We start from the raw sequence: 56,947 nt of genomic DNA, 5'->3' as shown, positions 1-56,947 counted from the left end.
GCCGGTGTACGGCGTGGCCGCGTCGAGCTCTTCGCTGATCAGCAGGGCGCCGGCGACCTTGCGGCCGTCGATGTCCACCGGCTTGCCCGCCTTCGCCGGCCAGTACACGCAGGGCGCGTTGAACCAGGCGTTGCCCCAGGTCTCGAACGGGGCCTTGAAGTAGGTCAGCCAGTTGTCGATCCGCCACTTGTCCCAGTTGGTCGGCCACTGCACGTCGGTGCACTGCACACCCAGGTACACGGCGAAGCCGTTGTCGTTGCCCGGCGGGTTCGAGGCGTCGTAGAGGTCCTTCAGCGTCTGCCAGTCACCCTTGTGCACGTAGCCGTCGAAGGCCTTGGCCATGTCGACCCAGCCGAAGACGTAGTAGCCGGCCTGCAGGAAGATGTCGGTCCACTCGTCACCGCCGATGACGCCGCCCGCCGGGTTCTTGGCGAGCTTGCGCTGGGTGTCGTACCAGAGCTTCTCGACGGCGTCGCCGGTCTTGCCCAGGTGGTAGACGTCGTCGTACTTGGCCAGCCAGCCGAAGTAGATCTTGATGTTCTTGTCGAAGGCGACGTCCTGGTCGAGGTTGGCCTCGTACCAGACCTTGCGCGGGTCGACGTTGCCGTCGAGCACCATCCGCCGGACGTTCTTCGGGTACAGCGTGCTGTACACCTGGCCGAGGTAGGTGCCGTAGGAGAAGCCGTAGTAGTTGATCTGCTTCTCGCCGAGGGCCTTGCGCAGGTTGTCCATGTCCTGCGCGACGTCGGTCGTCTTGATGTGGTTCAGGATCTCGCCGTTCTTGCGGCACGCGTCGGCGTACCCCTTCGAGCGGGCGAGCCAGGTCTTCTCCAGCTGCGGCGTGGTCGGCACGTACGCCGGCCGGTTGTAGCTGAAGTAGTTCCCGTCGCAGCTGATCGCGGGCTTGCTGGACCCGACGCCCCGCGGGTCGAAGCCGATCCAGTCGTAGTTGTCACCCGCGTGGTTGGGCACGTACTTGCCGAGCACCGACAGGCCGAGGCCGGAGCCACCGGGGCCGCCCGGGTTCACCAGCATGATGCCCTGGGACTGCGCGGTCTTGTGCTTGATCCGCGACACCGCGACGGAGACCTTCGCCCCGCCCGGCTTCGCGTAGTCCATCGGCACTTCGAGGAAGCCACACTCGGCGCCGTTGGCCTTGAGGCTCGCCGACGCGCAGGGGCCCCAGGCGATCGGCGCGGGGCTGAACTGCACCCCGGGATCCGCCGACGCGGCGGGCGCGGCGGCCATCAGCCCGGCCGCGAGCCCCGCGGCGGCAACGGCGGCAACGATTCTTTTCACAGTCGTCCTTTTCGTCCGCATTCGACAGCGTTCGCCAGATTTCGACGAAACTACCGGCAACCCTGGACAATCTCGCTGACCGACGCGCCTTCCGCCATCCGCCTTTCGTCGGTACCTGCGCGGCGGAACTGTCGGTGGCCGGAAGTACGCTGCGGACCGCCGGCGGCCGACGGGAGGACGGATGAGCGCGGACGAAAAGCTGGTCAAGGCGATCCGCGATGGGCTCGCGGAGCAGGCGGACGCGGCGAAAGCGCCGGCGATGCAGGCGTACATGAAGTCGGCCATGCCCTTCCGCGGCGTGCCGAAACCCCAGCGCAGCGCGCTCCTCAAGCAAGTGCTGGCCGACCACATACTGCCCGATCGGGTGACATATTCGGTGACCGTCCTGGAGCTGTGGCGCACCGCCGAATATCGCGAGGAACGCTACGCGGCGATCGATCTTTCCGGGTACCGGGCGTACCGGCGGTGGCAGGATCCGGAGCTGCTCGGGATGTACGAGGAAATGATCGTCACCGGGGCGTGGTGGGACTACGTGGACGAGCTCGCGATCCGCCGCATCGGGCCGATCCTGCGCGCCGGCCGGGCGCGGGTCACGCCGGTCATGCGGGCATGGGCCGCCGACACCGACCTCTGGCGCCGCCGCACGGCGATCATCTGCCAGGTCGGGGCCCGGGAAGAAACGGACACGGACTTGCTTCGGGACGCGATCGAGCCGGCGATCGCCGAACCGGAGTTCTTCCTGCGGAAGGGAATCGGCTGGGCGCTACGGGACTACGCGAAGACGGCGCCGGACTGGGTTCGGTCGTTCGTGGATGAGCACCCGGGATTGTCCGGGTTGTCGAGACGGGAGGCGCTGAAGCACATCGGCTGAGGTGCGGGCCGGGGGTTGTGGCCCCGGAAGGTCGGCTCGCGTACCTCGGCGGTCGGTTCGCGGATCGCACTCCGCTCGGGCGGCCGGAGGGCCGGCTCGCGTACTGGCGGGTCGGGCTCGCGTACCCAGACGGTCGGCTCGCGTGCCTGGCGGGTCAGGTTGCGTGCCTGGAGGGTCGGGCTGCGTGCCTGGACGGTCGGGTCGCGCACGCGGACCGTCGGGTCGCGTGGCTGGAGGGTCGGGCTGCGTGCCTGGGCCGTCGGGTGGTGTGGGAGGCGGCGGCCCTGAACGCGGAAAGGGGCCGGTTTCCCGGCCCCTCACCCAGCGTCCTGCCGGACCGTCAGGCGCGCAGCGTTGCGCTGAAGCGCTCGCCGGCCGCGGCCACCGCTGCGTCGCGGGCCTTCGTGGCCTCGTCGACCGTCAGTGTCCTGTCCGGTGCGCGGAAACGCAGCTTGTACGCCAGCGATCGCTTGCCCTCGCCCACCTGCTCGCCCGCGTACACGTCGAACAGCGTGATCTCCTCCAGGAGCTCGCCCGCTCCCGTGCGCAGGACCTCGGCCAGGTCCGCCGAAGGCACGTCCGCCGCTGCCACCAGGGCCACGTCCAGCAGCACCGGGGGGTAGCCCGACACGCTCGGGGCCGGGCGGGCGTCCGGGAGCGGGATCGCGTCCAGGTCGAGCTCCATCGCCACCGTCCGGGGCGGCAGGCCCAGGGCCTCGACCACCTTCGGGTGCAGTTCGCCCGCGTGGCCGACCGGCCAGTCGCCGACCCGGAGCTGGGCGCAGCGGCCCGGGTGCCACGGGGGCAGGTCGGTCGCCTGGACCGTCAGCTCGATGCCGGCCGCCTCCGCGACTGTGCGGGCCGCCTGGACCGCGTCGGCCCAGTTCGCCTGCTCGCCTTCGCCCCACCAGCCCGCTCGGCGCCGGTTGCCCGCCAGCACCACCGCCACGTGCAGCGGCTGCTGCGGCACCGCCGCCTCCAGCAGGGCCAGCTCCTCGTCCGTCGGACGCCGGTCGACGCCGAGGTCCGGGATCTTCAGGGGGTTCGGGGCCGGGAGGACCACCTGGCCGATGTGGTACAGCGAGACGTCCTTCATCCCGCGGGACACGTTGCGCTGCAACGTGTCCAGCAGGCCCGGGAGCAACGTCGTCGCCAGGCGGTTGCGGTCGGCCTCCAGCGGGTTGCGGACCACCACCGTGTTGCGGCGGATGTCGTCGGCCGGCAGGCCGAACGCGTCCCAGACCGCGTCGCCGACGAACGGGAACGGCCGGACCTCCACATAACCCGCCTCGGCCAGCGCCCGGGCCACACCACGGACTCGCCGCTGCGCGTCGGTCAGGCCGCGGCCGGCCGGGGCCGCCGGGAGCGTCGACGGGATGCTGTCGTAGCCCTCCAGCCGCAGCACCTCTTCGACCAGGTCCGCCGGCTGGCGCAGGTCACCGCGCCAGGACGGCGGGATCGCCGTGACCAGGCCCGTTCCGTCGTCGCCCGTGCTGACCGCGACCTTGCAGCCGATCTGGGTCAGGCGCCGGACCGTCACGCCGCGCTGGTAGCTCACGCCCGCGACCTTGTCCGGCAGGTTGATCGGCATCACGACCGGCGGGTTCGGCTCGACCGCACCCTCGTCGGTGCGGCCGGGCTGGATCGCGGCGTCGCCGTACTGGCGCAGCAGGCGGGCCGCCAGCTCGACGGCGGCCGCGCACAGCTGCGGGTCGGTGAACCGCTCGAACCGCTTGGCCGCTTCGGAAAACAGCTTGTGCCGGCGGGCCGTACGGCTGATCGCCGCCGGGTTCCAGTGCGCCGCCTCGAGCAGGACGTCGGTGCTCTCCGTCGTGATCTCGGTGCTCGCGCCACCCATCGTGCCCGCCAGCGAGATGACCCCGCTGTCGTCGGCGATGACGATGTCGTCCGGGTCGAGCGCGCGCTCGACGTCGTCCAAAGTGGTCAGCTTCTCGCCCGGCTTCGCCCGGCGCACCACCAGGTCACCCTGGATGGCCTTGGTGGCGAACGCGTGCAGCGGGTGCCCGAGCTCGAGCATCACGTAGTTCGTCACGTCCACGGCCAGCGAAATCGACCGGATGCCGGCCAGCATCAGCCGCCGCCGCATCCACCACGGGGTCGGGGCCGTCGCGTCCAGGCCGGTGACCCGGCGCAGCACGAACCGCGGGCAGCCCTCGGGGTCCTCGACGTGGACCGGCCAGGCGTCGCCCTCGGCCGCCGGGACCTCCAGCAGGGCCGGGTCGCCGAAGGGCACGTCGAGCGCGTTCGACAGCTCGCGGGCCAGCCCGCGGATCGACAGCGCGTAGCCGCGGTCCGGGGTCGGGGCCAGCTCGATCACCGAGTCGTTCAGGCCGAGCAGCTCGCTCGCGTCGTCGCCCGGGCTGGCCGTGCCCGGCGGCAGCACCAGGATGCCGGTGTGGTCGTCGCCGAGGCCCAGCTCGCGAGCCGAGCAGATCATGCCGTCGCTGATCCGGCCGTAGGTCTTGCGGGCGGCGATGGTGAAGTCGCCGGGCAGGACTGCGCCGGGCAGCGCGACGACGACCAGGTCGCCCTCGGTGAAGTTGCGCGCGCCGCAGATGATGCCGCGGGTCTTGATGCCGTGCGGGCCCTCGTCGAACTCGCCCTCTTCGTCGTCTTCGTCGTCGAGTTCTTCGTCGTCCAGCGCGTCGGCTTCGTCGGCGGGTTCGCCGACGTCGACGCGGCAGAAGCGCACCGGCTTCTTGAACTCGGTGAGCTCCTCGACCTCGGCGACCCGGCCGACGACCAGCGGGCCGGTCACCGGGCCGAGCTCGCTCAGGTCGTCGACCTCGATGCCGATCCGGACGAACGCGTCGGCCAGGTCCTGCGGCGTGACCTCGTCCGTGAGATCGAGGTGTTCGGTCAGCCAGCTGACTGGGACTCGCACTACGCCTCCGTTCCGAAGGGAAGGGTGAAGCGGACGTCGCCCTCCACCATGTCGCGCATGTCCGGGATCCCGTTGCGGAACTGCAGGGTGCGCTCGATGCCCATGCCGAAGGCGAAGCCCGAGTACACCTCGGGGTCGACGCCGCAGGCGCGCAGCACGTTCGGGTTGACCATGCCGCAGCCGCCCCACTCGACCCAGCCGGGGCCGCCCTTCTTCTCCTCGAACCAGACGTCCACCTCGGCGGAGGGCTCGGTGAACGGGAAGAAGTGCGGACGCAGGCGCGTCTTGGAGTTCTCGCCGAACATGGCGCGGGCGAAGGCGTCCAGCGTGCCCTTGAGGTGCGCCATCGTGATGCCCTTGTCCACCGCCAGGCCCTCGACCTGGGTGAACACCGGGGTGTGGGTCGAGTCGAGCTCGTCGGTGCGGTAGGTCCGGCCGGGGCACACGACGTACACCGGCAGGTCGCGGTGCAGCAGCGTGCGCGCCTGGACCGGCGAGGTGTGCGTGCGCAGCACCAGGCCGGAGTCCTCTTCGCCGACGTAGAAGGTGTCCTGCAGCTGGCGGGCCGGGTGGTCCTTGCCGAAGTTCAGCGCGTCGAAGTTGAACCACTCGGCTTCGAGCTCCGGGCCCTCGGCGACCTCGTAGCCCATCGCGACGAACGCGTCGGCGACGCGCTCGGAGATGGTGCTGATCGGGTGCCGGGCACCGCGCGGGACGCGGTCCCACGGCAGGGTGACGTCGACGGCCTCTTCGCGCAGCACACGCTCGTCGCGCTCCACCTGCAGCTCGGCGCGGCGCTTGTCGAAGGCCGCCTGGACGGCCTGGCGGGCCTCGTTGACGCGCTTGCCGGCCTCGGCCTTCTCCTGCTTGGGCAGTGCGCCGATCTCGCGGCGGGCCAGCAGCAGCGGCGCGTGGTCGCCGAGGTGCGCCGGCTTGACCTCCGCCAGCGCTTCGAGCCCGGTCGCGGCGGCGAACGCCGCCTGGGCGGCCTTGACCGCCTCCTGCAGCGTCTCGGGGGCGAGGACCGCGCCGCCCTGGGCTTCCTTCTCCGTGGCTCCGGACATAACTCCTCGGCGTCCGCTGGGACTGGTCGTTCGCGCTCCGCCGCACACGGCGCGCGAGAGGTCAAAGGCGGGAAAAGTCTATGGGATCGGGTCTGCCCGCCCCCGGTCGCCCCGGGGGCCGGTCAGCGGGCGCGGAACGCCCCCGCGAAGTCGACCGACGCGAACTCGCCGGGGACCACGCCGTCGGCGGCGTAGCGGTACAGCGCCGTCTGGTAGATGCCGGACAAAGTGGTGGTGAAGACCGCCACCAGCAGGCTCCAGACGATCGCCAGCCCGACCGCGGCGAACACCGTGGCGGTCCCGCCGAGCAGGAACGCGCCGCCGAGGAACACGACGTACCCGGCCAGGGTGAGCAGGAACCCGACGAGGCCGAGCCCGGCGGTGCCGGCGACGTTCTCGCCCCAGGCGCGGCGGAACAGCTCGACCGAGCGCTTGACGCCGTCGCGGACCCCGGCGCCCTCGAGCATGACCACCGGCAGCACCAGGAACGTGGTGAACCGCCAGGCCAGGCCGATCAGGCCGCTGATGATGCTCCCGAGGAAGCCGAGACGCTCTTCGATCGTTCGCAGGACGACGCTGACCGTCGCGGTGACGCCCGCCCAGCCGAGCAGGGCGGGCCAGCGACGGCTCGCCGCGGCCACGCCCGCGCCGACGCCCGGTACTCCGCCATCGCCGCGCAGTGCGAGGTCCGCCTGGGAGATCAGGGCGGCGTTGAAGAAGATGGTGACGAACGCGGAAACGAGGTAGAACGCGCCGAGCAGCACATACGTGCCGACGCCGGGCCGGACGCCGCCGTCGGGCACGTGGGCCGTGAAGAACGCCGGCGTGAGGAACGCCGCGGCGACCAGCAGCCCGGCGATCCCGGCGAGCACCGGGAACCACGCCAGGCCCTTGTGGGCGCGCAGCACCCGCAACGACGCGACGAACAACGCCCAGGAACGAGCAAGCCTGCCCACGATTTCCCCCCACTGGCCACAATGGATACCGCGGCAGCCTACTCGCAGGTCAGCGTCGCGCCGCCATGGCACTCGTGTAGACGCAGACGGCGGCCGCGGTGGCCAGGTTGAGGCTTTCCGCCCGGCCGTACAGGGGGATGCGGACGGCGAGGTCGGCCCGGTCGAGGACGTCGGCGGGCAGGCCGTGGGCCTCGTTGCCGAACACCCACGCGGTCGGCTCGGCGAGATCCACCCGATCGAGTTCGGCGTCGGCGTAGCCGTGGGCGGCGAACGTCCGCAGGCCCGCGGCCGAACAGGCGGCGAGCGCGGCTTCGACGTCGCGGACGCGCGCGATCGGCAGGTGGAACAGGCTGCCGGCGGCGGCGCGGACGCACTTGCCGTTGTGGGGGTCGACCGTGTCGCCCGCCAGGACCACCGCGTCGGCGCCGGCCGCGTCGGCGACGCGGATGACCGTGCCCGCGTTGCCCGGGTCGGCGACGTCGACCAGCACCACCACGAGCCGGGCGGCCGGGGTCACGGCCTCCTCGAGCGGCCGGTCCAGCAGCGCGCAGACGGCCACGATGCCCTGGGGTGTCACGGTTTCCGAGAGGCCGTCCGCGGCGCGGTCGGTGATCGGCGAAACCGGGACGCCGGCCGCACGGGCGGCGTCGACCAGCTTCGCGTGCTGTCCGGCCGCCCGCGAGGTGACGAACAGCTCGTGCACCGTGCCGTCGGCCAGCGCGGCTTCGACGGCGTTGGCGCCTTCGGCCAGGAACCGGCCGGTCTTGTCGCGTTCCGCGCGCCGCGTCAGCTTGCGCGCAGCAACGACCCGGGGGGTCCGTTCGGTGAACGGCTCCGCCCCGGGTCGGGGAAAGCTGCCGGTCAGGCCGACTTCGCTTCGCCGGTGTTGACGTTGGCCTTGGCGAGCTCGGCCAGCGCGGTGAAGGCGGCGGCGTCGTTGACGGCCAGGTCCGCGAGGATCTTGCGGTCGACCTCGACACCCGCGGCCTTGATGCCCTGGATGAACCGGTTGTAGGTCACGCCGTTGGCGCGAGCGGCCGCGTTGATGCGGGTGATCCACAGCTGGCGGAAGTCACCCTTGCGGGCACGGCGGTCCCGGTAGGCGTAGTTGAGCGAGTGAAGCGTCTGCTCCTTGGCCTTGCGGTACAGCCGCGAACGCTGGCCGCGGTAGCCGCTGGCCAGTTCGAGAGTTGCGCGACGCTTCTTCTGGGCGTTGACCGCCCGCTTGACGCGTGCCACGGGTCCATCCTGTCGATCTCAGGGGGCGAAGGGGGAAACGCCCCGGGTGGGTTACTGCAAGTTCTGCGGGATCAGATGCCGAGCAGGCGCTTGACGCGGCCGACCTCGGTCTTCGACACCTCGGTGGTGCCCTCGAGACGGCGGGTCACGCGGCTGGACTTCTTCTCCATGCGGTGGCGCCGACCGGTCATCTGGCGGCGCAGCTTGCCCGAACCCGTCTTGCGGATGCGCTTGGACGTCCCGCTGTGGGTCTTCATCTTCGGCATTTCTGTCCTCTTTCGTGCGGCGGCTCACCGGAGATTCCGGTGAGCCGCTGACTCGTGCTGGTCGGCGCCTACGCCTCGGGGGCCTGCTCGGGGGCGGGCTCGGCCTTGGCCTTCGGCTTCACGTTCTTGTGCGGGGCCAGCACCATGATCATGTTGCGGCCGTCCTGCTTGGCCGACGACTCGACGAACCCCAGTTCGGTGACGTCTTCGGCGAGCTTCTGCAGCAGCCGGTAGCCGAGCTCCGGCCGGGACTGCTCGCGGCCGCGGAACATGATCGTGACCTTGACCTTGTTGCCCGCCGCCAGGAAGCGCGACACGTGACCCTTCTTGGTCTCGTAGTCGTGCTGGTCGATCTTGGGGCGCAGCTTCTGTTCCTTGATGACGGTCAGCTGCTGGTTGCGACGCGACTCGCGGGCCTTCTGCGCGCTCTCGTACTTGAACTTGCCGAAGTCCATGAGCTTGCACACCGGCGGGCGGGCCTGCGGCGCGACCTCGACGAGGTCGAGGTCGTTCTCCTGCGCCAGGCGCAGCGCATCCTCGATCCGGACGATGCCGACCTGTTCGCCGGCGGGTCCGACGAGACGGACCTCCGGCACCCGGATTCGGTCGTTGATGCGTGTCTCGGAGCTGATGGGGCCTCCTTGGTCCGAGGAATGTTTCCTGTTCTCGTTTCGACCTGGTGCCCACATAGCGAAGGCCCCGACACCGTTCGGTGCGCGGGGCCCACTCTGTTTCCGATCGTGCCCCGAAGGACACTTGTTCACCCTGGACGGGTGAGACCGGACCCGGACACCTGTACGGTGACGCGGGTGGGAGCGGGGCTCCACTTGCCGCCCCCGATCGCTCGGGGGCTGGTCGCTCGTGGAAGGGTACCAGACGTGTCAGAACAACCCGCCGAACAGCCCCCGTATTCCTCCCGCGACCTCGAGGAGATCCCGAGCGTGGAGGTGATCAGCCGGGCAGCGGTGATGCTGCTGTCGGCCGGCGCCGAACGCCTGGGCCTCGCCGACGCCGACCCCGAGTCGTCCCCGCACCGCGACCTCGACGAAGCGCGCCGCCTGATCACCGCGCTCGCCGGGCTGGTGACGGCCTCGGCGGAGTACCTCGGCCTGCACGCCGGCCCGCTGCGCGATGGCCTGCAGTCGCTGCAGAAGGCGTTCCGGGAAGCTTCGGTCGTTCCGGATCCGCCCGGGCAGGGGCCCGGGGAGAAGTACACCGGCCCGGTTTACTGAGCCGGCGGCCTGGTCGCCGCGCCCGTGCCGGCCGGTGGCTCGCGCGGGCGGGCCGGCCTCCGTGACCGGCGCCGGGCCGGCAGGGGCTTCGCGCCCGGGCGGCGGGCCGGCCGGCTTCCACGCTCCCGCGCCAGGCCGGCCGGGCTCCCACGCCGCCGCGCCGGGCGGGCCGGATCTCCACGCCCCGCGCCAGGCCGACCGGGCCTCGCAACCCCCGCCAGCCGGGCACCGCCGTCCGAGCCATGACGTGGGGCACACCTCCGGGTCGTGCTGGCTGCGCACCACGCCGAAGTAGGGCCGGCTGCTTGCCGGGTCGGCTACCGACATCTAACATGTTAGATGTGAGTCTCTCGAAGGTCACCCGCCCGTTGCTCCGCGACGAGGCCTACGACCGCATCCGCCGCGCGATCGTCGACGGCACGCTGCCGCCCGGCGCCCCGCTGCGCGACGCCGACCTCGCGGACCAGCTCGGCCTGTCCAAGGCCCCCGTCCGCCAAGCCCTCCTGCGCCTGGCCGACGACGGGCTGGTCGACTCCAAGCCGCAGAGCTACACGCGGGTCTCCGAAGTGATGTCCCCCGACGTCCTCGACGCCCGCGAGATCGTCCGCCTGCTGCACGAGTTCGCCGTCCGCCAGGTCGCCGCGAAGTGCCGCCCGGGCGACATCGCCGCGATGCGCGCCGCCAACGACCGGTTCGCCGCCGCCATCGAAGCGCGGGACATCGCGGCCGCGGTGCAGGCCGACGACGAACTGCACGACGTCCCGGTGCGCCTGGCCGGCAACGCCGCGGTCGCCGCGACCCTCGACCGCTACACGCCCCTGCTGCGCCGCCTCGAACACGCCCGGTTCAGCTCGACGCTCGCCTGGAACTCCGTCGAACGCCACACGAAGCTCATCGACGCGCTCGAAAAACGCGACACCGAAACCGCCGTCGCAGTGATCTCGACCATCTGGACCGACCTCCTGGAGGACCGATGACCCTCGCCGCCTTCCCGCGCTTCCCGCTGCTGTTCGGGCCGTCGCCGGTGCACCCGCTGGACCGGCTGACCGCCCACCTCGGCGGCGCCAAGATCTGGGCCAAGCGCGAGGACGTGAACTCCGGCCTGGCCTTCGGCGGGAACAAGACCCGCAAGCTGGAGTACCTCGTCGCCGACGCGCTCGCCCAGGGCGCCGACACGCTCGTCTCGATCGGCGGCGTCCAGTCCAACCACACCCGCCAGGTCGCCGCGGCCGCCGCGCGCGCCGGGCTGAAGGCCGTGCTCGTCCAGGAGAGCTGGGTCGACTGGCACGACCCGCTCTACGACAAGGTCGGCAACATCCAGCTGTCGCGGATCCTGGGGGCCAACGTCCGGCTCGTCGAGGCCGGCTTCGGCATCGGCTTCAAGGAGGCGTGGGAGAACGCGGTCGCCGAGGTCGAAGCCGGAGGCGGGAAGCCGTACGCCATCCCCGCCGGTGCCTCGGACCACCGGCTCGGCGGCCTCGGCTTCGCGAACTGGATCGTCGAACTGGAAAAGCAAGAAGAAGAACTCGGCGTCTTCTTCGACACCGTGGTCGTCTGCTCGGTCACCGGCAGCACGCAGGGCGGGATGGTCGCCGGGACCGCGCTGAGCGGCAGGCCACGCCGCATCCTGGGCATCGACGCCTCGGCCAAGCCCGGAGAGACCCGCGAGCAGGTCACGCGGATCGCGCGGAACACCGCGGAGCTGATCGGTGCCGGCGAGATCCCCGAGGTCGAGCTGGACGACCGGTACCACGCCGGGATCTACGGGATCCCGGACAAGTCCACTGTGGACGCCATCGAGACGTGCGCCCGGCTGGAGGGCATGATCACCGACCCGGTGTACGAGGGCAAGTCGATGGCGGGGCTCATCGACCTCGTCACCGAAGGCGAGATCCCCCACGACTCGAACGTCCTCTACGCCCACCTCGGCGGGCAGCCGGCCCTGAACGGCTACACGAGCGTCCTGGGCTGACCGCCCGCCGAAGGCTCAGTCCAGCACGCAGAGGACGTCGATCTCGACGAGCAGCTCGCCGGGCAGCCCGACGTACACCGTCGTGCGCGCCGCGTGCGGGGCGTCGCCGATCAGCTCGTTGTAGACCTCGTTGAACGGCGCGAAGTGCGCGGTGTCGGTCAGGTACACCCGGACCATGATCGCGTCCGCGAGGCTCGAGCCCGCCTCCGCCAGCACGGCCTCGATGTTCTTGAACGTCTGCCGGGTCTGGCCCGCGACGTCGTCGCCGACGATGGCGCCGGTGGCCGGGTCGAACGCGACCTGGCCGGCGACCTGCAGCAGGTTCCCCTTGCGGACGGCCTGCGAGAACTTCGCCGGCGGCTTCGGCGCGTTCTCGGTGGAAACTGCCGTCTTGCTCATCAGTGCCCCTTTCCGTTCTCCGTCCATCCACTGTGGACGGAAGCTTCCGTGGTGGCGGCCCGCAGTTCGGGCACCAGGGCCAGCAGGCCGTCGTAGTCGAGCAGCACCTTCGGCACGGACATCGACGCGGCGGCGAGGACCTCGCCGCCGGTACCCCGCACCGGCGCCGCGATGCAGTGGATGAAGTCCTCGTGTTCGGCGTTGTCGACGGCGTACCCGAGCTGCGCCACGCGCTCCAGCTCCGCCAGGTAATCCGCGGGCGTGGTGATCGTGTTCGGCGTCCGCACCGGGTACTCGATCGACCGCGCGATCTCCTCGCGGCGGGCCGCGGGCATCGCCGCGACCAGCACCTTCCCCACCGCCGTGCAGTGCAGCGGCGCGCGTTTGCCGATGCGCGAGTACATCCGCACCGAATGCCGGCCTTCGAACTTGTCGATGTAGACGACTTCGCCGTCCTCGTAGCTGGCCAGGTGCACGGTGTGCCCGGTGCGGGCGTTGAGCGCGGCCAGGGCCGGGTGGGCGCTGCGCCGGACGTCGAAGGAGTCGAGGGCCTGGTTGGCGAGGTCGAACATGGCGCTGCCGAGCCGGTAGTGCCGGGCGCCTTCGCGGCGGACGAAGTGGTGCTGTTCGAGGGTGCGCAACAGCCGCAGCACGGTCGACTTGTGCACGCCGATCTCCTCGGCGAGGTCGTCGAGCGTGCGCGCGTCCTGCGCGATCGAGTTCAGCAGCGTCAGCGCGCGGTCGAGGCTTTGACTCACGTGCGCACCACCCCTTCACCGGTCAGCCGAACCGAACGCCACTCGTCCGGGTCCGCGTGCAGCAGGGTATCCACGACCGAAGCCGGCAGCGGTACCCCGACGTCGTCGTGGGTCAGCAGGGTGACCGCGGCCTGCAGGTGCCCCTGCCGCAGGCGTTCCAGGGGCGTGGCGCCACGCAGGGTCGCGGCGAGGAACCCGGCGGCGAACGCGTCGCCGGCGCCGACCGGCTCGACGACGTCGACCTGCAGCGCGGGCGCGAACAGTGGCTCACCCTCGACCAGCGTCGCGCCGCGTTCGCCGTGCTTGACCACGAGCGTGCGCGGCCCCGGCAGCAGCGCCCGCAGCTCGGCCGGGTCGCCGGTCCCCCACACCCGCTGGGCCTCGTCGTCGCCGGTCAGGACGATGTCGGCCTGGCCGGCCAGCTCGGCGAGCAGCCCGGGGTCGCGGCCCAGCCAGAGCGCGGGCCGCAGGTTGACGTCGAACGAGATCAGCCGGTCGCCGCGGGGCAGCGCCAGCAGCGCGCGCACCAGCGCGAGGCAGCTCTCCGACAGCGCGGGCGTGATCCCCGACAGGTGCAGCACCCGGACGCCGTCGAGGTTCAGCCGGTCCAACAGCGAGGGCCCCATCCCGGACGCGGCCGAGCCCGTCCGGTAGTAGCGCACGGGGCTGCCGCCGGCACCGCTTTCCTTGACGTAGAGCCCGGTCGGGCGCACCGGGTCGACGACGCACGCGCTGACGTCGACGCCGTGGGAAGCGACCTCGCGCAGCATCGCGCGGCCGAACGGGTCGTCACCGACCGCGCTGACCCAGCCGCTCGACACGCCCAGCGTGGGCAGGTTGCAGGCCACGTTCGACTCGGCCCCGCCGATGGTGCGCACCCACCGCTTCACCTCGTCCGGCGGGCCGGGTTCGGCGGGCACGAACAACGCCATGGTCTCGCCCACGCACAACACCTCGGGCCCGCTCGTCACTTTCCGTCTCCCTGCCCTTCACCCCGTTGACCTGTGGCGACCCGGATGCTACACCTATGGCACTCAAAATGCGCAACAGTCGTTGCAACATACGCAACACAGAGGTCGCCGCCGATGAACGACTGCACCATGGACACCGCCGCGCTCGACGCCCTCCGCCGGGAGCGGATCGATTGGCGCTTCCGGTCTGCCGCCCCCGCCCTGACCGGGCTCACCCTGGACGAAGCCGCGGACCGCCGGCTCAACTTGTTCACCGACGGGTTCTTCGCGCCCTTCGTCGTGCTCGACGAAGAAGCCCTCGAACACAACCTGCGGACGATGGCCGCGTGGTGCGCCGCCCGCGGCGTGGTGCTCGCGCCGCACGGCAAGACCACCATGGCGCCGCAGCTGTTCGCCCGCCAGATCGAGCACGGCGCGTGGGGCCTGACCTGCGCGAACGCCGGTCACCTCCGGATCTACCGCGCCTTCGGGGTGTCCCGGATCCTGCTGGCCAACCAGCTGCTCGACCCGGCCGGCCTGCGCTGGCTGGCCGCCGAGCTGGCGGCGGACCCGGGCTTCGAGTTCGTCTGCTGGGTCGACTCGGTCCGCGGCGTCGAGCTGATGACCGAGGCGCTCGAGGGGGCTCAGCGTCCGGTGGACGTCCTGGTCGAGCTGGGCGCCGACGGCGGCCGCACCGGCGTCCGCGACACCGCGACCGCGCTGGCGGTCGCCGAAGCGGTCCACGCGAGCCCGGTGCTGCGGCTGCGCGGCACCGGCGGTTACGAAGGCGCGCTGTCCCACGACACCGACGAAGCCGCGCTGCGCAAGATCAGCTCCTATGTGGACGGTCTGCGCGATCTGGCGATCTCGTTCGCCGGCAAAGGACTCCTCGACGGCCAGGTCATCGTCACCGCCGGTGGCAGCGCGTACTTCGACCAGGTCGCGAACGAGCTGACGAAGCCGTGGCCGGACGGGCTCGACGTGCTGCCGGTGCTGCGCAGCGGCGCCTACGTCACCCACGACGACGGCTTCTACCGCGAGATCTCCCCGCTCGGCGACCACCCGCGCATCGACGGCACCGACTCCTTCCGGCCCGCGCTGCGCGCGTGGGCGCAGGTGACGTCGAAGCCGTCGGACGAGCTCGCGCTGCTCACCATCGGCAAGCGGGACGCGTCCTTCGACGAGGGCCTGCCGGAACCCCAGCTGCGCCGGACCCCGGGCGGCCCCGCCGAACCCCTCGAGGGCCACACCGTCACCAAGCTGAACGACCAGCACGCCTTCCTGGCGCTGCCGCCGGGGTCCCCGATCGAGGTCGGCGACTGGGTCGGGCTCGGGATGTCCCACCCGTGCACGGTGTTCGACAAGTGGCCGCTGCTGCCGATGACCGCGGCCGACGGCGAGACCGTCGTCGGCTACGTCCGGACGTGGTTCTGATGGACGTCGTCGTCAAGAACGCTCTGGTCGCCGACGGCACCGGCGCGCCGCTCGCCCGCCACGACGTCGGCATCACCGGCGGCCGGATCGCGGAGGTCGCCGACGCGGGGTCGCTGACCGGTGGCCGGACGATCGACGCGGACGGCCTGGTGCTCGCGCCCGGGTTCATCGACATGCACTCGCACTCCGACCTGCAGCTGCTGGCCAACCCGGAGCACCCGGCCAAGATCACCCAGGGCGTGACGACCGAGGTCCTCGGCCAGGACGGGCTGTCGTACGCGCCGGTCGACGACGTCGTGCTGGAAGCGCTGCGGCAGCAGCTGGCGGGCTGGAACGACGATCCGCCGGGGTTCGACTGGAACTGGCGGTCGGTCGGCGAGTACCTCGACCGCCTCGACCGGGGCATCGCGGTCAACGCCGCCTACCTCGTGCCACAGGGCACGGTCCGGATGCTCGCCGTCGGCTGGGACGACCGGCCCGCCACCGAGGCCGAGCTGAACCGGATGAAGGACCTCGTCGCGACCGGGCTGGCCGAGGGCGCGATGGGGATGTCTTCGGGACTGACCTACACGCCGGGGATGTACGCGGAGACGAGCGAGCTGGTCGAGCTGTGCCGGGTGGTCGGCGAGCTGGGCGGCTTCTACAGCCCGCACCACCGCAGCTACGGCAAGGGCGCATTGGAAGCCTTCGCCGAAATGATCGACGTGAGCAGGCAGTCCGGCTGCCCCCTGCACCTGGCCCACGCGACGATGAACTTCTCGGTCAACAAGGGCAGGGCACCCGAGCTGCTCAAGCTGCTGGACGCCGCCCTGGAAGACGGCTGCGACATCTCACTGGACACCTACCCGTACCTGCCGGGCGCCACCTACCTGAGCGCGCTGCTGCCGAGCTGGGCCACCGAAGGCGGTCTTGAGGCCACGCTCGCCCGGTTGTCCGATGTGGACGAACGCGAGCGGATCCGCGCCGAGATCGAAGAGTCCGGTTCGGACGGGGCACACGGCGTCCCGATCGACTGGGAAGCCATCGAAATCAACGGCGTCCGCAACGAGCACAACGCCCACCTCGTCGGGCACAGCGTCGCCGCGTCGGCGCGCACGCAAGGCACCGAACCGGCGAAACTGTACTTCGACACGCTTGTCGACGAACGGCTCGGGACGTCGTGCTTGATGCACGTCGGGCACGAGGAGAACGTCCAGGCCATCATGCGGCACTCCACGCACACCGGCGGCAGCGACGGGCTCCTCGTCGGCGCCCGGCCGCACCCGCGCGCCTGGGGCACGTTCCCGCGCTACCTCGCCCGGTACGTCCGCGAGCTCGGCGTGCTGGACCTCGCCGAGTGCGTCGCCCACCTGACCGGACGGGCCGCGCGGCGGCTGCGGCTGGCCGACCGCGGGCTGGTCCGCGCCGGGTACGCCGCCGACCTCGTGCTGTTCGACCCCGCGACGATCACCGACACCGCCACCTTCGACGATCCCCGGCAGGCTGCCGCCGGGATCACCCACGTCTTCGTCAACGGCGTCGCCGCCCTCGACGACGGAAGTCCCACCGGCACCCTCGCCGGACACTCCCTGCGCAACCCCCGGAGAGCCGCATGATCCACTGGCTGCAACACACCACGGGCGGGCTGCTGACGCTCGCCGCCGTCTCGATCGCCGTCCTGCTGGTGCTGATCATCAAGCTGAAGCTGGAACCCTTCATCGCGCTGATCGTCGTCGGCCTGCTGACGGCGCTGGCCGCGGGCCTGCCCGTCGGCACCATCGTCGGCTCGGCCCAGAAGGCGTCGGACTCCCTGCTGGAGAAGGGGTTCGGCAGCATCCTCGGGCACATCACGGCGATCATCGGGCTCGGCACGATCCTCGGGTCGATCCTGGAACGCTCGGGGGGCGCGAAGGTCTTGACCGGCGCGCTGCTGCGGTCGTTCGGCGAGAAGCGGGCGCCGCTGGCCATGGGCGTCGCCGGGTTCGTCTTCGGCATCCCGGTGTTCTTCGACATCGGCATCTTCGTGCTGGCCCCGCTGGTCTACGTCGCCGCAAAGCAGGGCGGCAAGTCGCTGGTGCTGTACGCGATGCCGCTGCTCGCGGGCCTGTCGATCACGCACGCCTTCCTGCCGCCGCACCCGGGCCCGGTGGCCGCGGCCGGGCTGCTGCACGTCGAGCTCGGCTGGATCATCCTGATGGGCCTGGCCTGCGGTATTCCCGCCTTCCTCATCGGCGGCGTGCTCTACTCGACGTGGATCGGCAAGCGCATCACGGTCGACGTCCCCGAGGACATGGTCTTCGCCGAAGAAGAGGGCGAGCGCGAGGAGAACCCGCCGTCGCTCGGCCTGGTCGCGGCGGTCATCGCGGTGCCGCTGGTGCTGATCCTGGCCGGCACGTTCGGCAGCATCTGGCTGCCGAAGGGCTCGGCGCTCGCCGGCGTCGCCGCGTTCATCGGCACCCCGGCGGTCGCGCTGACCGTCGCCGTGCTGCTCGCGTCCTGGCTGCTCGGGCTGCGGCGCGGGTTCACCGGCAAGGACCTCAACGAGCTGGCGGCGAAGTCGCTGCGGCCGGTGGCGATGATCCTGCTGGTCGTCGGCGCGGGTGCGTTCTTCGGCGCGGTGCTCTCGGCGACCGGGATCGGCAAGGCCGTGGCCGACTCGCTGCACGACGCCGGCCTGCCGGTGCTGCTCGCGGCGTACGTCATCAGCTGCGGCCTGCGGATCGCCCAGGGTTCGGCGACCGTCGCCATCGTGACCACGAGCGGGATCATCGCCCCGACCGTGGCGCAGCTCGGGTATTCGCAGATCCAGCTGGCGTTGCTGGTGATGGCGATTTCCGCCGGCTCGATCATCGCTTCCCACGTAAACGACGGCGGGTTCTGGATCGTATCGCGGTACTTCAACCTCACCGTGCCGCAGACGCTCAAGTCCTGGACCGCGCTGGAAACCGTGCTTTCCCTTTCCGGATTCGGGGCTTCGGCATTGCTCATGGCCGTGGTCTAGACCATACTGGAGTCCGTCACCGCCGAAACCCGTTGGGAGACAATGACGATGACCGGACTCACCCGTCGCACGTTCCTCGGCGCCGCGGCCGGCGCCGGCGCTGCCACCGTACTCGGCAGCCAGCTCGCGTCGGCCGCCACCACGCCGAAAGGCTGCTTCGCCGGAGGAACCGTGTACATCGGCAGTTACACCAGCGGGGCGACCGGGCACGGGCTCGACGTCACGACCCGGTCCGGCGCCGCGCTGAACCCCGTCCGCACGGTGCCGGGCATCACCGACACGTCGTGGTTCGACCGCAGCGCCGACGGCAGGACGCTGTACGTCACCAACGAAGGCGACCCGGACGGGTACGTCTCGGCGCTGAACATCGCCGACCCCGCGAAACCGAAGCTGATCAACAGGGTTTCGTCGAAGGGCGGCGCGCCGACGCACCTGAGCGTGCACTCGAGCGGGAAGTACGTGCTGGCCGCGAACTACAGCTCGGGCAGCGTCGTCGTGCTGCCGATCCTGGCCGGCGGCAAGCTCGGCGCGGCCACCGACCTGGTCACCCACCACGCCGATTCCGGGCAGGCGCATGCGCACCAGGTCGTCAACGACCCCACCGGACGCTGGGTGCTGGCGGTCGACCTCGGCGCGGATTCGGTGTACGTGTACAGCCTCACCGCCGGGAAGCTTTCGCTGCACCAGCAGCTGAAGCTGCCCGCCGGGGCCGGGCCGCGGCACCTCGCGTTCGACCGCAGCGGGAAGTTCGCCTACATCCTGCAGGAACTGCGGCCGGAGGTGACGGTGGCGAGCTGGGACGCGGCCGCCGGGACGCTGAAAGCGCTCTCCGTCGTCCCGGCCGTCCCCGCCGGGAGCACCGGGGAGCTGTACCCGGGCGAGATCATCCTGTCGCGGGACGGAAAATTCGCCTACGCCACCGTCCGCGGCCCCAACACACTGGCCACCTTCTCCGTTTCCGGCGCCACGCTGAAGCTGGTGTCCACCGTGCCGACCGGCGGGAACTGGCCGCGGCACGTGGCCCTCGACCCCTCCGAAAGCTGGTTCTACGTCTCGAACCAGCGCTCGGGCACCGTCACCTGGCTGCCGCGCGACCCGGCCACCGGCCTGCCCGGCGCGGTCGCCGGACAGCTCGCCGTCGGCAGCGTCAACTCCGTCTACTTCGCCTCGTGAGGTTCACCATGAGACTGCGCCGCACCCTGCCCGTCGCCGTCGGCCTGGCTCTGCTGGCCGGCTGTGCGCCCACCCAGTCCGCGCCCGCGGGCGGCGGCGGGGACGACAAGACCGGCACCGTCCGCGTCTGGCTGTTCGACGAGGCCAACCGCGCGCCGAAGGAGGCCGCGGTCAAGGACGCCATCACCGAGTTCAAGGCCGCGCACTCCGGCGTCGAGGTCGACGTCCAGTGGGTGCCGGTCGAAGGCCGCGCCGACAAGTTCTCCGGCGCCTTCAACGACCCGGCCAACGCCCCCGACGTCGCCGAGTTCGGCAACACCGACGTCTCCAGCTACGCCGCCACCGGCGCGCTCGCCGACCTGACCGGCGACCTGGCGGCGTGGCCGGAGGCCAAGGACCTCATCCCGACCGTGCTGGACACGGCGAAGTCCGGCGGCAAGACCTACGGCCTGCCCTGGTACACCGGCATCCGCGCGTTGTACTACCGCACGGACGTCTTCACGGAGCTGGGCCTGAAGCCGCCGGCGACGCTTTCCGAGCTGACCGACACCGCCCGCCGGATCCGCGCCGCCAAGCCGGACCTCTACGGCATCGCCGTCGGCGGCAAGTACACCTACGCGATGCTGCCGTTCCTCTGGGCCAACGGCGGCGAGCTCGCCCAGGACGACGGCGGCAAGTGGACGTCCACGGTCAGCGGAGACCAGGCCAAGGCGGGCGTGACCCAGTACGCAAGCCTGCTCAAGGACGACATCTGCCCGCCCGCGCAGTGCGCGAACCTGACCGGCACGCAGAGCGTGACGGCGTTCGCGGGCGGCAAGGCCGGGATGACGATCGGCGGCGACTTCAACCGCAAGGCCGTCGAGCAGGGCGCGGTGAAGGGCAAGTACGCCGTCGTCCCGATCCCGGGCGCCACCGCCGGCACCATCGCGCCCGCGTTCGCCGGCGGCAACCTCCTGGGCGTGTTCACCGCGAGCAAGCACCGCAGCCTGGCGCTGGAGTTCGTCGAGCTCCTCGGCGGCGCGAAGTACCAGGAGAAGATGTACACCGCGATGGGCAACCTGCCGACGCTGAGCAGCGTGCAGCAGAAGCTCGCGGCGAACGACCCGTTCCTCAAGCCGTTCGTCGACACGCTGAAGTCGGGCACGAAGTTCGTCCCGGCGACGCCCGCCTGGTCGAAGATCGACAGCCAGAACGTGCTGCCGACGGCCGTGCAGCAGATCGCGACCGGCGGGAAGGACCCGGCGGCGGCGCTGGCCGACGCGGCCGCCGCGATGAACAAGGCCTTCGGCTAGTGGTCGCCCAGCAGGTCCGTCCCGTCTCCGCGGCCCCCAAGGCGCGGCGGCGGCGGGACGGCCGGGCCGCCGCGCTCTACCTCGCCCCGGCGGGGATCCTGCTCATCGCCCTGCTGGCCTACCCGATCTACCAGCTGGTCCTGATCTCGTTCTACGACTACGGCCAGCCGCAGGCCGCGGGCAACGCGCCCCTGGTGTTCCTCGGCTTTGCGAACTACGCCGACCTGTTGTCCCAGGCGCAGTTCTGGACCGTGCTGGGCAAGACGGTCGGGTTCGCCGCGGCCTGCGTCATCGGCTCGCTCATCGTCGGCACCGGGCTGGCCGTGCTGGCCAGCCGGGTGCGGTCGCTGCCACGCACGTTGCTGTTCCTGGCCGCGCTGGGGGCGTGGTCGACGCCGGCGATCGCGGGCTCCTACGTCTGGCTGTTCCTCTTCGACACCGACTTCGGGCTGGTCAACGAGGTGCTGACCGGGCTCGGGCTGCCGTTCGAGCACCACTCGTGGACCTTCGGCACGCTCGGCGCGTTCGGGCTGGTCGCGGCCGAGGTCATCTGGTGCTCGTTCCCGTTCGTGCTGGTCACGATGTACGCCGGGATCAAGGGCGTGCCGGACGAGGTCCTCGAAGCCGCGTCGCTGGACGGCGCGTCGGCGTGGCGCACGACGTGGACGATCGTGCTGCCGATGGTGCGGCCGCTGCTGCTGATCGCCACCGTCCAGTCGATCATCTGGGACTTCAAGGTGTTCACCCAGATCTACGTGATGACCAACGGCGGCGGCGTGGCCGGGCGCAACCTGGTCCTCAACGTGTATGCGTACCAACAGGCCTTCGCCGGGCAGGAGTACGGCCTCGGCTCGGCGATCGGAGTCGTGATGACGCTGTTGCTGCTTTCGGTCACCGGGCTGTACGTCCGGTCGCAGCGCCGGAGCGCGGCATGGCTGTGAAACGCCCCGGGCGGCTGGCCGCCGAGGTCGTCACCGTGCTGATCGCCGGGATGGTCGCCTTCCCGCTGTACTGGATGCTGTTGTCGGCGGTGAAGCCGCCGGGCGAAATCCAGTCGGCGAACCCGAAGCCGTGGACGTTCAGCCCGTCCTTCGACAGCTTTTCCCGCGTGCTCACCGTGTCGGGCTTCGGGCGGTACTTCGTCAACAGCCTCATCGTGGCCCTGGTCGTCGTGGCCCTGTCGCTGCTGCTGTCGTTCCTCTCCGCGGTGGCGCTGACGCGGTTCTCCTTCAAGGGCCGGACCGTGCTGCTGGTGATGACACTGGTCGCCCAGATGGTGCCGGTCGAGGCGCTGACCATCCCGTTGTTCTTCCTGATGCGCCAGATCGGCGGCGTGGTGCCGGCGTTCGGGCTGAACGAGCTGGGTTCGCTGGTGCTGGTGCACCTCGCGTTCAGCCTGCCGTTCGCGATCTGGATGCTGCGCGGGTTCGTCGCGGCGGTGCCGGTGGAACTCGAAGAGGCGGCCAAGCTCGACGGCGCGTCGCGGATGCGGTTCACCTGGCAGATCCTGTTCCCGCTGGTGGCGCCCGGACTGGTCGCGGTCAGCGTGCTCGCGTTCATCCACTCCTGGAACGACTTCCTGTTCGCCAAGACGTTCATCATCTCCAAGACCGAGAACCAGACGCTGCCGCAGGCGATCCTGGTGTTCTTCAAGCCGGAGGACACCGACTGGGGTGCGGTGATGGCGTCCTCGACGCTGATGACGATCCCGGTGCTCGTGTTCTTCGTCCTGGTCCAACGACGGCTGGTGTCCGGCATGGCCGGCGCCGTGAAGGGCTGACATGGCTTTCGGCACCCTGCTCCCCCGCCCGGTCTCGGTGACCCCCGCCCCGGGAGCGTGTCCCTGGCCGTCCACTGTGGACGTCCGGCCGGCTTCCCTGCCGCCGGAGGGTTACCGGCTCACGATTTCCCCGTCCGGTGTGGTTCTGGAAGTGGCCGATGCCGCCGGGGAGGTCTACGGGCGGGAAACATTGCGGCAGCTGGCGGGCCCGGCCGCGTTCCGGGTGGCCGGGTTCACGCCTCCGTCGCTGCCGTGCGGGGTGGTCGAAGACCACCCGCGGTTCGGCTGGCGCGGCTGCCTGCTCGACGTCGCCCGGCACTTCCGGACCAAGGCGGAGGTGCTGCGGTTCGTCGACCTGCTGGCCGCGCACAAGCTGAACGTGCTGAACCTGCACCTCACCGACGACCAGGGCTGGCGGTTCGAGGTCCCCGCGTACCCCCGGCTGACGTCGGTGGGCGGCTGGCGGCCGTCGTCGATGGTGGGCAGCGGCGGCGCCCAGGACGGCCGGCCGCACGGCGGGTTCTACACCGGCGACGACCTGCGGGAGATCGTCGCGTACGCCGCTTCGCGGGCCGTCACGGTGGTGCCGGAGATCGACATCCCGGGTCACGCGCGGGCGGCGTTGGCGGCTTACCCTTCGTTGGGGACTTCGTCGTCCTACGAAGTCTGGGACTCCTGGGGTATCAGCACTTCGCTGCTCTCGCCGATATCGTCCACTTTGGACTTCTTCCGCACGGTGTTCGACCACCTGCTGGAGATCTTCCCGTCCCCGGTGATCGCACTGGGCGGCGACGAGACACCGGGCGCGACCGGCGAGCACCACGCGTTCGTCCGGCAGCTGGCCTCGCACCTGGTGGCGCGCGGCCGGACCCCGATGGGCTGGGACGAGGTCCTCGACATCGACACCCTCCCCCCGATGGTGATCGGCTCGTGGCAGAACGAGGAAGCGGGCCTGCGGGCGGCTTCGGCCGGGCACGACGTGGTCATGTGCCCGGAGCAGCACGTGTACCTGGACCACCGGCAGTCGACGGACCCGGACGAGCCGATCCCGGTCGGCGAGGTGCACACCCTGGAGGACGTGTACGCGTACGAGCCGGCCCTCACCGGCCCGCGGCTGCGCGGGGTCCAGGCGCAGGTGTGGAGCGAGCACCTGGACAGCGTGCGGCGGGTGGACTACATGGCGTTCCCGCGGCTGTCGGCCTTCGCGGAGGTGGCGTGGAGTTCCGCGCCGCGGGACTACGCGGAGTTCCTGCCGCGGCTGCGGGACCACCACCTGCCGCGGCTGGACGCGCTGGGCGTCGAGTACCGGCCGTTGGACGGGCCGCACCCGTGGCAGACCCGGCCGGGAGTGCCGGGCCGGCCACGCTGATCCCGGGAGACGATTTTCGACTCGGACGGCAATGCCGGTGAATCAGCACGGAATCCGTTGTCCGTAACACCACGCCAATGCAGCGCGACTGGGGTTGGTGTGATTCGGGAGACCACCCAGGGCCACCCGGACGGATTTACGGAAAGGAAGTGCGACCGTGCTCAAAGCGTATCCGAAATGGCTCCCGATCGTCCTGGTCGTGTCCCTCGTCGGGGTCGTCATCGGCCTGGTCCTGCACGCGAAGAACGCCGCGCAGGCCACGAGCTGCTCCACCACGTTCGGCGACATCCACCAGCGGCTTTCCCCGTCGTTCCGGGCGACCTGCACGGCCGCGAAGTCGATGACCGGGATCAGCACCGGAATCATGGTCGCGTGCGGGGTCGTGGCCGCGATCACGATCGTCATGGCGGTGGTGTACACCATGCAGGCAAACCAGTCGAATCCGGCAACCTGACCATTACGATCACCGATTTCCCGCCGATTTCCTGCCGGCCGGAAATCGCCGTCGCGGCGGTCACGGCTGCAGCGTCACCGTGACCGAGCGCGTCGGGCCCACGTTCCCCGCCGCGTCGATGGACCGGTACTCGATGCGGTGCGTGCCGTAACCCGGCGTCCGCTCGGCGAACGGTGACACCGTCAGGCCACCCGAACCGAGGTTCCCGTACGCCAGGCCGTCGATCTCGGTGCCGCGCGGGGTGAGCAGGTACGGTGCGTCCGGGTCCGTCGGCCAGCCGTAGTACTTGTGCCAGCCGTCGCCGTCGACGCGGAACTCCGGCATGCCGTCCGGTGATGTCAGCCGCATCGTGAACGAACCGTGGTACACCGGGCCCGGCGGCAGTTCCACCGCCGTCGCCGGGCCGGTTGCGTCCACCGTCCAGGTCAGCGTCGTGCCGCCGGTGGTCGCGGTGAGGGTGTGCGATCCGCGGGACGCGTTGAGCGCGAAGTCGGGGCCGGTCCCGGCGAACCGGCCGTCGAGCGCCCAGCTGACCTGCGGGATCGAGCCGGTCGGCTCGCCGGTTTCGACGTAGACCACGTCGTGGCCGCCGACCGGGTGTGAGGCCGGTGTCGACGCCACCACCGCCGGCCCGGTCGCGGGCGGCGTGACCACCGCCGTGTCGACCGTCCACGTGCGGGTCGCCACCGGGCGGACCGCCGGGTCTCGGACGAACGGCGTCGGGTCGGTCACCGTCGCCGTCAGCGTGTGGCGTCCGGGCTTCACGTGCGCGGAAAGCAAGTCCACCGCCTCCCGGCCGGGCAGCGTGACGCCGTCGAGCGTCCAGCGGATGTCCAGGCGGTGGTCCACCGGGTGCATCGGGCGCACCCACACGACCCGGTCGGCGCCGATCGTGCCGGCCGGCGTGCCGCCGGAGACCAGCGGGACCTTCGCCGAGATCCGCTGCGTCATCCGCTCGCGGCCGATCTGGTCGTAGCTGTAGCCGAGGGTCTTCATCATCGAGTGCGCGCTCGGCCGCCACACGCCGGTCTGGGTGTACAGCCCGCCTTCGAAGCGGCCGATCCGGCCGCCGGCCTCGCTCGGCTCGCCCAGCCAGCGGTACCACTTCGCGTGCTGGGCGCGCATCTGCGGCTCGGTGAGCAGCGTGTGGTGGATCGAGTCGGGCTCGCCGCCCTCGTATGCCCCGCCCGGGACATTGCGCGCGTAGTAGTCGTACTCGTCGTCGAGGCCGCCGAGCGAGTGCCCCAGCTCGTGCGGCGAGATGAGCGCGGACAGCGCGTTCCCGCCCGACGCCGTCGCGTAGGTACCGCCCGCGCCGCCGTAGGTGTTGCTGTTGCCCAGGGCCAGGATCTGCCGGTTCGCCGCCGTCGTGCCGGCCACGAGACCGGCGTACCGCTGCGCGGCGGCGTCGTCGACGGTCAGCAGCCGCTGCACGCTCTGCGGGTTGCAGCCGCCCCAGAAACCCATGTGCAGCGGGGTGTCCCGCCGCGGCGAGTCCAGCGCGGGGTCACAGTCCACACCGGACTCGGGCGACGCGATCGACACGGCGTAGACGTTGAAGTAGCTGCGGTAGGACTTGAACGGCTCGAACGACCACAGCGTGCTCACGTGCCGCTCGACGTCGGCGAGGAACTTCGGCCGCTCGGCGGCGGTGTAGCCGTCCCCGAGGACGACGAGGTTGAACCGCTGGGCCACCGGCCCGGTCACCTGCACCTCGGTGACGCTCGCCACCGGCTCCGCCGCGTACGCGGGGACGGCGATCCCGGCCGATAGCACGAGCGCTGCGACGAACCCGGCCCACTTCCGCATGGCGGCACTCCCCTGGTCGGTGATCGTTCCGGTGTACCGCACCGGAAGGGCCGCCGGAACCGCCGGAAGTCGCAGAGCCGGCTGTGCAGGTCGTTATACGCGAGTCAGCCGGTACCAGACCTCCGGCCGGCCCACCTGGCCGTAATGCGGCTCGCGGTGGGCCATCCCGTTGTCGGCCAGGTACTCCAGGTACCGGCGGGCCGTGACGCGGGACGCGCCGATCGCGCTCGCCGCCGCGCCCGCCGAAAGGCCTTCCGCCGCGCCGGAAAGCGCGTCGGTGATCGCTTCCAAGGTCTGGACGCTCATCCCCTTCGGCAGCGGGGGCTGCTCGGTCGTGCGCAGCGCGCCGAGTGCCCGGTCGATCTCCGCCTGGCCGGTGACCTCGCCCGACGCGTCGCGGAATTCGGCGTAGCGCTCCAGCTTCTCGCGCAGGGTGGCGAAGGTGAACGGCTTGAGCAGGTACTGCACCACGCCGACCGACACCGCCGCCTTGACCAGGCCGAGGTCGCGGGCCGACGTCACCGCGATGACGTCGATCGGCAGGCCCGCCGCGCGCAGCGACCGGCAGACCGCCAGGCCGTGCGTGTCCGGCAGGTAGAAGTCGAGCAGCACCAGGTCGACCGGCTCGCGTTCGCAGAACCGCAGGGCCTCTCCGCCGGAGTGGACGACCCCCGCCACCGAGAAACCGGGGAGCCGTTCCACGTACACGCGGTGCGCCTCGGCGGCCACCGGCTCGTCCTCCACCACCAGGACCCGGATCACCGGCCCGCCTCCTGCCGCGGCAGCCGCACGGTGAACACCGCGCCCCCGTCCCGGCCCACGTCGACCGTGCCGCCGTAGCGGCGCACCGCCTGCCCGACGAGCGCCAGGCCGAGGCCGTGGCCGTCCTCCGCCTTCGTCGACCAGCCGCGGCGGAACACGTCGGCGCCTTCGGGCACGCCGGGCCCGGAGTCGGCGACGCGCAGCAGCAGCCCCTCGTCGTCCGTGCGGGCGGTGACGACCACCTTCGGGTGCCCGGTGCCGCGCACCGCCGCGTCGAGGCCGTTGTCGATCAGGTTGCCGAGGATCGTCACCAGGTCCCGGGCCTCGACCCCGAGCGAGACGTCGTCGATCACGGTGTCCGGGGTGACCGTCAGCTCGACCCCGCGTTCGCTCGCCTCGGCAGCCTTGCCCAGCAGCAGGGCGGCGAGCACCGGCTCGGCGACCGCGCCGACGACCCGGTCGGTCAGCTCCTGCGCCAGCGCGAGCTCGGCGGTCGCGAACTCGACGGCCTGCTCGGGTTTGCCGATCTCCACCAGGGAAACGACGGTGTGCAGCCGGTTCGCCGCCTCGTGCGCCTGCGACCGCAGTGCCTCCGCGAGACCGCGGGCGGTGGTCAGCTCGCCGGTCAGCGTCTGCAGCTCGGTGTGGTCGCGCAGGACGACGACCGTGCCCTGCGCGCGGCCGCCCGAACGGACGGCGGACGTGCTCACCAGCAGCACGCGCGAATCCGTCAGGTGCAGTTCCTCGGCCCGGTTCTCCGCCGACGTGAACGCTTCGGCGAGCCCGTCCGGCAGACCCAGCGAAGCCAGGTCGCGCCCGACCGGGTCGGTGTCGAGACCGAGGAGCGCGCGGGCGCCGTCGTTGCAGAGGCCGATCCGCCCGTCCCGGCCGACGAGCAGCACGCCTTCGCGCACCGAATGCAGCACGGCCTCGTGGTACTCGAACAGGTTGCTCAGCTCGTCCGGCGCGACGCCGCGGGTCTGGCGCCGCAGCCGGGCGCTGATCAGCCAGCCGCCCAGCGCGCCCACCACCAGCACCGCGCCGGCCACGCCGAACAGCGGCCACAGCCGTTCGCGCAGCTCGGCCGTGATCGCCGCGACGGTGATCCCGACCGCGACCAGCGCGACCACCCGGTGGCCGGCGTCGAACACCGGGACGACCGTGCGCACCGACGGGCCGAGCGAGCCGGTGTAGGTCTCGGTGAGCTCCCCGCCCTGCTGGGCCTTGTCGATGTTCCCGATGTAGTGCTGCCCGATCAGGGCCGGATTCGGGTGGGTGTAGCGGATCCCGGCCGGGCTCATGATCGTGATGAAGTCGACGTGGGTGTGGTCCTTCACGCGCTGCGCGAACGGCTGGAGCGCCGCGCTCGGGTCCGGCGCGCCCACCGCCGCGACCACGCTGGGCTCGTCGGCGACGGTCAAGGCGACCACGCGGACCTGGTCGCGCGCGTGCTCGCCCACCGCCCGCTGCGCGTCGAGGTAGGCGAAGGTGATCCCGGCGCCGGCCAGCACGCAGAGCACCACCAGCTGCAGCACGAGCAGCTGGCGCGCCAGGCTCCAATGGGACCGCAACGTCGGGGGCACCTCCTCATACCAGCACACCGGGCGGCCCGGTGTCCGAACGGGACGGTCGATCATCACACGAACTCAATGAACACAAGTGAGCCGGATCACCGAACTGCGCCTACAGTGTGCCGCAACCTGGACCACCCCTAGCTGGAGGCAACGGTGCCTACACCGACCCCCGACGCGGCGCCGCGCCGCCGCGACAAGACCCACTACCTGTACCTGGCCGTGATCGTCGCGGTCCTGCTCGGGATCCTGGTGGGCTTTCTCTTCCCCGGCTTCGCGAAGGGCCTGAAGCCGCTGGGCGACGGCTTCGTGAACCTGATCAAGATGATGATCTCGCCGATCATCTTCTGCACCATCGTGATCGGTGTCGGCTCGGTCGCCAAGGCGGCGAAGGTCGGCAAGGTCGGCATCATGGCGCTGGTCTACTTCATCGTGATGTCGACGTTCGCGCTCGCCATCGGCCTGGTCGTCGGCAACCTGCTGCACCCCGGCGAGGGCCTGCACCTGAACCCGGCCGACGTGAAGAGCGTCCAGAAGTCCGCCACCGGCTCCGAAGGCCCGGTCGACTTCCTGCTCCACATCATCCCGAAGACGTTCGTGTCCGCCTTCACCGAAGGCCAGGTCCTGCAGACGCTGCTCGTCGCGCTGCTCGTCGGCTTCGCGCTGCAGAAGCTGGGCCCGAAGGGCGCGCCGATCCTGCGCGGGGTCGAGCACATCCAGCGCCTGGTCTTCCGGGTACTGGCGATGATCATGTGGGCCGCCCCGATCGGCGCGTTCGGCGCGATCGCGGCCGTGGTCGGCGCGACCGGCTGGGCCGCGCTGAAGAGCCTCGCGGTGATCATGATCGGCTTCTACGCGACCTGCCTGGTGTTCGTGTTCGTCGTCCTCGGCCTGGTGCTGTGGCTCGGCGCCCGGGTGAACATCTGGCACCTGCTGCGCTACCTCGGCCGGGAGTTCCTGCTGATCCTGTCGACGTCGTCGTCGGAATCGGCCCTGCCGCGGCTGATCGCGAAGATGGAGCACCTCGGGGTCGGCAAGTCGGTCGTCGGCATCACCGTGCCCACCGGGTATTCGTTCAACCTGGACGGCACGGCGATCTACCTGACCATGGCGACGCTGTTCATCGCCGCGGCGCAGGACGAGCCGCTGTCGATCGGCGCCCAGATCGGCCTGCTGGTGTTCATGATCATCGCGTCGAAGGGTGCGGCCGGGGTCAGCGGTTCCGGCATCGCGACCCTGGCCAGCGGGCTGCAGTCGCACCGGCCCGAACTGGTGAACGGCGTCGGGTTCATCCTCGGCATCGACCGGTTCATGTCGGAGGCCCGCGCGCTGACGAACTTCGCCGGCAACGCCGTCGCGACCGTCCTCATCGGAAACTGGACCAAGGAGTTCGACCGGGAACAGGCGGACCGGGTGTTCGCCGGGACCGCGCCGTTCGACGAGGCCACGTTGATCGACGAGGAGCGGCAGCCCGAACCCGAAGAAGCCGCGGTGCGGTAGCTCTCAGACGTTCGTGCTCACGCCCCCGCTGAGCACGAGCCACCGCGGGCCGCGGTGCGAGTCTCCCCGACCTCGCACCGCGGCCCGTTCCACGTCTTCAGGAAGCGGCGTCGTAGGCGACGCGCGCGGCTGCGATGTCGTCGCGGTGCTGCTCCGCCCAGCCGAGCAGGCCGTTCAGCGACTGGTACAGCTCCTTCGCCATCGCCGTGGCCTCGTACTCCACGCGCGGCGGGACGGTCGGGTAGATCGTGCGGACCAGGAGGCCGTCGCGCTCGAGGTTGCGCAGGGTCAGCGTCAGCATCCGGCGGCTGATCCCTTCGACCGCACGTTCCAGCTGAGTGAACCGCACCGGGCCCCGGATCGCCTCCAGCAGGATCCCGATCGCCCACTTGCCGCTGATCCGGTTGATCACCTCCAGCACCGTGCAGACGTCGAGTTTCTCCGGGTCGATCTCGGTGACCTGGACAGGTACACCGATGTTCCCCTGGGACATGGAAGTGCCTCCTTCCGAGCGGACCCATGGTCACACATGATGGGCACTGTTACAAGAAGTGCCCTGGCAGCGACCAGGGGAACTCTCGACTGGAGGGGCCTGACATGGCCGAGAACCACCCCGTCCGCTCCCGCGGCCTCGCCCTGGCGGTGCTGTGCGCCGCCTCGCTGATGGTCGTGCTGGACAGCAGCATCGTCGCGGTGGCGCTGCCCGCCATCCAGGCCGACCTCGGCTTCACGCCCGCCGGGCTGTCCTGGGTCGTGACGGCGTACCTGGTCGCCTTCGGCGGCCTGCTCCTCATTTCGGGACGGCTCGGCGACCTGATCGGCCGCCGCCGCGTCTTCCTCGGCGGGCTGGGCCTGTTCACGTTGGCGTCCCTGGTGGCCGGGCTCTCGGAAACCGCGGGCCTGCTCGTCGTTTCGCGGTTCGTCCAGGGCGTCGGCGGCGCCCTGGCCTCGGCCGTGGTGCTGGGGATGATCGTCACGATGTACCCCGAGCCGCGGGCGCGGGCGAAGGCGATCGGCGTCTACAGCTTCACGCAGGCGGCGGGCGCGTCGATCGGGCTCATCGCGGGCGGTGCCCTGACGCAGGCGCTGAACTGGCACTGGACGTTCTACGTCAACCTGCCGATCGGCGTGGCCGCGCTGCTGCTGGCCGTGCGGGTGGTCTCGCCGGACCGCGGGACGGGGCTGCGGGCGGGGGTCGACGTGCTCGGCGCCTTGCTGGTCACCGCCGCGGTGATGCTCGGCGTGTACGGCGTTTCGTCGTCCGCGTGGGGTGCCCTGGCCGCGGCCGCCGTCCTGCTCGCGGCGTTCGCGGTGCGGCAGGCGAAGGCGCGGACGCCGCTGCTGCCGCTGCGGCTGTTCCGGATCCGCGCGGTGACCGGCGCCAACGTCGTGATGGTGCTGATGGTGGCCGGGATGCTGGGCTTCCAGTTCGTCACGGCGTTGTACCTGCAGCAGGTGCTGGGCCTGGACGCGCTCCGGACCGGCGTCGCGTTCCTGCCGGTGCCGCTGGTGATCGCGGTGGCGTCGCTCGGTTTCGCGGACCGGCTCGCGGCGCGGTTCGGCCCGCGGACGGTGCTGCCGGCCGGGCTCGGCCTGGTGGTCGTGGGCCTGCTGCTGCTCACCCGGGTGTCGGGCTCGTACTTCGCCGACGTCCTGCCGCCGCTCCTGCTGATGGGCCTCGGCGCCGGCGTGGCCATCCCGGCGCTGATGGGCCTGGCGATGACGGACGTGGCGGATGCGGACGCCGGCGTGGCGTCCGGGTTGATCAACACGACCCAGCAGGTCGGCGCGGCGATCGGGACGGCGGTGCTGGCCGCCGCGGCCGCTTCCCGGACGGAGAGCCTGGGAGCGCTGGACCACCGCGAGGCCCTGGCGGCCGGGTTCCGGCTGGCCTACGGCGTGAGCGCGGCCTTCCTGATCGCGGCGGTCGTGCTGGGCGGCCTGGTCCTCGGCCGCCGCACCCGCCGGGCCGCGGTGGCTCCGGAGGTGTGCGCCGCCGGTCAGGCGAGGTAGGCGGAAAGCCCACGGTGGCCCCGCCGCATCATCAGCGCGTGGTTCGCGCGGAACAGCGGCCGGGCCACCGTGTCGAAGCGCTGCAGCAACTTCTTGCGGGCCTGGACGTCCTGGGTGATCTCCAGCAGTGTGCCCGCGCCCGCCGCGCGGACCGCACCGGCCAGTACCCCGTCGAGGTCGCCGCTGAGCCTGACCCGCATCAGGCCCGTGCGCTCGTCCTGGTGGTCCCGGTGCATCCGGACGGTGATCCGGAACGGCAGCCGGGACCGGCAAACCAGCTCGGCGGTGTCGTCGTCCACGCGGCGCACCGCGCGGACGTCCGACCACCACCGCGGGTAGCCGGCGAGGTCGGTGACCACGCCGAACACCCGCTCGGGCGCACTTTCCGGCAGCAACCACGTGCTGCGGAACCGGTAGCGCGCGCCCGTCACGTCACACCTGGGCCGAGACCAGCTTCCGGCCGTCCACCGTGACGATGTCGACCGACTTCACGTCGTCGGGGGCGACCAGCGCCGACCCGTCGAGGTTGAAGCCCTGGTTCTCCCATTTCTCCGAGACCTGCCAGCTGCCCGCGGTCACCGCTTGACCTTCCTTGGTGACCACTTGGAGCAGGCACTTCTCGCCGGCCTTGACGCCCTTGACGCTGACGTTCACCCGGACCCAGCCCTGGAACGGGCTCACCGATGCCGCCAGCTGCACGCCGGTGGTCGGATCGCGCCCTTCGGCGCTCTTCGTACCGGGAACATCGGTCGGCGGCGCGGGGATCGCGAGGGGCTCGCCGCCCCCGCCGGTCTGCCTGCCCACCAGGATCCCGCCGCCGAGGGCCGCGACCACCAGCACCGCCGCGGCGACCAGGGCCAGGCCCCGGCGTCCGCCCGAACGGGCCGGAGCCACGCGCTCTTCCTCCTCGCGCACCCGGCGCAGGGTCTTCTGCAGCAGCAGGTCCCCGCCTTCGGGCGGCCCGTCGAGGAACGCCTCGGGCGGCACCTCGTCGAGCGAGTCGCGCAGGGCCACGAGCTCGTTCAGGTCGAACCGGCACTGCGCGCAGGTCTGCAGGTGCCGCCGCTCGAAGTCGGCTGCCTCGTTGGGATCGAGCGCGCCGAGGGCGTACGCGCCGAGCTGCGTGTGACTCTCGTCGACCGAGTTCATCGCGCCACCTCCGTTCCGCTCGAAATCATCGCTGCTCTGAGTGCTCTTAGGGCGTAGTACGACCTTGATTTCACGGTACCGGGTGCGACGCCCAGTGTTCTCGCCGCTTCGGCCACCGTCCGTCCCCGGTAGTAGATCTCCACCAGGACCTCTCGATGCTCGTTGGACAACCCGTCCATCGCCCCGAGCACGGTCATCGAGTCGACCACGCCCTGGGCGTGGTCCCGCTCGACGGCCGGGGTCGGCACGCCTTCGGCCGGTTCGGCCACTTCTTGTGGCCGTGCCGCCCGGGCCCGTGCCCGGTCGGTGACCAGGTTGCGCGCGACGGTCAGCAACCAGCCGCGCACCGAGCCTTTCCCGTCGTTCTGCAAGTCGTCCGCGTGTTTCCACGCACGGACGAGCGTCTCCTGGACCACGTCCTCGGCCGCCGCCCGATCACCGGTCAGCCTCGTCGCGTAGGCCAGCAGGCTTCGCCCGTGTTCGGCGTACAGCTGCCGAATCAGGTCTTCGCCTTTGGCCTTCTTAGGCCGCCTGCCTCCTATGGCCACCCTCGTCCTCCCGACGGTGTTCTGAGTCGGCGAGGACAGTACTGCAACCCTCAGCTCCACCGGCGGTGCGTGCGCCGAGCGCAGCGCGACCATGGTGTTCATCGGCTGCCCGTCCTTCCTCGTTCTGCCCGGAAAACCGTCGTCCGTCAGGACCCGGCGCCGCCGGCCTTGCCACCGGCGGTGATCTTGCTGCCGTCCGGGGCGACGGCGAACCACGTGCCGTTCGCGCCCTGGCCGTTCATGTCGCCCGCCGCCTTGTCGCCCGCGTACTCGTACAGGGGCCAGCCGTTGAGCGTGATCTGCTTGCTGCCGTCCTTGCGGGTCGCGGTGCCCACCTGGGTGTCCTGGATGCCCTTGAGCATCGGCGTGGCCACCCCGGCGAGCATCGGCAGCCAGGACTTGGTGCAGTCGCCGTCGCAGTTGGACGTCGGCGGCGAGGAGACGTCCTTGTCGAACCGGTAGAGCGTCTTGCCGTCGGCGTCGGTGACCACCGCGCCGACGCCGTTGATCGTGCCGACCTGCAGCATCTTGTGCCCCGGCTGCCCGTGTTGCGGCCCCTGGGCACCATCGGCCATCTCACCGCAGGCGGACAGCGAGGCGACGGCGACCAGCGCCAGAGCGCTGAGGACCACCGGCCGGATACGGTTCATGACGTTCTCTCCTCGGTGAGGGCGGCTCCGCCGTCCGGCGGACCTCGACACCTGGAGACACGGACGGTCGCGGGAAACGGTTCAGCCGGGTTTCGGGCCATTCGGTGCCGGTCCGGCGGCGGATTGGTGTGTCCCGGTGATCGGCACGATCTTGTCGTCGTGCGGGCGGGCTTCCTAAGCTCGTCAACGTCCGCACCGCCGCCCCCGCCCGTGCCGGGAGGCCGCCGTGCCCGTGAAACCCCTCGTCCTGGTGGCCCTGCTGGCCGTGGGCTGTTCCGCGCCCGCACCCGGCTTCACGGCGACCCTGACCTCGCCCACGGACGTCGTGCTGAGCTGGCCGGACGACGACGCCGGCCACCGCGTCGAGTACGCGAACGACCCGGCCGGACCGTGGACGACACTGCGGTTCCTGGCCCCGCACGTGACGAGCTACCACCACCCGGACCTGATCCCGGAGACGCCGTTCTACTACCGCGTGCAGCCGTTCACCGGTCCGGTGTCGACGGACGTGCGCGCGGCGGCTTCCGGGGACACGGTGACCGTCACGTGGGCCGACCGCACGCCGGACGAAGCCGGGTTCCTGCTGGAGATCCGGCGCCCGGGCACGCCGGACTTCGACCCGGTCGAGGTGACCGGCCCGGACGTGACGACGTGCGCGCTCTCGCTGCTGCCCGGCGAGGAGAACTCGGCCTACCGGGTCCGGGCGCTGCACTACGGCCCGCTCTCCCCGGTGGTCCACCAGACCACCGGGAAGCAGCGGTGACCGCTACTCGGCCGTGAGCACCGTCCGCAGGAACTCGCCTGTGTAGCTGCCCTCGACTTCGGCGACGTACTCCGGCGTGCCCTCGGCGACCACCGTGCCGCCGCCCGAGCCGCCCTCCGGGCCCATGTCGATGATCCAGTCGGAGGTCTTGATCACGTCGAGGTTGTGCTCGATCACGATCACCGTGTTGCCCTTGTCGACCAGGCCGTTGATCACGCCGATCAGCTTGCTGATGTCCTCGAAGTGCAGACCGGTGGTCGGCTCGTCGAGGATGTACACCGTCTTGCCGGTCGAGCGCTTCTGCAGCTCGCTGGCCAGCTTGACGCGCTGCGCCTCACCGCCGGACAGCGTCGGCGCGGGCTGGCCGAGGCGGACGTAGCCGAGGCCGACGTCCACCAGCGTCTGCAGGTGGCGGTGGATGGCCTTGATCGGCTCGAAGAACTCCGCGGCCTCCTCGATGGGCATGTCGAGCACGTCCGAGACGGTCTTGCCCTTGTAGTGCACCTCGAGGGTCTCCCGGTTGTACCGGGCGCCCTTGCAGACCTCGCACGGGACGTAGACGTCCGGCAGGAAGTTCATCTCGATCTTGATCGTGCCGTCGCCCGCGCACGCCTCGCAGCGGCCGCCCTTGACGTTGAACGAGAACCGGCCCTGCTGGTAGCCGCGGACCTTCGCCTCGGTGGTCGCCGCGAACAGCTTCCGGACGTGGTCCCAGACACCGGTGTAGGTGGCCGGGTTGGACCGCGGGGTCCGCCCGATCGGCGACTGGTCGACGCGCACCAGCTTGTCGACGTTGTTCAGGCCGTTGACCCGGGTGTGCCGGCCCGGCACCTGGCGGGCGCCGTTGAGCTTGTTCGCCAGCACCGTGGCGAGGATGTCGTTGACCAGCGTGGACTTGCCCGAACCGGAGACGCCGGTGACCGAGACCAGGCAGCCCAGCGGGAACGAGACGTCGAGCCCGCGCAGGTTGTGCTCGCGCGCGCCCACGACGGTCAGCTGCCGCTTCTTGTCGATCGGGCGCCGGATCGCCGGCACCTCGATCTTCCGGCGGCCGGACAGGTACTGCCCGGTCAGCGACTCCTTGCTCTTCAGCAGCTTCTTGTACGGTCCACTGTGGACGATGTGGCCGCCGTGCTCGCCCGCGCCCGGGCCGATGTCGACCACCCAGTCGCTGGAGCGGATGGTGTCCTCGTCGTGCTCGACGACGATCAGCGTGTTGCCCAGGTTCCGCAGCCGGGTCAGCGTCTCGATCAGGCGGTGGTTGTCGCGCTGGTGCAGGCCGATCGACGGCTCGTCCAGCACGTACAGCACGCCCACCAGACCCGAGCCGATCTGCGTCGCGAGCCGGATGCGCTGCGCTTCACCACCCGAAAGAGTGGCGGACGCGCGATCGAGCGACAGGTACGTCAGGCCGACGTCGAGCAGGAAGCGCAGGCGGGCCTGGATCTCCTTGAGGACCGCGCCGGCGATCATCGCCTCGCGCTGCCCCAGCTCCAGCTCGTCGAGGAACTGCGACGCCTCCGCGATGGACAGCCCGCAGACCTCGGCGATGGACATGTCGCCGCGGGTCTTGTGCTGCAGCGTCACGGCGAGGATCTCCGGCTTGAGCCGGGTGCCCTGGCAGGCCGGGCACGGCACCTCGCGCATGTAGCCCTCGTACCGCTCGCGCATGTACTCGGACTCGGTCTGCTCCTGGCGCCGCTCGAGGAACGGGATGACGCCCTCGAAGGCCGCGTAGTACGAGCGCTGGCGGCCGTAGCGGTTCTTGTAGCGGACGTGGACCTGCTCGTCGACGCCGTGCAGCACCGCCTTCTGGGCCCGCGCCGGCAACCGCCGCCACGGGGTGTCCATCCGGAAGCCGATGGTCTCCGACAGCGACTCGAGCAGCCGGATGAAGTAGTCCGCGCTCTGCCCGCCCGACCACGGCGCGATCGCGCCCTCGGCCAGGGACAGCTCGTCGTCCGGGACCACCAGCTCCGGGTCGACCTCCTTGCGGATGCCGATGCCGGTGCACTCGGGGCAGGCGCCGTAGGGCGAGTTGAAGGAGAACGAGCGCGGCTCGAGGTCCTCGATGGCCAGCGGGTGGCCGTTGGGGCAGGCCAGGTTCTCGGAGAAGCCGCGGATGCGGTGCGGATCACCTTCGGGGAGGTCGACGAACTCGAGCTCGATCAGGCCGTCGGCCAGCCGCAGCGCCGTCTCGACCGAGTCGGTGAGCCGCTGCCGGGAGGCCGCCTTCACCGTGAGCCGGTCGATGACCACGCCGATCTGGTGCTTCTCCTGTTTCTTCAGCTTCGGCGGGTCGGTGAGCGCGTGCACGGTGCCGTCCACGACCACGCGCGCGTAACCCTGCTGCTGCAGGTTCTCGAACAGGTCGACGTACTCGCCCTTGCGCCCGCGCACCACCGGCGCGAGCACCTGGAACCGGGTGCCCTCCTCCATGGCGAGCACCTGGTCGACGATCTGCTGCGGGGTCTGCTTGCTGATCGCCTCGCCGCACTTCGGGCAGTGCGCCTTGCCGGCGCGGGCGTAGAGCAGCCGCAAGTAGTCGTAGACCTCGGTGATCGTGCCCACGGTGGACCGCGGGTTGCGCGAGGTCGACTTCTGGTCGATCGACACCGCGGGCGAGAGGCCCTCGATGAAGTCGACGTCCGGCTTGTCCATCTGCCCGAGGAACTGCCGGGCGTACGCCGAGAGCGACTCGACGTACCGGCGCTGCCCTTCGGCGAAGATGGTGTCGAAGGCGAGGCTCGACTTCCCCGACCCGGACAGGCCGGTGAACACGATCAGGCTGTCGCGGGGCAGGTCGAGATCCACGCCGCGGAGGTTGTGCTCGCGGGCACCGCGAACAACGAGGCGATCAGCCACGCCAGGGTCCTCTCAATGTCTTCTTCAGTGCGGTCGCGCACCCGGCTGTGTCGTCTCAAGCGGAGCTGCACGGGTGGCCGCGATCCATGCTACGAGCCACCACCGACAAAAACGGGTTCCGCGTCCTTGACCTGCGGTTCTTCGGGCTTCCGGCGTCTGGTGAGCCACCGGTGGGCCGGGCGTTCGACCCCCGCGGTGACCGCCCAGCCGGCCAGCACGGCGGCGCCGACGACCGCGGGGAGCCGCAGCCAGCCGGGGAGGCCGAGGTCGAGCAGGGCGCGGGCCAGGATGTAACCCAGTTCCTGGTGCACCAGGTAAAGACCATACGAGATGCCCGCGAGCCAGGTGACGGCCGGGGCGATCCGGGCCAGCCCGGGGAACCGCCAGTCCGGGCCGCGGGCGGCCACGCAGACCAGCAGGAGCAGCACGGCGAAGCCGATCGTGGACGGCCAGCGCTGCGCGTCCTGCGGCAGGGCGACGTGGAACGGGAAGACCTGCAGGTCCTGCGCGGCGACGGCGGCGATCACGAAGAGCGCGATGTGCCAGGTCTTCAGCCGCCGCTGCGCCCAGAGCCAGATCGCGACGCCGATGGCGAAGACGTGCAGCCGGTGCAGGCCCAGCCCGTAGTAGCAGGTCTCGACGAGCGGGCTCGCCGTGCCGGGCGGGAAGACGAGGAAGCGCAGCGCGAGCGGGACCAGGATCAGGGCCCAGAGCAGCGCGACGGTCAGCCGGTGGGTGCGCCACGACCGCGGCCACAGGACGGCGGCGCCGGTGAAGGCCAGCAGCTGCACCGGCAGCGTCCAGTACGAGCCGTCCAGGTAGTAGAACGTCTCCGACCGGATGCCCCACTCCTGCACCATGCCGAGGTTGGCGATCAGGTCCAGCCAGGTCGGGATGTACCACGGCGACGGGTCCGCGGGCGGGCCCTGCGGCACGCCGAAGAGGAACCCGGTGACGCCGGGCGGGTACGGCAGGCCGCTGAAGGAGATGGCGGCCCAGCGCGTCACGACGTAGGTCAGCAGGACGGCGACCAGGTAGGCCGGCACGAGCCGCGCGACGCGGTTCCAGAGCCACCGGCGCGGATTGCCCTTGCGGAGGCTGGCGCAAACGAAGAAGGCGGAGATCACCAGCAGGATCGCGGCGCCGAACTGCGCCGTCACCCGCACGGGGTACCCCGTGAGTTCCGGGTGGAGCAGCGCGCCCTGGTGGGTGACGTGCCCGAGGACGACCGCGACGACGGCGACCACCCGGAGGAGGTCCCAGCTGATCCGGCGCGGCGTCGGGGAGGTGGGCACGGTCGTCCTGAGGTCGGGGCTGGCGAGGTTCGCGATGAGCCTACGTGCCGGGGCGCGCGGCCGCTTGTGCGGGTGGAACCGCTTGGAGCGAAACGACTACCGTGTGCACGGTGAACATCGTGGAGACCTACACCGGGCACGTCGACCCGGGCGGCGACGCCACCCGCCGCACCCTGGACGCGCTCACCATCACCAAGCTGTCCGTCGGCCCGATGGACAACAACGCGTACCTCCTGGTCTGCCGCGCGTCCAACGAGGCGCTGCTGATCGATGCGGCCAACGACCCGGAGCGCATTTCCGACCTGATCGGCCACGGCCCGGACCGGCCGGCCCTTCGCACGGTCGTCACCACCCACCAGCACCAGGACCACTGGCAAGCCCTGGGCGCGGTGGCGGGCGCGAACGGCGCGAACACCGCGGCCCACCCGCTGGACGCCCCGCCCCTGCCGGTACCGCCGGACTTCCTGGTCGAGCACGGCGACACGCTTTCGGTGGGGCAGGTCACGTTGTCGGTGATCCACCTGCGCGGACACACGCCGGGCTCGATCGCCCTGCTGTACCGCGACCCGGCCGGCATCCCGCACCTGTTCACCGGGGACTCGCTGTTCCCGGGCGGGGTCGGGAAGACGTCGTCGCCGGAGAACTTCACGTCGCTGCTGGACGACGTGGAGACGCGGATCTTCGGGGAGCTGCCGGACGAGACGTGGTTCTACCCGGGACACGGGGACGATTCGACACTGGGCGCGGAGCGGCCGAAGCTGAAGGAGTGGCGCGAGCGCGGCTGGTGACCGAGGGCCGCGATCCGCGTCCCGGCGGATCGCGGCCGCATCGCGGACGGCCCGGCCGGGGCGTGGGGTAACACCGCACGGTGCGTCGGCGACTCCAGTCGACCATCGACGCATTGGACGGCGGCGCCATGAACCACGATCGGTCCGGCAGGACCCGCAACGAAGTGACCGGGCCCGTTTCGGGCGTCGTCGTCCAGGCCGGCTACGTCGCCGGTGACATCCACATCCACCAGGCACCGGGCGCCACCGAAGCATCCGCCGCCCGGACGCTGTGGGCGGACTTCGAGCGGAAGGGCGAGCCCTACTACCCCACCTTCGTCCGGTTGATGGCGAACCACGGCCACCTCCCGGCGGCCGACGTCGCACAACTGGCCCGGCAGGTGCTCGAACTGGCCATGCTGGGCAGCGAGGGAGATACGCAGGATCGCGCACTGCTCAGCGGCCTGGCCCGGCCACTCGGCGAGAAGGCCGACGAACTGATCGATGCGGCTTCCCGGTACGTCCGGCTGCTCCTCGAGTTCGCCGAGGACCAGTCCCGGCCGCTGACGGACTGCAATGCAGCCGGGACAGACGTGCTCAATGCCTATCTCGACCTGGTGATCGCCGGGATGGACGAGGGTCGCGCGCCCTCGTGGTTCAGCCTCGACGACTTCCGCCGACGAGGGCGGTAGCCGAAGAGGGACAAGCCAGGCGAGCTCCGTCGCTGACACGTTCGGAGCAGCCCGGTAACGATAGAAGACACCAGGGCAACTTCCCGGACGAACCGGGCGTCCCTTGCAAACCCAGCGCTGGGACTTCCATCGGTTCTCTCCGCCAGGAGGCCCACCATGTCCATCACGAAGCGGCGCGCCCTCGCCGCCGTCATCCTGTTGCTCGGGGCGAGCGGAATCCTCGCCGCGGCCACGCCCGCGCAGGCCGCCGCGCCCGTCATTCCCGCCATGACGAACATCCGGACCGGGCTCAACACCGGGTTCGACCGGGTGGTGCTCGATCTGGGCTCCGGGCCCGCGCCCACCGTCAGCTACCAGCTCACCGATGAGCTCACCGCCGATCCGAGCGGTGAAATCGTCTGGCTGACCGGGGAGTTCTTCATCAACGTCACCGCGACGCCCGCCGCCGCGCACGACGTCAACGGGAACCCGACCTACACCGGGCCGCAGAAGTTCCGGACGCGGAACCTGGCCAACGTCATGGCCGTCGCCGTCACCGGGGACTTCGAGGCGCACCTCTCGATCGGGCTCGGGGTGCGGTCGCGGACCGCGGTGAACGTCTTCACGCTCACCGCGCCCAACCGCGTCGTCATCGACGTCGCCCACTGAACGGCGGGCGGGGGAGTCACCCGCGCTCGTACGGGATCTTCTCCCCCGCCTCGACCGCGAACGGCAGGTGGTTGCCGGCCGGCGGCAGCGGGCACGTCGCGAAGTCGGTGAACGCGCACGGCAGGTTGACCGCGCGGTTGAAGTCCAGCGTCACCGAGCCGTCCGCGGCCGGCGCGCCGACGGGCAGGGACCGGTTGGCCGCGTACGTCGTCACGCCGCTCGTCCCGTCGGTGAACAGGATGCTGAGCCCGCCGTCCTTGCCGTTGAACGCCGTCAGCGTGTGCGACGCGCCGTCGCGGGAGAACCGGACCACGCCCGGTGCCGTGTAGACGTGGCTGAGCCCCTCCACGACGGCGCCGACCGTCGTGGGCCGCGGCGCGTCGAACGGCTCGAACCGTCCGGACAGCACCCAGGACGGCGACGGCTCGTACGCCGGGACGCCGCGGAACTCGCGCAGCACCTCGGCTTTCGGGTCGTGGACGCGGATCAGGTACCCCGAACGGCGGGCCACCTCGATCTCGACGTCGCCGGCCAGCACCCGGGTGCCGGCGCCGCTGTTGACCAGCTCGAACCGCCGGACGCCGGTGACCGGTTCGCCGTCGTGCACCAGCGGTGCGCCGGCCGGGTCGACGTACGCCGCCTCCGCGTCCTGCCACCAGCGGCCGGGGATGCCGGGGTACTCGCGCGGAACGTCGGTCAGCCAGTCGAGCGAAACCAGCGCCAGCCAGCCGTGCGGCTCGGCCAGGTCCGCCTCGCGCCGGGCCTTCCAGTCCTGCCACTCCTGCGTGAACGTGCTCATCGCGGGCCCCTTCTCCGTCGGCTACGACGGTGCCAACCCGGCGTCCGGGCCGCTATTCCGCGTCCCAGTATCCGGACGGCTCAGTCGCCGAAGGACCACTGCAGCCCGTAGCTCAGGCCCTGGTGCAGGTCGTGGAACTCGAGGCCGACCTCGCCGACCCGGTTGACGGTCAGCGCGTCGCCCGAGTCGACGCCGTCGTCGACCACCCGGCCCGGCACGCCGTTGAGCCGCCACACCCGGGCCGGGGGCGCCGCGCGGTCGAACCGGACCCGCACCGAGAACTTCTCGCAGCGCCGCAGCGGCGTCATGACGTAGTACGGCCGCAGGTCCGAGCGCTGCGGCGTGAACCGGATGCCGTACTCGTGCCGCTGGCCGAGCCGCAACGGGCTCGGCAGCCGCAGGACGAACTGCGCGTGGCTGGCCGAGACCGGGCGCGTTTCGACGACTTCACCGCCGAACAACGCGTCCGCGGTGATGCCCGGCAGCGGGCCGCTGCCCGGCCCGGCCGGCACGCTGAACGGCAGGATCAGCTCGTCCAGCTCGTCGGTCTCCGCGACGATCCGGCGTTCCTCCTGCAGGTCCGGCGGTGTGCGGTCGAGCCGGAGCATCGCTTTCATGGACTCCACGTACCAGCCGGCCAGCGGATGCCGGTCGCCGCCGGACGCGGGCGCGCCGAGCAGCTCGTCGAGCCGGCGGAACGCGAGGTCGATCCGGCGGCGGGCGGTGCGCGGGTCGCGGTCGAGGACGGTGGCCAGCCACGAGATCCGCCGGTCGAGGAACTCACCGGCCGCCTCCTCGTGCAGGCCGAGAGCCGCCAGCGCGGCCAGCCGCAGGTCCGCCGGCAGCCGCCCGCACAGCTCGGTGAGCCGCAGCACGAGCTTGTGGCGCGCGGCCTCGGGCTGGTCGGCTTCGGTGATCGCGCAGGCCGCCCGCAGACAGGGGCCGATCCGGTGGTGCAGGTCGGCCGCGTCGAGCCCGCGGCCGCGGCGCAGTTCGTTCAGCTCCCGCACGAACGGCAGGGTGTGCTCGTCCGTCGTTCCCACCCCTTTGCGCTGCCGGCGGAAGAAATGCTCACGCTACCAGGTGCCGGTTTCGCGGAATCGTTCGCGAAATGCCCGGCCGGCCGGCCCCCCACGAGCCGGCCGGCCCGGCTCCACCGCGGGTCAGCGGACCCCGAAGATCAGGGCCCAGATCGAGTGGCTCTCCATCAGAAAACACCTCCTCATCGCGGTACCCGGGCCGAGCGGCGGGCAATTCCGGCCGTGGACGCGCACGACCGGGACACTCCCGGCTCGCTCGAAAAAGGAAAACCGGCCGGAAGGCATCCGATTCTTTTCCGGCCGGTTCCAGGATCGCCGGTGGTGGGCTCGCCTCAGATGTCCGATGTCACCGGTCTTGTGTGCCGTTTGGCTCAGAACGCGCGAAGGCCCGCAGGACGCGCGGCTCTCGGATGAGGAACCGGCGCCGGCCCGTCTCGACGATCCCACGCTCCCGCAGCACGCGCAGCGCCCGCGCGACGGTCCGCCGGGCCGCGCCGATCTGCGCGGCGATGTCCTCCTGCGACAGCGCGTCGATGACGACGCCCTCCGGCACCGTCCGGCCGCGTTCGGCGGCCAGCCGGACCAGGACCACCGCGACCCGGCGGCTGACGTCGAAGGCGGCGGAGTCGATCCGGGCGGACTCCGCGCTGCGCAGCCGTGCGGCGACGGTCTTGATGGTCGCGATGGCGATCGACGGCCGGGCGTGCAGCACGTCGACGAACTCCGCGCCGGTCAGCTGGAAGACGGTGCAGGGTTCGATCGCGCGCACCGACGCCGACCGCGGCCGCCCGGTGACCGCCGCGAGGTCGCCCAGCACCTCGCCGGGGCCGCGCAGCCCGAAGAGCACCTCGCGGCCGTCCTCGACGATCGTGGAGACCCGCACCCAGCCGGCGACCAGCACGTGGACGTGGTCGGACGGGTCACCCTCCATGAGCACGACGTCGTTCGCGCGGAACCGGCGGCGGGTACCGCGGGCGAGCAGGTACTCGCGATCGGCGTCGGCGAGGTAGGCCAGGAGCGCCCCGTCCGCCGTGTCGTCGTGCCCGCTCATCGTTCCCCTCCGGAGGTTCACCGTAACCCGGCGTGGCCGCGTTCCGCGAGGGTGACGACCGGTAGGGTCGGCGCGTGGACGTGGAGATCTACACCGACGGAGCGTGCAGCGGCAATCCCGGACCGGGCGGCTGGGGCGCGGTGCTGCGCTACGGCCGGCACGAGCGCGAGCTGTACGGCGGCGAAGCGACCCCGACGACGAACAACCGCATGGAGCTGACGGCGCCGATCCGCGCCCTGGAGAGCCTGACCCGGCGGTCGCAGGTGCGCGTCTACACGGACAGCACGTACGTCCGCAACGGCATCACGCAGTGGCTCCCCCGCTGGAAGAAGAACGGCTGGCAGACGGCGGCCCGCGAACCGGTGAAGAACGCGGACCTGTGGCAGCGCCTCGACGCGGCGGTCGCCGAGCACGAGGTCGAGTGGCTGTGGGTCAAGGGCCACGCGGGCCACCCGGAGAACGAGCGAGCGGACCGGCTCGCGGTGCGGGGCGTGCAGGAGGCCCGGGAGACCGGGGAACCGGTCAACGCGGGTTAGCCGGAGCCGAAAATTCCCGCTTTTTCCGCCGGCTCGGATTCCTCACCCGTCCGGCCGGTTGACCCGGGGCACCGCCGCCGATAATTTCCGGCTCGGTCCGCCGGACGGTTTTCCCGGTCGTTCTCCCGCGGATTCGCCGGAGGAGAAACCGTGAGGAAACGCAGCTCCGCCGCCGCGGCGGAACCCGCCGCCGACGCCGCGATGGGCACCGCCTCCGCGCTGGCGCACACCGTCCGGCAGCCGGGCTGGTCCGAGTGGGAGGACCACGGCGGCACGCTGGTGTCCCCGCCGGCCGCGGCCTCGTGGGCGCCGGGCGGCTGGACGTGTTCGTCCGGGCGTCGGACAACGCCCTGTACCACAAGGCATTCGACGGCGGCTGGTCCGAATGGGAACCCCTGGGCGGGCCGCTGGCTTCCGCTCCGGCTGCCGTCTCGTGGGGCGACGGGCGCATCGACCTCTTCGCCCGCGGAACGGACCATGTGTTGTACCACAAGGCTTTCACCGGGTCCTGGTCGGCGTGGGAGCCCCTCTGCGGACCGCTCACGGCGGGTGTCGGCGTCACCTCCCGGGCCCCCGGCCGGCTCGACATGTTCATCCGCGGCATCGACGGCACCCTGCGCCACAACCGGTTCGACGGCGCCTGGTCCGACTGGACCTCGCTGGGCGGGCTGCTGCTGCACCCCCTGGGCCCCGCCGCCGTTTCCTGGGGTCCCGGCCGGATCGATACTTTCATCACCGGTGCGGACGGCCGTCTTTACCACAAATGGCAGGGGTGATTCGGCGCTGCACCCACCGTGGCACAATTTCCCGGTGCCTCCCGCCCCGTGCCCGTGCGGCCTCGCCGAGTCCTACGCCGCCTGCTGCGGCCGGTTCCACGACGGCGGGCTTTCCGCGCCGACCGCCGAACTGCTGATGCGGTCGCGGTTCAGCGCCTTCGCCGTGCGGGACACCGCGTACCTGCTGCGCACCTGGCACCCCGGTACGCGGCCGCGGCAGCTGCGGCTCGATCCCGGCCAGGAGTGGACGAGGCTGGAGATCCTCGGCCGCTCCGGGGGCGGGCTGCTGCACAACGAAGGCACCGTCGAGTTCCGCGCGCACTACCGCCACCACGGCCGGGACGGATTCCTCGAGGAGAACAGCCGCTTCCGCCGTGAGGACGGTCACTGGGTCTACCTCGACGCCGAGGCCTGAACCGGCGTCCGCCGTGCTAAACAGTGCGGCGATGGGAAAACTGACGCGCCGCGCCCGGGCCAAGGTGGACTACCTCGGTTTCATCGGTGCCCGGGAGTGGCCGCTCGCCGCGTCCGGGCTGGGGGTCGTGCTCGGGGTCGTCACCATCCTGCCGAGCGCGGTCGGCGTGGTGCTGTCCGTCGTCGCGCTCGCGCTGGGTGTCGCCACCTTCACCCGGGACGTCCGGCTGCTGCGCCGCCGCTGGGCCGGGTTCGAGTTCACCACCATCGCCGTCCCCTTCCCCACCGCGGAGCTGCCGCCCCCGCCTGCCTACCCGGAATCGGCATACCTCGCCGTGCCCGCGCGCGGGACGGCCCTGGTCAGCGCGGCCATCGACCGGGATCTGTGGACCGAACGGCACACGATCGACGTCGCCGAAGAGCGCTACCGGCTGCCGCCCGCCCTCAAGGCGACCGCGCCGCACGTGCTGCCGCTGCGGGCCCGCGGCCGGCTGCTGTTCAACGGCCCGATCGTCGGCATGCGCGGCGACCCGCTGCCCGCCGCCGGCGCCCGGCCCGCGCCGATCCGGCTGCACCGGGCGCGGTTCTTCGACGCCGTCTGCTCGAACGAGCTCGCCGCGCTGCGCATCACGCGCGTGGACACCGGCGAAGAGTACGACCTGCGCAAGGCCGAGCTCACCGACACCGCCGGCGCGCTGCGGGAGCTGAGCAGCAGCACGCTGGCCGACCTCGTCGGCGTCTCCACGGTCGCGTTCACCACCGACGGCAAGCTGGTCACCGTCCGCCAGTCCTCGCTCAACTCCGTCAGCGGGCTGCTGCTCGCGCCGTCGGGCAGCGGCTCACTGGAGCCCCGCGACCTGCGCACGCCCGACGGCGGCCCGCGCCGGCTGCTGCACACCGCCGTCCGCGCCGGGATGGAACGCGAACTGTGCGAGGAGAGCGGGCTCAAGCCCGCCGACGTCCGGTCGACGAAGCTGGTCGGGTTCGCGCGCTGGATGGAACGCGGCGCCAAGCCGGAGTTCTTCGGGCTGACCGAGCTGGCCGTCGACAGCGCCGAGGTCTCGCGGCGCCGCCCGGTCAGCGGCGAACGGCTCTACAGCGCCGGACTGACGCTCTTCGACGTCGACCTCCCCGCGATCGGCGCCGCGCTGGCCGGCGGTGTCCCGCTCAGCGAGGCCCTTCCGCCACGGCTCTGGGAAGACGGTTCCCTGCCGCTCCTGCTGGCCCTGCGCGCCGCGGCGGCGTGGCAGGCCGCCCGGGTCTGACGAAACGGCCCTGTTCCCGGCGTGGCCGGACCGCTACCATCGTCGCAATTGTTAGGAAAGTTCCCTAACAATGGCCTGATGTCCCCCGCCGCCGTGGGTGCCTAGGAGGCGCGCTAGTGAGCTATCGGCAGAGAAGAACCCGGACCCTCCTCGCGGCGGCCTCGCTGGCCGTCGCGGTCAGCGGGGTCACCGTCGCTTCGGCGACCGGGCAGGAACCGGCAAGAGCCGTCGTCGCGGCCGCGGCCCCGGCGACCGCCGTCCCCGGCTTCCTGATCCAGACGTCCGCCCAGGTCGGTGACGACTCCGCGGTCTCGAAGCCCGGCTACAACACCTCGGGCTGGTACCCGGTCGGGCCGCGCTCGACCGTGTACGCCGGCCTGCTGGCCAACGGCAAGTACGCCGACCCGTTCTACTCGACGAACATGAAGAACGTGCCGACCGCGGACTTCCAGGTCCCGTGGTGGTACCGCACCGACCTCACCGTCGCCGACACCACCCAGCGCACGTACCTCGACTTCAGCGGCGTGCTGTCCAAGGCCGACGTCTGGGTCAACGGGACGCGCGTCGCCGACAAGACGCAGGTCACCGGCGCCTACACCCGCCACGACCTCGACATCACCGCGCAGGTCAAGGCGGGCACGAACAGCATCGCGTTCAAGGTCTACCCGAACGACCCGAACAAGGACCTGTCGATGGGCTGGATCGACTGGGCGCAGACCCCGCCGGACCAGAACATGGGCATCGTGCGGGACGTCCTCGTCCGGCGCAGCGGCCCGGTGGCGCTGCGCGGCGGCCACGTCGTCACGAAGCTGACCGGGCTGAGCCACGCCGACCTGACGGTGAAGGCCGACGTCCGCAACGACAGCGCCGCCGCCGTCTCGGCCACGGTGTCGGGCACGGTCGCCGGCCGCGCGATCAGCCAGACGGTGTCGCTGGCGGCCAAGGAGAAGAAGACCGTCACCTTCGGCGTGGTCGGGATCGACAACCCGCAGGTCTGGTGGCCGGCCGGGATGGGCGGGCAGCCGCTCTACGACCTCGACCTGACCGCGAGCGTCGGCGGGACGGCGTCGGACACCTCGCACTCCAGCTTCGGCGTGCGGACGGTGACGGCGAACAAGAACTCCAGCGGCGGCCGGTCCTACACGATCAACGGGCGCCCGCTGCTGATCAAGGGCGGCGGCTACTCGCCGGACCTGTTCCTGCGCTGGAACGCCCAATACGCGGCGGACAAGCTCGCCTACGTCAAGGACCTCGGGCTCAACACCGTGCGCCTGGAAGGGCACATCGAGCCGGACGAGTTCTTCGACCTGGCCGACCGGATGGGCGTGCTGACGCTGCCCGGATGGGAGTGCTGCGACAAGTGGGAGGGCCAGGTCAACGGGGACGAGAAGGGTGACCCCTGGACCGCCGCCGACTACCCGGTCGCGAAGGCGTCGATGACCGCGGAGGCCGAGCGGCTGCGCGACCACCCGAGCGTCATCTCGTTCCTCATCGGCAGCGACTTCGCCCCCGACGCGACGATCGAGAAGAACTACCTCGACGCGCTGTCCGCCGCGGACTGGGCGACGCCGGTGGTCCCGGCCGCGTCGGCGAAGTCGTCGCCGCAGCTGGGGTCGTCCGGCATGAAGATGAACGGGCCGTACGACTGGATCCCGCCGGTGTACTGGTACGACAAGGCGCACAACGACAGCGGCGGCGCGTGGAGCTTCAACTCCGAGACCAGCGCCGGGCCGGACATCCCGACGATGGACACGCTCAAGCGGATGATGTCCTCCGGTGAGCTGGACACGCTGTGGAAGAACCCGTCGGCCGCGCAGTACCACCGGTCGTCGTCCTCGACGTTCGCCAACCTGAAGCTCTTCGGCGACGCCCTGACCGGCCGGTACGGCAAGCCGTCCAGCCTGGACGACTTCGTCCGGAAGGCGCAGCTGGCGCAGTACGAGAACGTCCGCGCGGAGTTCGAGTCGCACTCGCGGAACTTCAGCGACAGCTCGAACCCGGCCACCGGGATCATCTACTGGATGCTCAACAGCGGCTGGACGTCGCTGCACTGGCAGCTGTTCGACGCCTACCTCGACCAGAACGGCTCCTACTTCGGGGCCAAGAAGGCGAACGAGCCGCTGCACATCCAGTACTCGTACGACACGAAGTCGGTCGTGGTCGTGAACCACAACCACGACGCGGCGTCGGGCCTCACCGCCCGCGTGCAGCTGTTCAACCTGGACGGTACGTCGAAGTTCGACCAGGCGAAGAGCGTTTCGGTCGGCGGTGACGGCGCGAAGACGACGGCGCTGACCATCGGTTCGGTGAGCGGGCTGTCGACGACGTACCTGGCGAAGCTGGTGCTCACGGACTCCTCGGGCAAGGAGGTCAGCCGCAACGTGTACTGGCTGTCCACCAAGGCCGACACCCTGGACTGGGGCAACAGCGACTGGTATTACACGCCGACGACGTCGTACGCGGACCTGTCGGGGCTGAACTCGCTGAGTTCGGTCGCGGTCGGCGCCGACGCGACCTCGACGGCGAACGGCGACGGCACCACGACGACCAAGGTGACGCTGACGAACACCTCCTCCGGCAAGATCCCGGCGTTCTTCGTCGACGCGCACGTGGTCGGCGCGGCGGGCGCGCCGGTGCTGCCGGTGCGGTGGACCGACAACCAGGTCAGCCTCTGGCCCGGCGAGTCGGCCACGCTGACGGCGACGTACCGGACCGCGGACCTCAAGGGCGCCAAGCCGTCGGTGCGGGTCGCGGGCTGGAACACCGGGACGAAGACGATCCCCGCGGACGGCTCGGTCGACCCGGGCACGCCGTCCGACTACCAGGCGGAGGACGCGACGATCACCAGCGGCGTCGTGGAGTCGAACCACACCGGGTTCACCGGCAGCGGGTTCGTCAACTACGACAACGCGGTCGGCAGCGCGGTGGAGTTCACGGTGAACGCCACCGCGGCGGGCAACGCGAACGTCGTCCTGCGGTTCGCCAACGGCACCACGGCGAACCGGCCGATGGACATCTCGGTCAACGGCACGAAGGTGGCGTCCGGGGTCGCCTTCGGCGGCACGGGGAACTGGGACACGTGGCAGACGGTCACCGTGCCCGTCACGCTCCCCGCGGGCACCTCCAGGATCAAGGCGACCGCGACGACCGCCAACGGCGGCCCGAACGTCGACAAGATCACCGTCTAGGCGGGGCCGGAGGGGCACTTTCACGGGAAGGTGCCCCTCCGGTCATTCCCAGAGGAGGCGCTGCTCGCGATCCGGGTCGGAGACGGTCGTGGAGATGTCGTCGAAGAGCCGCGTAAGCCGGTCAGTGGGCGTGTAGCGCGGCCAGCCCGGGTCGCCGGTGGCGGTGAAGCGGACCCAGGCGTCGAACATCTCCGTCGCCACCGCCTGCATCCGCTCGGCCGGGAACGGCCGTCCGGCGAAGAGGAACCGCCAGTTCTTGTTGCGGATGTCGTCGAACATCAGCGGCAGGTCGAGCCCGTGTGCCGCGCCCAGACCGCGGCCGCGCGGGGCGATCCGCCAGTCCAGGCGGTACATCCACGCGTTCTGTTGCTTCTCGGCGAAGCGAATCGCCGGGATCCACCAATCCCCCGCGGTCAGCGCGCGGTTGCGGATCTGGTCCTCGGGCCACTCGAGCAGGTCGTCATACGCGGCGACGGCCTTCTCGATCTCTTCGGCGGTCAGCATCGTCGAGCCGACGCCGAGCAGCTTCGCGCCTCCCGACTGCAGCCAGCTGAACAGGTCTTCCTCGTCGGCCGTCGTCCCGATGAGCAACGGGATTTCCCGGACGCCGTCCAGCGGCCGGCGCGGGAGCAGCTCGTCGCCGACGACCACGCGGTAGGTCACCTTCGTACCCGAGACCGCCGAAACCCGTTGCTGCGCTTCGAGAATCCGGGTCACCGGGAGCGTGGGGAGGTCCTCGGGCCGGGCGTCGAGTTCCCGCAGGACCGCTTCGGCCACGGCCGCGCCTTCCGCCGGGGTGTGCACGACCGAGCCGACACCGGTGCCGCTCTGCACGATCGCCTGGTGGACCAGCCCGCGCGTGGCGGGTACGGCCAGGAGCGTCCCGACCGTGCGGCCGCCGTTGGACTGCCCGGCGAGCGTGACGCGGCCCGGGTTCCCGCCGAACGCGCCGACGTTGTCCCGCACCCATTCCAGCGCGGCGACCTGGTCGCGCAGGGACAGGTTCGAGTCGGCGACGCCGGGCAGGTGCAGCATCCCGAGCACGCCGAGCCGGTAGCCGACGGTCACCACGACCACGCCGGCGCGGGCGTACGCGGAGGCGTCGAACTGGTGCGGCGCGCCCATCACGCCACCGCCGCCGTGGATCCACACGAGAACCGGGTACGAGCCGGATTCCGCGGGTGCGTAGACGTTCAGGTACAGGCAGTCTTCGTCGCCGGTGAAGCCGCGCCCGGTCAGCTCGGGCTGCGGCGCGCGGGACGCCCACTTCGTCGCATCACGTTCCCCGGACCACGGCTTCGCGGAGCGGGGAGCGCGGAACCGCAGCTCCCCCACCGGCGGTTCGGCGTACGGCACGCCGAGGAAGGTCCTGACTCCGTCCCGTCCGGACCCGCGCAGGGCACCGGCCGCGATCTCCACCGTCGTCACTGTCCTAGCCTAGGCGCAGGCACACTGGGAGGAATCTTGACCGCAGCGGAGAACAAACAGCTCCTGAAGACCGCGTTCGACGCCTGGGCGACCGGCGACATCCGGCCGCTCATCGCCGCCATGGCCGAGGACGTCACGTGGACGGTGAGCGGGCACAACAGCTGGTCCGGGACCTTCCGCGGCAAGGACTCGGTCCGACGCGACCTGCTCGGCCCGCTGGGCGCGCAGTTCGAGGGCACCTACACCAGCACCGCGAGCCGGTTCGTCGCCGAGGACGACGTCGTCGTGGTCGAGACGCAGGGCAGCGTCGCGACCAAAGCCGGGGCGCGGTACGACAACAAGTACTGCTTCGTCTTCCGGCTCGACGACGGCCGGATCCGCGAGATCACCGAGTACATGGACACCCAGCTGGTCGCGGAGGTGCTCACCGAGCTGGCCAGGTGACACCCGCCCCGGGCGGCGGGTAATGATTACCCCGTGCACATCGCGGCAGAGATAGTGGCGCTGGTCGTGGCCGTCCTGGTCGTCAGCGCGGTGGCGCGGCGGCTGGACTGGTCCGCCCCGCTGTGCCTGATCGTCGTCGGCGTCGGCGCGTCCTACGTCCCCGGCGTGCCCGAGGTCCACCTCGACCCCGAGGTCGTGCTGCTCGGCCTGCTGCCGCCGCTGCTGTACTCGGCGGCCATCCAGACGTCGCTGGTCGACTTCCGGAAGAACCGCGGCGCGATCGGGCTGATGTCGGTCGGGCTGGTCGTGTTCACCGCGCTCGGCGTCGGCGTGGTGGCCTGGGCCGTGATCCCCGGCCTCCCGCTGGCCGGCGGCATCGCGCTCGGCGCGGTGGTGGCGCCCCCGGACGCGGTCGCGGCCAGCGTCGTCGCCCGCCGGGTCGGCATGCCCCGCAAGCTGATCCGGCTGCTCGAAGGCGAGAGCCTCTTCAACGACGCGGCCGCGCTGGTCGCCCTCCGCACGGCCATCGCCGCCCTGGCCGGCTCGGTCAGCCTCTGGCAGGTCGGCGCGGACTTCTTCCGCGCGGCCATCGGCGGCGCCGTGGTCGGCCTGGTGGTCGGGTTCGCGGCCGCGTTCGTCCGCGCCCGGATGGACGAGCCGGTGCTCGACACCGCGCTGTCGTTCGCCGTGCCGTTCATCGCCTACATCCCGGCCGAGGCGATCCACGGCTCCGGCGTGCTCGCGGTGGTGATCGCCGGGCTCATCCTCGGGCACAAGGCGCCGCAGATCCTCTCCGGCTCCACCCGGCTGGCGTCCCGGCTGAACTGGCAGACCATCCAGTTCCTGCTGGAGAACCTGGTCTTCCTGCTGATCGGCCTGCAGCTGCGGCGGATCCTCGCCGAGGTCGGCGAGAGCGGGCTGTCGCTGGCCATGCTGACCTGGATCTGCGTGGCCGTGCTCGGCGCGACCATCCTCACCCGGGTGCTGTACCTGATCGGCATCGGCACGGCGAAGCGGGTGAAGCGGCGCCTGCTGCCCGGGAAGGTCAAGGTGAAGATCTGGCCGTGGCGCTACTCGGCTGTGATCGCGTGGGCGGGCATGCGCGGGGTGGTCACGCTGGCGGCCGCGTTCGTGCTGCCCGCCGACACCCCGCAGCGGGCCGTGCTGGTGCTCGCGGCGTTCGTCGTCGTGGCCGGCACCCTGGCCGTCCAGGGCATGACGCTGCCGCCGCTGATCCGGCGGCTGCGGCTGCCGCGGCCGGACCCGGCGGAGGACGCCCTGCAGGAGGCGGCCGTCCTGCACGACATGACCCGCGCGGCCCTGGCCAGGCTCGAAGAGATCCGGACGGACGACGACCCGCCGGAGATCATCCAGCGCCTGCGCGACCGGCTGCAGCACCGCGCCGACTCGGCGTGGGAGCAGCTCGGCCGGCAGAGCGCGCTGGCCGAGACGCCGAGCGACGCCTACCGCCGGCTGCGGCTGGAGCTGCTCGAAGTCGAACGCGACCAGTTCCTCAAGGCCCGGGCCAGCGGCAGCGCCGACGACGACGTCCTGCGCAAGGTCCTGGAGCGGCTCGACATCGAGGAGTCCATGCTCGACCGCGACGAGGCCGAGCCCGACACCGAGGGCCGCGAGCTGCGCACCCCGGCCGCGACGGCGGGCTCGTGCAAGCACCTGGCCCACGAGTGGGCCGGCAAGGAGCCCAGCTCGCCCGACAGCTGCGCGGCCTGCATCGCCGAGGGCACGACGTGGGTGCACCTGCGGATGTGCCTGAAGTGCGGCAACGTCGCCTGCTGCGACTCCTCGCCGCGGCGGCACGCGACCCGGCACTTCCACGAATCCCGCCACCCGGTCATGCGCAGCTTCGAGCCGGGCGAGACGTGGCGGTGGTGTTTCGTCGACAAGCAACTCGGCTAGGGTCGGGGCCATGAGCACCCCGGAACAGGAGATCGAGTACCGCCAGCACCGCTTCAGCCCGCCCCCGGGTTCGACGGAGATCTTCCTGGTCCGGCACGGCGAGTCGGCCCCGGCCCGCGGCGACGACCCGTTCGACCTGGTCGACGGCCAGGCCGACCCGGACCTCGCCCCGGAGGGCCGCGACCACGCCCAGCGCGTCGGCGAGCGGCTCGCCGGGGAGCGGATCGACGCGATCTACGTGACGACGTTGCGCCGCACGGTGCAGACCGCCGCGCCGCTGGCGGAGAAGCTCGGGCTGACCCCGGTCGTCGAGCCGGACCTGCGCGAGATCCACCTCGGCGACTGGGAGAACGGCCTGTTCCGGAAGTACACGGCCGACGGCCACCCGATCGTCGACCGGCTGTGGACCGAGCAGCGCTGGGACGTGATCCCGGGCGCGGAGTCCGACGAGGCGTTCGGCGCCCGGCTGCGGGCGGCGCTGACCCGCATCGCGGCCGCGCACCCGGACCAGCGGGTGGCGGTGTTCACCCACGGGGGCGTGATCGGCGAGGTATTCGCTCAGGCCAGTCGCGCGGTCGAGCGGTTCGCGTTCCTCGGCGCCGACAACGGGTCGATCTCGCACCTGGTGCTGCAGGGCGACACCTGGATCGTGCGGCGCTTCAACGACACCGCGCACCTGGCTGCGCCGCTCGGCTGAGCTTCCCGGCCGCGACGAGCTGCACGGTCACCAGGATCGAGAGGGCTTCCGCGGCGAGCAGCCCGATCAGCACGAGCACCTGCGTCAGCCCGGCCTGGACCGGCCCGGCGCCGCCGAGCAGCACGCCGACGTAGGCGCCGGGGAGCGTCACCAGGCCGACCGTGCGAGTCTGGTCGAGCGCGGGGATGAGGGCGTGCCCGGCGGACGGGCGGCAGATCTCCAGCGCGGCCGGCCGCGGCAGGAACCCCAGCGCGAGGGCGGCTTCGTACTCGCCGTGGCGGGCTTTCAGCTCGTCGAGGGCGCGGCGGGCGGCCTGCGAGGTGGCGGTCATCGCGCCGCCGATCACGATCCCGGCGATCGGCACGACGGCGATCGGCACGAGCGGGACGACCCCGGCACCGAGGACGAGCGCGAGCACGGGGGCAACCCCGGCGGCGATGGCCAGCGCCGTCCACGGGAGGTTCCTGCGGGTGCCGACGCGCCGCGCCGACGTCACCGCGGCGATGCCGAACATCAGCAGCACGAAGAGCCCGGTGAGCGGGGCGGACCGCAGGACGGCGGTGATGACCAGCGACACCACGGCCAGCTGCGCCACCGCCCGGACAGCGGCGATCAGGACGGCGCGTCCGGGGCCGAGCCCGCCCGCCTGGACGACGGCGGCGCCGGCGAGGGTGAGCAGGAGCAGGACGGCCACCAGGGCGGGCCCGAAGGTGATCGCGGCGTTCACGCCGCCGATCCTCACCGCTCAGACGGCGCAGCTGAAGAGGCGGTCCGGTTCGGTCTCGGCCTTTTCGGCGACGACCACGCCGTCGACGACGATCCGGCAGCGCAGTTCGCCGGGCCCGGGGTTCCGGGCGGCGATGCTGTAGAACTCGGTGCGCCCGGCGGGCCCGACCCGGGTGAACTGCGTCGACCACGGCGTCGCGACCTCGGCGTGCTGGGTCAGCGCGGACCCGGCGGCGGCGAAGGTGACGTTGCGGGCGCCGTGCTCGCCGAGCAGCTCGTAGACGACGGTGTGGCTCACGGTGCGGACCGCGGCGGGGGCGACGGGCGCGCTGGCGGGCTCTTCCTCGACGGGGCCGCGCGCGGACCTGGGCACGACGTAGGCGGACACCGCGAAGGCGGCGGCGAGCACCCCGAGGACGACGACGAAGCTGCCGGCCGACCGAGCCCGCCCGGCGCAGTCGCCCTGGGGCCGGGCGGCGGTGGGAACACCCATGGAGAGGTCTTCTCTCGTCCCGCGCACTTCCGTCGAGTGCGTCGATCTATATCTCGCCGTGACCTGACGGGGTGTTAGCGCTCGGGGACGGAAAATTCGATGTTCACCCGGACGGGGGTCCACGGGCGGCGCGGATTTTGTCGGACCCCGGGGGCATGATCGGGGTGTGTACGAGGAGAAGGCCCCGCCGCGGCGGCTGCGGGAGGTGGCGCGCTGCGTGTGGCGATCGGCTTCGGAGGGTCCGAAGCGGATCGTCCCCGACGGCTGCGTGGACCTGGTCGCCGGGGACGGCGAGGTGTTCGTGGCCGGCCCGGACACGACGGCGTGGACATCGGCAACGGGGCCGAAGGCGGAGTTGAGCGGAGTCCGGTTCCAGCCGGGCCGCGCGGCGGCGGTGCTGGGGGTGGCCGCGGACGAGCTACGCGACCGGCGGGTCTCCCTGGGCGAGTTGTGGGGGCGGCCGGGGGAGCTGGTGGCGGAGCGGTTGTTGAGGGGTGAGTGGTCGGTGGCGGAGGCGGTTGCGGCGCGGCTTCCGGCGGTGGGGCCGCCGGATGTGGCGGTGGCGGGGTTGATCGCCCGGCTGGATGCGGGGGTGGCCCGGGTGGCCGATGCCGTCGCTGCGCTGATGGGAGTGGGGGTGGAAGGTGCGCGCATCGGCGAGGCTGCTGCCGTCCCGGGCCGTCCGGGCTCGCAGGCCGGCCTCATCGCCGAAGCAGCCGCCATGCTGACGCGAGGCGGGCCGGAAAGC

Annotated in this window: 55 protein-coding genes (1 of these 55 cut by a window edge); 28 read left to right on the top strand and 27 right to left on the bottom strand. The window is 71.4% G+C overall.

Features of this window, described 5'->3' with window-relative positions; translation table 11 throughout:
- Positions 1–1,299, bottom strand: partial view of an alpha/beta hydrolase gene (locus AB0J55_RS38800; protein ID WP_364260619.1) — the 5' portion only. The gene continues 285 nt to the left of window position 1, outside the view; the window shows 1,299 of its 1,584 coding nt (coding positions 1–1,299); it begins with the start codon at positions 1,297–1,299; its stop codon lies beyond the left edge, outside the window.
- 181 nt (positions 1,300–1,480) lie between these two features.
- On the opposite strand from AB0J55_RS38800, the gene AB0J55_RS38795 reads away from it, so the two are divergent.
- Positions 1,481–2,170 carry a DNA alkylation repair protein gene (locus AB0J55_RS38795; protein WP_364260616.1) on the top strand — a complete coding sequence of 230 codons (690 nt, stop codon included), beginning with the start codon at positions 1,481–1,483 and terminating at the stop codon, positions 2,168–2,170.
- A 340-nt stretch (positions 2,171–2,510) separates the two neighbouring features.
- Here AB0J55_RS38795 and pheT read toward each other — a convergent pair whose 3' ends face one another.
- From pheT to infC, 7 genes are all read right to left on the bottom strand, one after another.
- Positions 2,511–5,075 (bottom strand): phenylalanine--tRNA ligase subunit beta, encoded by a 2,565-nt coding sequence (gene pheT / locus AB0J55_RS38790; RefSeq protein ID WP_364260613.1) that lies wholly within the window; start codon positions 5,073–5,075, stop codon positions 2,511–2,513.
- Positions 5,075–6,139: a phenylalanine--tRNA ligase subunit alpha gene (pheS, locus tag AB0J55_RS38785; RefSeq protein WP_364260610.1), complete on the bottom strand. Its 1,065-nt coding sequence runs from the start codon at positions 6,137–6,139 to the stop codon at positions 5,075–5,077. The genes pheT and pheS overlap by 1 nt, the downstream gene beginning before the upstream one ends.
- 122 nt (positions 6,140–6,261) lie before the next feature.
- Positions 6,262–7,095 carry a DUF6159 family protein gene (locus tag AB0J55_RS38780; protein WP_364260607.1) on the bottom strand — a complete coding sequence of 278 codons (834 nt, stop codon included), beginning with the start codon at positions 7,093–7,095 and terminating at the stop codon, positions 6,262–6,264.
- A 49-nt stretch (positions 7,096–7,144) separates the two neighbouring features.
- Positions 7,145–7,960 carry an RNA methyltransferase gene (locus AB0J55_RS38775; protein ID WP_364260697.1) on the bottom strand — a complete coding sequence of 272 codons (816 nt, stop codon included), beginning with the start codon at positions 7,958–7,960 and terminating at the stop codon, positions 7,145–7,147.
- Complete coding sequence (gene rplT / locus AB0J55_RS38770; RefSeq protein ID WP_004559056.1) at positions 7,957–8,334, bottom strand: 50S ribosomal protein L20; 378 nt, start codon at positions 8,332–8,334, stop codon at positions 7,957–7,959. The genes AB0J55_RS38775 and rplT overlap by 4 nt, the downstream gene beginning before the upstream one ends.
- A gap of 71 nt (positions 8,335–8,405) precedes the next feature.
- On the bottom strand, positions 8,406–8,600 hold the full coding sequence (gene rpmI, locus AB0J55_RS38765) for a 50S ribosomal protein L35 (RefSeq protein WP_361102923.1): 195 nt from the start codon (positions 8,598–8,600) through the stop codon (positions 8,406–8,408).
- Between the two features lie 68 nt (positions 8,601–8,668).
- On the bottom strand, positions 8,669–9,289 hold the full coding sequence (gene infC, locus AB0J55_RS38760) for a translation initiation factor IF-3 (RefSeq protein ID WP_086840451.1): 621 nt from the start codon (positions 9,287–9,289) through the stop codon (positions 8,669–8,671).
- Positions 9,290–9,478: 189 nt separating this feature from the next.
- Between infC and AB0J55_RS38755 the strand changes: the two genes are divergently transcribed.
- From AB0J55_RS38755 to AB0J55_RS38745, 3 genes are all read left to right on the top strand, one after another.
- A complete protein-coding gene (locus AB0J55_RS38755; protein ID WP_364260602.1) occupies positions 9,479–9,832 on the top strand; it encodes a DUF1844 domain-containing protein in 354 nt (117 codons plus the stop codon).
- Positions 9,833–10,173: 341 nt separating this feature from the next.
- The gene (locus AB0J55_RS38750) at positions 10,174–10,809 is read left to right on the top strand and encodes a GntR family transcriptional regulator (protein WP_364260599.1); all 636 of its coding nucleotides are present in this window, start codon (positions 10,174–10,176) and stop codon (positions 10,807–10,809) included.
- Positions 10,806–11,804 carry a 1-aminocyclopropane-1-carboxylate deaminase gene (locus AB0J55_RS38745; protein WP_364260596.1) on the top strand — a complete coding sequence of 333 codons (999 nt, stop codon included), beginning with the start codon at positions 10,806–10,808 and terminating at the stop codon, positions 11,802–11,804. Before AB0J55_RS38750 ends, AB0J55_RS38745 begins: the two co-directional genes overlap by 4 nt.
- A 15-nt stretch (positions 11,805–11,819) precedes the next feature.
- Here the strand turns inward: AB0J55_RS38745 and AB0J55_RS38740 are convergent, their stop codons facing one another.
- Genes AB0J55_RS38740 through AB0J55_RS38730 form a run of 3 tightly spaced genes read right to left on the bottom strand, consistent with a single transcriptional unit; the run spans position 11,820 to position 13,905 of the window.
- The gene (locus AB0J55_RS38740; protein WP_364260593.1) at positions 11,820–12,203 is read right to left on the bottom strand and encodes a RidA family protein; all 384 of its coding nucleotides are present in this window, start codon (positions 12,201–12,203) and stop codon (positions 11,820–11,822) included.
- A complete protein-coding gene (locus AB0J55_RS38735) occupies positions 12,203–12,961 on the bottom strand; it encodes an IclR family transcriptional regulator (RefSeq protein WP_364260590.1) in 759 nt (252 codons plus the stop codon). Before AB0J55_RS38735 ends, AB0J55_RS38740 begins: the two co-directional genes overlap by 1 nt.
- Positions 12,958–13,905 (bottom strand): sugar kinase, encoded by a 948-nt coding sequence (locus AB0J55_RS38730; RefSeq protein ID WP_364260587.1) that lies wholly within the window; start codon positions 13,903–13,905, stop codon positions 12,958–12,960. Before AB0J55_RS38730 ends, AB0J55_RS38735 begins: the two co-directional genes overlap by 4 nt.
- A gap of 141 nt (positions 13,906–14,046) precedes the next feature.
- Here AB0J55_RS38730 and AB0J55_RS38725 point away from each other — a divergent pair, with 141 nt between their 5' ends.
- The 9 genes from AB0J55_RS38725 (at position 14,047) to AB0J55_RS38685 (ending at position 24,393) form a co-directional block, all read left to right on the top strand.
- Positions 14,047–15,345: an amino acid deaminase gene (locus AB0J55_RS38725; RefSeq protein WP_364260584.1), complete on the top strand. Its 1,299-nt coding sequence runs from the start codon at positions 14,047–14,049 to the stop codon at positions 15,343–15,345.
- A complete protein-coding gene (locus AB0J55_RS38720; RefSeq protein WP_364260581.1) occupies positions 15,345–16,940 on the top strand; it encodes a D-aminoacylase in 1,596 nt (531 codons plus the stop codon). Before AB0J55_RS38725 ends, AB0J55_RS38720 begins: the two co-directional genes overlap by 1 nt.
- Positions 16,937–18,325 (top strand): gluconate:H+ symporter, encoded by a 1,389-nt coding sequence (locus tag AB0J55_RS38715; protein WP_364260578.1) that lies wholly within the window; start codon positions 16,937–16,939, stop codon positions 18,323–18,325. Before AB0J55_RS38720 ends, AB0J55_RS38715 begins: the two co-directional genes overlap by 4 nt.
- Before the next feature lie 42 nt (positions 18,326–18,367).
- On the top strand, positions 18,368–19,498 hold the full coding sequence (locus AB0J55_RS38710) for a lactonase family protein (RefSeq protein WP_364260575.1): 1,131 nt from the start codon (positions 18,368–18,370) through the stop codon (positions 19,496–19,498).
- An 8-nt stretch (positions 19,499–19,506) separates the two neighbouring features.
- Entirely contained in the window at positions 19,507–20,790 is a 1,284-nt protein-coding gene (locus AB0J55_RS38705; protein ID WP_364260572.1) for an extracellular solute-binding protein, read from the top strand.
- Positions 20,790–21,731, top strand: coding sequence for a sugar ABC transporter permease (locus AB0J55_RS38700; protein WP_364260569.1), 942 nt, complete (start codon positions 20,790–20,792; stop codon positions 21,729–21,731). Before AB0J55_RS38705 ends, AB0J55_RS38700 begins: the two co-directional genes overlap by 1 nt.
- The gene (locus AB0J55_RS38695) at positions 21,722–22,570 is read left to right on the top strand and encodes a carbohydrate ABC transporter permease (RefSeq protein ID WP_364260566.1); all 849 of its coding nucleotides are present in this window, start codon (positions 21,722–21,724) and stop codon (positions 22,568–22,570) included. The genes AB0J55_RS38700 and AB0J55_RS38695 overlap by 10 nt, the downstream gene beginning before the upstream one ends.
- A gap of 1 nt (position 22,571) precedes the next feature.
- A complete protein-coding gene (locus AB0J55_RS38690; RefSeq protein ID WP_364260563.1) occupies positions 22,572–23,939 on the top strand; it encodes a beta-N-acetylhexosaminidase in 1,368 nt (455 codons plus the stop codon).
- Between the two features lie 157 nt (positions 23,940–24,096).
- Positions 24,097–24,393 (top strand): hypothetical protein, encoded by a 297-nt coding sequence (locus AB0J55_RS38685; RefSeq protein ID WP_364260560.1) that lies wholly within the window; start codon positions 24,097–24,099, stop codon positions 24,391–24,393.
- Between the two features lie 60 nt (positions 24,394–24,453).
- Here the strand turns inward: AB0J55_RS38685 and AB0J55_RS38680 are convergent, their stop codons facing one another.
- From AB0J55_RS38680 to AB0J55_RS38670, 3 genes are all read right to left on the bottom strand, one after another.
- Positions 24,454–26,202, bottom strand: a complete 1,749-nt coding sequence (locus AB0J55_RS38680) for a M64 family metallopeptidase (RefSeq protein ID WP_364260557.1) — start codon at positions 26,200–26,202, stop codon at positions 24,454–24,456.
- A gap of 93 nt (positions 26,203–26,295) precedes the next feature.
- The gene (locus AB0J55_RS38675; protein ID WP_093951962.1) at positions 26,296–26,964 is read right to left on the bottom strand and encodes a response regulator; all 669 of its coding nucleotides are present in this window, start codon (positions 26,962–26,964) and stop codon (positions 26,296–26,298) included.
- Entirely contained in the window at positions 26,961–28,535 is a 1,575-nt protein-coding gene (locus AB0J55_RS38670; protein ID WP_364260694.1) for a sensor histidine kinase, read from the bottom strand. The genes AB0J55_RS38675 and AB0J55_RS38670 overlap by 4 nt, the downstream gene beginning before the upstream one ends.
- 156 nt (positions 28,536–28,691) lie before the next feature.
- Here AB0J55_RS38670 and AB0J55_RS38665 point away from each other — a divergent pair, with 156 nt between their 5' ends.
- Positions 28,692–30,035: a cation:dicarboxylase symporter family transporter gene (locus tag AB0J55_RS38665; protein WP_364260552.1), complete on the top strand. Its 1,344-nt coding sequence runs from the start codon at positions 28,692–28,694 to the stop codon at positions 30,033–30,035.
- Between the two features lie 97 nt (positions 30,036–30,132).
- On the opposite strand, the gene AB0J55_RS38660 is transcribed toward AB0J55_RS38665, so the two are convergent.
- On the bottom strand, positions 30,133–30,528 hold the full coding sequence (locus AB0J55_RS38660) for a helix-turn-helix domain-containing protein (protein ID WP_364260549.1): 396 nt from the start codon (positions 30,526–30,528) through the stop codon (positions 30,133–30,135).
- 104 nt (positions 30,529–30,632) lie between these two features.
- Here AB0J55_RS38660 and AB0J55_RS38655 point away from each other — a divergent pair, with 104 nt between their 5' ends.
- Complete coding sequence (locus AB0J55_RS38655) at positions 30,633–32,048, top strand: MFS transporter (RefSeq protein WP_364260546.1); 1,416 nt, start codon at positions 30,633–30,635, stop codon at positions 32,046–32,048.
- On the opposite strand, the gene AB0J55_RS38650 is transcribed toward AB0J55_RS38655, so the two are convergent.
- The 4 genes from AB0J55_RS38650 to AB0J55_RS38635 all read right to left on the bottom strand — a co-directional run bounded on the left by AB0J55_RS38650 (position 32,036) and on the right by AB0J55_RS38635 (position 34,395).
- Positions 32,036–32,479, bottom strand: a complete 444-nt coding sequence (locus AB0J55_RS38650; protein ID WP_364260543.1) for an SRPBCC family protein — start codon at positions 32,477–32,479, stop codon at positions 32,036–32,038. The genes AB0J55_RS38655 and AB0J55_RS38650 overlap by 13 nt on opposite strands.
- A gap of 1 nt (position 32,480) precedes the next feature.
- Positions 32,481–33,197 carry a zf-HC2 domain-containing protein gene (locus tag AB0J55_RS38645; RefSeq protein ID WP_364260540.1) on the bottom strand — a complete coding sequence of 239 codons (717 nt, stop codon included), beginning with the start codon at positions 33,195–33,197 and terminating at the stop codon, positions 32,481–32,483.
- Entirely contained in the window at positions 33,194–33,745 is a 552-nt protein-coding gene (locus tag AB0J55_RS38640; RefSeq protein ID WP_026469270.1) for a sigma-70 family RNA polymerase sigma factor, read from the bottom strand. The genes AB0J55_RS38645 and AB0J55_RS38640 overlap by 4 nt, the downstream gene beginning before the upstream one ends.
- 146 nt (positions 33,746–33,891) lie before the next feature.
- The gene (locus AB0J55_RS38635) at positions 33,892–34,395 is read right to left on the bottom strand and encodes a hypothetical protein (RefSeq protein WP_364260537.1); all 504 of its coding nucleotides are present in this window, start codon (positions 34,393–34,395) and stop codon (positions 33,892–33,894) included.
- Positions 34,396–34,621: 226 nt separating this feature from the next.
- Here AB0J55_RS38635 and AB0J55_RS38630 point away from each other — a divergent pair, with 226 nt between their 5' ends.
- Positions 34,622–35,158 (top strand): fibronectin type III domain-containing protein, encoded by a 537-nt coding sequence (locus tag AB0J55_RS38630; RefSeq protein WP_364260534.1) that lies wholly within the window; start codon positions 34,622–34,624, stop codon positions 35,156–35,158.
- Between the two features lie 3 nt (positions 35,159–35,161).
- Here AB0J55_RS38630 and uvrA read toward each other — a convergent pair whose 3' ends face one another.
- Together uvrA and AB0J55_RS38620 are read right to left on the bottom strand one after the other, a co-directional pair.
- On the bottom strand, positions 35,162–38,023 hold the full coding sequence (gene uvrA, locus AB0J55_RS38625; RefSeq protein ID WP_364260531.1) for an excinuclease ABC subunit UvrA: 2,862 nt from the start codon (positions 38,021–38,023) through the stop codon (positions 35,162–35,164).
- Positions 38,024–38,112: 89 nt separating this feature from the next.
- Positions 38,113–39,318, bottom strand: a complete 1,206-nt coding sequence (locus AB0J55_RS38620; protein ID WP_364260528.1) for an acyltransferase — start codon at positions 39,316–39,318, stop codon at positions 38,113–38,115.
- 110 nt (positions 39,319–39,428) lie between these two features.
- Between AB0J55_RS38620 and AB0J55_RS38615 the strand changes: the two genes are divergently transcribed.
- From AB0J55_RS38615 to AB0J55_RS38605, 3 genes are all read left to right on the top strand, one after another.
- Entirely contained in the window at positions 39,429–40,106 is a 678-nt protein-coding gene (locus AB0J55_RS38615; RefSeq protein ID WP_364260525.1) for an MBL fold metallo-hydrolase, read from the top strand.
- A gap of 80 nt (positions 40,107–40,186) precedes the next feature.
- Complete coding sequence (locus tag AB0J55_RS38610; protein WP_364260522.1) at positions 40,187–40,777, top strand: hypothetical protein; 591 nt, start codon at positions 40,187–40,189, stop codon at positions 40,775–40,777.
- Positions 40,778–40,933: 156 nt separating this feature from the next.
- On the top strand, positions 40,934–41,425 hold the full coding sequence (locus AB0J55_RS38605) for a hypothetical protein (RefSeq protein WP_364260519.1): 492 nt from the start codon (positions 40,934–40,936) through the stop codon (positions 41,423–41,425).
- A 16-nt stretch (positions 41,426–41,441) separates the two neighbouring features.
- Here AB0J55_RS38605 and AB0J55_RS38600 read toward each other — a convergent pair whose 3' ends face one another.
- The 3 genes from AB0J55_RS38600 to AB0J55_RS38590 all read right to left on the bottom strand — a co-directional run bounded on the left by AB0J55_RS38600 (position 41,442) and on the right by AB0J55_RS38590 (position 44,315).
- The gene (locus tag AB0J55_RS38600) at positions 41,442–42,224 is read right to left on the bottom strand and encodes a DUF1684 domain-containing protein (RefSeq protein ID WP_364260516.1); all 783 of its coding nucleotides are present in this window, start codon (positions 42,222–42,224) and stop codon (positions 41,442–41,444) included.
- Between the two features lie 80 nt (positions 42,225–42,304).
- Positions 42,305–43,267, bottom strand: coding sequence for a hypothetical protein (locus AB0J55_RS38595; protein ID WP_364260513.1), 963 nt, complete (start codon positions 43,265–43,267; stop codon positions 42,305–42,307).
- Positions 43,268–43,610: 343 nt separating this feature from the next.
- Positions 43,611–44,315, bottom strand: coding sequence for a Crp/Fnr family transcriptional regulator (locus AB0J55_RS38590; RefSeq protein ID WP_364260510.1), 705 nt, complete (start codon positions 44,313–44,315; stop codon positions 43,611–43,613).
- A gap of 74 nt (positions 44,316–44,389) precedes the next feature.
- Here AB0J55_RS38590 and rnhA point away from each other — a divergent pair, with 74 nt between their 5' ends.
- The 5 genes from rnhA (at position 44,390) to AB0J55_RS38565 (ending at position 50,494) form a co-directional block, all read left to right on the top strand.
- Positions 44,390–44,851, top strand: coding sequence for a ribonuclease HI (gene rnhA, locus AB0J55_RS38585; RefSeq protein ID WP_364260507.1), 462 nt, complete (start codon positions 44,390–44,392; stop codon positions 44,849–44,851).
- Positions 44,852–45,105: 254 nt separating this feature from the next.
- Positions 45,106–45,627: a hypothetical protein gene (locus tag AB0J55_RS38580; protein ID WP_364260504.1), complete on the top strand. Its 522-nt coding sequence runs from the start codon at positions 45,106–45,108 to the stop codon at positions 45,625–45,627.
- Between the two features lie 34 nt (positions 45,628–45,661).
- Entirely contained in the window at positions 45,662–46,042 is a 381-nt protein-coding gene (locus AB0J55_RS38575; RefSeq protein WP_364260501.1) for a YchJ family metal-binding protein, read from the top strand.
- Between the two features lie 31 nt (positions 46,043–46,073).
- Positions 46,074–47,306 carry a hypothetical protein gene (locus AB0J55_RS38570; protein ID WP_364260498.1) on the top strand — a complete coding sequence of 411 codons (1,233 nt, stop codon included), beginning with the start codon at positions 46,074–46,076 and terminating at the stop codon, positions 47,304–47,306.
- 116 nt (positions 47,307–47,422) lie between these two features.
- Positions 47,423–50,494 (top strand): carbohydrate-binding protein, encoded by a 3,072-nt coding sequence (locus tag AB0J55_RS38565; protein ID WP_364260495.1) that lies wholly within the window; start codon positions 47,423–47,425, stop codon positions 50,492–50,494.
- Positions 50,495–50,536: 42 nt separating this feature from the next.
- Here AB0J55_RS38565 and AB0J55_RS38560 read toward each other — a convergent pair whose 3' ends face one another.
- Positions 50,537–51,922, bottom strand: coding sequence for a carboxylesterase family protein (locus AB0J55_RS38560; protein ID WP_364260492.1), 1,386 nt, complete (start codon positions 51,920–51,922; stop codon positions 50,537–50,539).
- A gap of 36 nt (positions 51,923–51,958) precedes the next feature.
- Between AB0J55_RS38560 and AB0J55_RS38555 the strand changes: the two genes are divergently transcribed.
- Genes AB0J55_RS38555 through AB0J55_RS38545 form a run of 3 tightly spaced genes read left to right on the top strand, consistent with a single transcriptional unit; the run spans position 51,959 to position 54,980 of the window.
- Entirely contained in the window at positions 51,959–52,366 is a 408-nt protein-coding gene (locus AB0J55_RS38555; protein ID WP_364260489.1) for a nuclear transport factor 2 family protein, read from the top strand.
- A gap of 33 nt (positions 52,367–52,399) precedes the next feature.
- Positions 52,400–54,283: a Na+/H+ antiporter gene (locus tag AB0J55_RS38550; RefSeq protein WP_364260486.1), complete on the top strand. Its 1,884-nt coding sequence runs from the start codon at positions 52,400–52,402 to the stop codon at positions 54,281–54,283.
- A gap of 10 nt (positions 54,284–54,293) precedes the next feature.
- Positions 54,294–54,980, top strand: coding sequence for a histidine phosphatase family protein (locus AB0J55_RS38545; protein ID WP_364260484.1), 687 nt, complete (start codon positions 54,294–54,296; stop codon positions 54,978–54,980).
- Here the strand turns inward: AB0J55_RS38545 and AB0J55_RS38540 are convergent.
- Complete coding sequence (locus AB0J55_RS38540; RefSeq protein ID WP_364260481.1) at positions 54,943–55,707, bottom strand: ABC transporter permease; 765 nt, start codon at positions 55,705–55,707, stop codon at positions 54,943–54,945. The two genes, AB0J55_RS38545 and AB0J55_RS38540, sit on opposite strands and share 38 nt — an antisense overlap.
- Before the next feature lie 18 nt (positions 55,708–55,725).
- Positions 55,726–56,199 (bottom strand): MmpS family transport accessory protein, encoded by a 474-nt coding sequence (locus AB0J55_RS38535; RefSeq protein WP_364260478.1) that lies wholly within the window; start codon positions 56,197–56,199, stop codon positions 55,726–55,728.
- A 166-nt stretch (positions 56,200–56,365) separates the two neighbouring features.
- On the opposite strand from AB0J55_RS38535, the gene AB0J55_RS38530 reads away from it, so the two are divergent.
- Positions 56,366–56,947, top strand: a 582-nt coding sequence (locus AB0J55_RS38530) for a DUF6597 domain-containing transcriptional factor (protein WP_364260475.1), incomplete at its 3' end; no start/stop codon positions are given.

Origin of the sequence: Amycolatopsis sp. NPDC049688, assembly GCF_040674975.1 — a bacterium.
Classification (GTDB): Bacteria; Actinomycetota; Actinomycetes; order Mycobacteriales; family Pseudonocardiaceae; genus Amycolatopsis.
This window is presented reverse-complemented; position numbering and strand designations above follow the sequence as displayed.

Excerpts from the sequence above, each read along its gene's own strand:
- AB0J55_RS38795 (WP_364260616.1), top strand. The coding sequence starts at position 1,481 with ATGAGCGCGGACGAAAAGCTGGTCAAGGCGATCCGCGATGGGCTCGCG.
- pheS (WP_364260610.1), bottom strand. The coding sequence starts at position 6,139 with ATGTCCGGAGCCACGGAGAAGGAAGCCCAGGGCGGCGCGGTCCTCGCC.
- rpmI (WP_361102923.1), bottom strand. The coding sequence starts at position 8,600 with ATGCCGAAGATGAAGACCCACAGCGGGACGTCCAAGCGCATCCGCAAG.
- infC (WP_086840451.1), bottom strand. The coding sequence starts at position 9,289 with ATGTGGGCACCAGGTCGAAACGAGAACAGGAAACATTCCTCGGACCAA.
- AB0J55_RS38745 (WP_364260596.1), top strand. The coding sequence starts at position 10,806 with ATGACCCTCGCCGCCTTCCCGCGCTTCCCGCTGCTGTTCGGGCCGTCG.
- AB0J55_RS38740 (WP_364260593.1), bottom strand. The coding sequence starts at position 12,203 with ATGAGCAAGACGGCAGTTTCCACCGAGAACGCGCCGAAGCCGCCGGCG.
- AB0J55_RS38725 (WP_364260584.1), top strand. The coding sequence starts at position 14,047 with ATGAACGACTGCACCATGGACACCGCCGCGCTCGACGCCCTCCGCCGG.
- AB0J55_RS38720 (WP_364260581.1), top strand. The coding sequence starts at position 15,345 with ATGGACGTCGTCGTCAAGAACGCTCTGGTCGCCGACGGCACCGGCGCG.
- AB0J55_RS38715 (WP_364260578.1), top strand. The coding sequence starts at position 16,937 with ATGATCCACTGGCTGCAACACACCACGGGCGGGCTGCTGACGCTCGCC.
- AB0J55_RS38710 (WP_364260575.1), top strand. The coding sequence starts at position 18,368 with ATGACGATGACCGGACTCACCCGTCGCACGTTCCTCGGCGCCGCGGCC.
- AB0J55_RS38705 (WP_364260572.1), top strand. The coding sequence starts at position 19,507 with ATGAGACTGCGCCGCACCCTGCCCGTCGCCGTCGGCCTGGCTCTGCTG.
- AB0J55_RS38695 (WP_364260566.1), top strand. The coding sequence starts at position 21,722 with ATGGCTGTGAAACGCCCCGGGCGGCTGGCCGCCGAGGTCGTCACCGTG.
- AB0J55_RS38690 (WP_364260563.1), top strand. The coding sequence starts at position 22,572 with ATGGCTTTCGGCACCCTGCTCCCCCGCCCGGTCTCGGTGACCCCCGCC.
- AB0J55_RS38680 (WP_364260557.1), bottom strand. The coding sequence starts at position 26,202 with ATGCGGAAGTGGGCCGGGTTCGTCGCAGCGCTCGTGCTATCGGCCGGG.
- AB0J55_RS38660 (WP_364260549.1), bottom strand. The coding sequence starts at position 30,528 with ATGTCCCAGGGGAACATCGGTGTACCTGTCCAGGTCACCGAGATCGAC.
- AB0J55_RS38655 (WP_364260546.1), top strand. The coding sequence starts at position 30,633 with ATGGCCGAGAACCACCCCGTCCGCTCCCGCGGCCTCGCCCTGGCGGTG.
- AB0J55_RS38645 (WP_364260540.1), bottom strand. The coding sequence starts at position 33,197 with ATGAACTCGGTCGACGAGAGTCACACGCAGCTCGGCGCGTACGCCCTC.
- AB0J55_RS38635 (WP_364260537.1), bottom strand. The coding sequence starts at position 34,395 with ATGAACCGTATCCGGCCGGTGGTCCTCAGCGCTCTGGCGCTGGTCGCC.
- AB0J55_RS38605 (WP_364260519.1), top strand. The coding sequence starts at position 40,934 with ATGTCCATCACGAAGCGGCGCGCCCTCGCCGCCGTCATCCTGTTGCTC.
- AB0J55_RS38600 (WP_364260516.1), bottom strand. The coding sequence starts at position 42,224 with ATGAGCACGTTCACGCAGGAGTGGCAGGACTGGAAGGCCCGGCGCGAG.
- AB0J55_RS38590 (WP_364260510.1), bottom strand. The coding sequence starts at position 44,315 with ATGAGCGGGCACGACGACACGGCGGACGGGGCGCTCCTGGCCTACCTC.
- AB0J55_RS38570 (WP_364260498.1), top strand. The coding sequence starts at position 46,074 with ATGGGAAAACTGACGCGCCGCGCCCGGGCCAAGGTGGACTACCTCGGT.
- AB0J55_RS38545 (WP_364260484.1), top strand. The coding sequence starts at position 54,294 with ATGAGCACCCCGGAACAGGAGATCGAGTACCGCCAGCACCGCTTCAGC.
- AB0J55_RS38535 (WP_364260478.1), bottom strand. The coding sequence starts at position 56,199 with ATGGGTGTTCCCACCGCCGCCCGGCCCCAGGGCGACTGCGCCGGGCGG.